This window comes from Empedobacter sp. UBA5036 (assembly GCF_002415215.1).
GTDB lineage: Bacteria > Bacteroidota > Bacteroidia > Flavobacteriales > Weeksellaceae > Empedobacter > Empedobacter falsenii_B.
Genome location: NZ_DICC01000041.1, coordinates 1 through 40,751 on the forward strand (window position 1 = coordinate 1; position 40,751 = coordinate 40,751).

The 40,751-nt window shown below is 31.4% G+C and carries 34 protein-coding genes and 1 riboswitch; of the genes, 25 read left to right on the top strand and 9 right to left on the bottom strand.

Features of this window, described 5'->3' with window-relative positions; all coding sequences use genetic code 11:
* Positions 1-297: 297 nt before the first annotated feature.
* Positions 298-1,263, top strand: coding sequence for an NAD(P)H-dependent flavin oxidoreductase (locus B4J88_RS07285; RefSeq protein ID WP_280049291.1), 966 nt, complete (start codon positions 298-300; stop codon positions 1,261-1,263).
* An 8-nt stretch (positions 1,264-1,271) separates the two neighbouring features.
* A complete protein-coding gene (locus B4J88_RS07290) occupies positions 1,272-2,144 on the top strand; it encodes an acyl-CoA thioesterase (RefSeq protein ID WP_286496182.1) in 873 nt (290 codons plus the stop codon).
* Positions 2,145-2,335: 191 nt separating this feature from the next.
* Here B4J88_RS07290 and B4J88_RS07295 read toward each other — a convergent pair whose 3' ends face one another.
* Positions 2,336-2,941, bottom strand: a complete 606-nt coding sequence (locus B4J88_RS07295) for a DUF4126 domain-containing protein (protein ID WP_221855583.1) — start codon at positions 2,939-2,941, stop codon at positions 2,336-2,338.
* Between the two features lie 339 nt (positions 2,942-3,280).
* On the opposite strand from B4J88_RS07295, the gene udk reads away from it, so the two are divergent.
* From udk to B4J88_RS07355, 12 genes are all read left to right on the top strand, one after another.
* Positions 3,281-3,949, top strand: coding sequence for a uridine kinase (udk, locus tag B4J88_RS07300; RefSeq protein WP_260392473.1), 669 nt, complete (start codon positions 3,281-3,283; stop codon positions 3,947-3,949).
* On the top strand, positions 3,949-4,338 hold the full coding sequence (locus B4J88_RS07305; RefSeq protein ID WP_221855581.1) for an FtsB family cell division protein: 390 nt from the start codon (positions 3,949-3,951) through the stop codon (positions 4,336-4,338). Before udk ends, B4J88_RS07305 begins: the two co-directional genes overlap by 1 nt.
* Positions 4,331-5,605, top strand: a complete 1,275-nt coding sequence (locus B4J88_RS07310; RefSeq protein ID WP_291067063.1) for a methylmalonyl-CoA mutase family protein — start codon at positions 4,331-4,333, stop codon at positions 5,603-5,605. Before B4J88_RS07305 ends, B4J88_RS07310 begins: the two co-directional genes overlap by 8 nt.
* A gap of 127 nt (positions 5,606-5,732) precedes the next feature.
* The gene (locus B4J88_RS07315; RefSeq protein WP_115001137.1) at positions 5,733-6,899 is read left to right on the top strand and encodes a THUMP-like domain-containing protein; all 1,167 of its coding nucleotides are present in this window, start codon (positions 5,733-5,735) and stop codon (positions 6,897-6,899) included.
* 62 nt (positions 6,900-6,961) lie between these two features.
* Entirely contained in the window at positions 6,962-9,139 is a 2,178-nt protein-coding gene (locus B4J88_RS07320; RefSeq protein ID WP_219034473.1) for an FUSC family membrane protein, read from the top strand.
* Positions 9,140-9,142: 3 nt separating this feature from the next.
* Positions 9,143-10,942 (top strand): ABC transporter ATP-binding protein, encoded by a 1,800-nt coding sequence (locus B4J88_RS07325; protein WP_291049541.1) that lies wholly within the window; start codon positions 9,143-9,145, stop codon positions 10,940-10,942.
* 60 nt (positions 10,943-11,002) lie between these two features.
* Positions 11,003-11,677 carry a hypothetical protein gene (locus B4J88_RS07330; protein ID WP_125349240.1) on the top strand — a complete coding sequence of 225 codons (675 nt, stop codon included), beginning with the start codon at positions 11,003-11,005 and terminating at the stop codon, positions 11,675-11,677.
* 146 nt (positions 11,678-11,823) lie between these two features.
* Complete coding sequence (locus B4J88_RS07335; protein ID WP_291067066.1) at positions 11,824-13,206, top strand: TolC family protein; 1,383 nt, start codon at positions 11,824-11,826, stop codon at positions 13,204-13,206.
* Between the two features lie 4 nt (positions 13,207-13,210).
* Positions 13,211-14,203, top strand: coding sequence for an HlyD family secretion protein (locus B4J88_RS07340; RefSeq protein WP_291067068.1), 993 nt, complete (start codon positions 13,211-13,213; stop codon positions 14,201-14,203).
* A 6-nt stretch (positions 14,204-14,209) separates the two neighbouring features.
* Complete coding sequence (locus B4J88_RS07345) at positions 14,210-15,391, top strand: ABC transporter permease (RefSeq protein WP_291051974.1); 1,182 nt, start codon at positions 14,210-14,212, stop codon at positions 15,389-15,391.
* 35 nt (positions 15,392-15,426) lie between these two features.
* A complete protein-coding gene (locus B4J88_RS07350; RefSeq protein ID WP_291067070.1) occupies positions 15,427-17,316 on the top strand; it encodes an ABC-F family ATP-binding cassette domain-containing protein in 1,890 nt (629 codons plus the stop codon).
* 68 nt (positions 17,317-17,384) lie between these two features.
* Positions 17,385-17,484: riboswitch (SAM-I-IV-variant riboswitch) on the top strand.
* A 43-nt stretch (positions 17,485-17,527) separates the two neighbouring features.
* Complete coding sequence (locus tag B4J88_RS07355; RefSeq protein WP_291067072.1) at positions 17,528-17,773, top strand: hypothetical protein; 246 nt, start codon at positions 17,528-17,530, stop codon at positions 17,771-17,773.
* A gap of 57 nt (positions 17,774-17,830) precedes the next feature.
* Here the strand turns inward: B4J88_RS07355 and B4J88_RS07360 are convergent, their stop codons facing one another.
* Complete coding sequence (locus B4J88_RS07360; RefSeq protein WP_291067074.1) at positions 17,831-19,318, bottom strand: helix-turn-helix domain-containing protein; 1,488 nt, start codon at positions 19,316-19,318, stop codon at positions 17,831-17,833.
* Positions 19,319-19,435: 117 nt separating this feature from the next.
* Between B4J88_RS07360 and aceB the strand changes: the two genes are divergently transcribed.
* Together aceB and aceA are read left to right on the top strand one after the other, a co-directional pair.
* Positions 19,436-21,022, top strand: coding sequence for a malate synthase A (gene aceB, locus B4J88_RS07365; RefSeq protein WP_291067076.1), 1,587 nt, complete (start codon positions 19,436-19,438; stop codon positions 21,020-21,022).
* Positions 21,023-21,099: 77 nt separating this feature from the next.
* The gene (gene aceA / locus B4J88_RS07370) at positions 21,100-22,377 is read left to right on the top strand and encodes an isocitrate lyase (protein WP_349679326.1); all 1,278 of its coding nucleotides are present in this window, start codon (positions 21,100-21,102) and stop codon (positions 22,375-22,377) included.
* 51 nt (positions 22,378-22,428) lie between these two features.
* On the opposite strand, the gene B4J88_RS07375 is transcribed toward aceA, so the two are convergent.
* Complete coding sequence (locus B4J88_RS07375; RefSeq protein WP_115002102.1) at positions 22,429-22,866, bottom strand: hypothetical protein; 438 nt, start codon at positions 22,864-22,866, stop codon at positions 22,429-22,431.
* A 9-nt stretch (positions 22,867-22,875) separates the two neighbouring features.
* A complete protein-coding gene (locus B4J88_RS07380; RefSeq protein ID WP_291067078.1) occupies positions 22,876-24,066 on the bottom strand; it encodes an MFS transporter in 1,191 nt (396 codons plus the stop codon).
* A gap of 292 nt (positions 24,067-24,358) precedes the next feature.
* Here B4J88_RS07380 and B4J88_RS07385 point away from each other — a divergent pair, with 292 nt between their 5' ends.
* Together B4J88_RS07385 and B4J88_RS07390 are read left to right on the top strand one after the other, a co-directional pair.
* Positions 24,359-25,234 (top strand): helix-turn-helix domain-containing protein, encoded by an 876-nt coding sequence (locus B4J88_RS07385; RefSeq protein WP_125349232.1) that lies wholly within the window; start codon positions 24,359-24,361, stop codon positions 25,232-25,234.
* A gap of 93 nt (positions 25,235-25,327) precedes the next feature.
* Positions 25,328-27,277 (top strand): oleate hydratase, encoded by a 1,950-nt coding sequence (locus tag B4J88_RS07390; protein ID WP_291067080.1) that lies wholly within the window; start codon positions 25,328-25,330, stop codon positions 27,275-27,277.
* 156 nt (positions 27,278-27,433) lie between these two features.
* Here B4J88_RS07390 and B4J88_RS07395 read toward each other — a convergent pair whose 3' ends face one another.
* From B4J88_RS07395 to B4J88_RS07405, 3 genes are all read right to left on the bottom strand, one after another.
* A complete protein-coding gene (locus tag B4J88_RS07395) occupies positions 27,434-27,880 on the bottom strand; it encodes a hypothetical protein (protein WP_280050123.1) in 447 nt (148 codons plus the stop codon).
* Between the two features lie 146 nt (positions 27,881-28,026).
* Entirely contained in the window at positions 28,027-28,281 is a 255-nt protein-coding gene (locus B4J88_RS07400; RefSeq protein ID WP_312067372.1) for a helix-turn-helix domain-containing protein, read from the bottom strand.
* 521 nt (positions 28,282-28,802) lie between these two features.
* Positions 28,803-29,444: a DUF6266 family protein gene (locus B4J88_RS07405; RefSeq protein WP_115001161.1), complete on the bottom strand. Its 642-nt coding sequence runs from the start codon at positions 29,442-29,444 to the stop codon at positions 28,803-28,805.
* Positions 29,445-30,030: 586 nt separating this feature from the next.
* Between B4J88_RS07405 and B4J88_RS07410 the strand changes: the two genes are divergently transcribed.
* The 7 genes from B4J88_RS07410 to B4J88_RS07440 all read left to right on the top strand — a co-directional run bounded on the left by B4J88_RS07410 (position 30,031) and on the right by B4J88_RS07440 (position 38,102).
* Positions 30,031-30,330, top strand: a complete 300-nt coding sequence (locus B4J88_RS07410) for a helix-turn-helix transcriptional regulator (protein ID WP_291067082.1) — start codon at positions 30,031-30,033, stop codon at positions 30,328-30,330.
* Between the two features lie 111 nt (positions 30,331-30,441).
* Positions 30,442-32,829, top strand: a complete 2,388-nt coding sequence (locus tag B4J88_RS07415; RefSeq protein ID WP_291067084.1) for an outer membrane beta-barrel family protein — start codon at positions 30,442-30,444, stop codon at positions 32,827-32,829.
* A 79-nt stretch (positions 32,830-32,908) separates the two neighbouring features.
* Entirely contained in the window at positions 32,909-33,127 is a 219-nt protein-coding gene (locus B4J88_RS07420) for a hypothetical protein (protein WP_291067086.1), read from the top strand.
* A gap of 84 nt (positions 33,128-33,211) precedes the next feature.
* Entirely contained in the window at positions 33,212-34,510 is a 1,299-nt protein-coding gene (locus tag B4J88_RS07425; RefSeq protein WP_291067088.1) for a radical SAM/SPASM domain-containing protein, read from the top strand.
* A gap of 3 nt (positions 34,511-34,513) precedes the next feature.
* Positions 34,514-36,697 carry a peptidase domain-containing ABC transporter gene (locus tag B4J88_RS07430; RefSeq protein WP_291067090.1) on the top strand — a complete coding sequence of 728 codons (2,184 nt, stop codon included), beginning with the start codon at positions 34,514-34,516 and terminating at the stop codon, positions 36,695-36,697.
* 359 nt (positions 36,698-37,056) lie between these two features.
* The gene (locus B4J88_RS07435) at positions 37,057-37,305 is read left to right on the top strand and encodes a hypothetical protein (RefSeq protein ID WP_284584294.1); all 249 of its coding nucleotides are present in this window, start codon (positions 37,057-37,059) and stop codon (positions 37,303-37,305) included.
* A gap of 68 nt (positions 37,306-37,373) precedes the next feature.
* Positions 37,374-38,102: a hypothetical protein gene (locus tag B4J88_RS07440; RefSeq protein WP_286496922.1), complete on the top strand. Its 729-nt coding sequence runs from the start codon at positions 37,374-37,376 to the stop codon at positions 38,100-38,102.
* A gap of 275 nt (positions 38,103-38,377) precedes the next feature.
* Here the strand turns inward: B4J88_RS07440 and B4J88_RS07445 are convergent, their stop codons facing one another.
* Positions 38,378-39,529: an IS91 family transposase gene (locus B4J88_RS07445; RefSeq protein WP_291067093.1), complete on the bottom strand. Its 1,152-nt coding sequence runs from the start codon at positions 39,527-39,529 to the stop codon at positions 38,378-38,380.
* A complete protein-coding gene (locus B4J88_RS07450) occupies positions 39,526-40,386 on the bottom strand; it encodes a tyrosine-type recombinase/integrase (protein WP_291067095.1) in 861 nt (286 codons plus the stop codon). Before B4J88_RS07450 ends, B4J88_RS07445 begins: the two co-directional genes overlap by 4 nt.
* Positions 40,387-40,751: the final 365 nt, after the last annotated feature.

The following is a 40,751-nucleotide window of genomic DNA, read 5'->3' on the forward strand; positions in this document are numbered from 1 at the left end:
GAGAAAGTTCTGGAGTTCATCGCCAGTATTAAACTGTTTGAAAAAATCATCCGGAAATAGGTCTTTTGTTTCCATAAACATGTAAATATTAAATTTATAAAAAAATTCTGCTCGATTTTAACCCAAGCAGAATTCTATACTTACACAGATTTTGGTACAGTGTCTTGATCAAATAAAAAATCCTGAAAATATTAAACATTTCAGGATTTTTTTATGCAAATAAATTAATCTTTTCTGAAAATCATAACTCAATTTATAACTATATTGCATCCTATACCACATCAAAAAAATTTTAGTATGACCCTACAAGAATTTAAAAATAGTTTAGATTTACCTTTAATCACTTCACCTATGTTTCTTGTTTCTCGAACTGAATTAGTTGTAGAAGCATGTAAAAATGGTGTATGTGGAACTTTCCCTTCTTTGAATGGAAGAACAGCCGAAGATTTCGAACAAATGTTAATTGATATCACTTCTCAATTAAAACAATTTGAAGATGAAACAGGTAAAAAAGCAGCTCCATTTGGAGTGAATTTAATCGTTAACAAAACAAACCCTCGTCTCGAAGGTGATTTAGCTTTATGTGCAAAATATAGAGTACCGCTTATTATTACGTCGCTTGGTGCTGTAAAACAAGTTGTAGATGCAGTTCATAGTTATGGAGGTTTGGTTTTTCATGATGTGATCAAAAAACGTCATGCGGAAAAAGCTGCTGAAGCTGGTGTAGATGGAATTATTGCTGTAGCTTCTGGTGCTGGTGGACATGCTGGTACGGCTAATCCTTTTGCTTTGATTGATGATATTCGCACTTTTTACGATGGTTGTTTAATTTTAGCAGGTGCGATGAACAACGGAAACGATATCTTAGCAGCTGAAAATATGGGTGCTGATTTTGCATACATCGGAACTCGTTTTATCGCGACAAAAGAAGCCTCTGCGAATCAAGATTATAAAACAATGTTAGTCGATTCTACTTTCGAAGATGTGATTTATACAGATGGAATTTCTGGTGTAAATGCAAATTTCTTGAAACCAAGTATTATACATTCTGGAATTGATTTAGACGAAAAGAAAGAAGAAGATTTTTCGAAATTAATTGGAGGAGATGGACATAAAGCATGGAAAGACATTTGGTCTGCTGGACACGGAGTTTCTGGAATTCATGATATTATTTCAACCGAAGAATTAGTCTATCGAATGAAAAATGAATATAAATGTGCATTAGAACAAAATGTGCAGAAATTAAATAATTTGAAATTTTAAATTTAATAATGAAAACTACTCAAGAACTCATCGAATTAATTTCTCTCAAAAAATTAGAAGAAAATTTATTCGAAGGGAAAAGTTCTTTTATGGGAAGTCCAAATGTTTTTGGAGGACAAGTTGTAAGCCAAGCTTTGCATGCTGCGTATCAAACTGTTCCTTCAGATCGTTTTTGCCATTCCCTTCACTCCTACTTTATTTTACCTGGACATTTAGAAAAACCTATCTATTTTGAAGTAGCAAATCTTCGTGATGGAGGAAGTTTTAGTACACGTGTTGTCACAGCAAAGCAAGACAGTGTGCCTATTTTTGTAATGGCTTGTTCCTTTCAGTTGAAGCAAGAAGGTTACGAGCATCAAGAAAAAATGCCTGTTGTAACGCCTCCTGAAGAATTAATGAGCTGGAATGATGTAGCAGAACAATTTGGTTCAGTTTTACCAAAATCAATTATGCGATTTGTCTTAGCAGAGCGTCCGTTAGATTTTAAACCTGTTGAATTTGTGAATCCTTTTGAGAAAAAAGATTATCCTAATTTTAGTAATGTTTGGTTAACTTTTAATGATGTTCCAGAGGATTTACCTTTACCAATTATTCAGCAATTAATTGCGTATAGCTCTGATTACAATTTATTATCAACAGCAATAAAACCTCATGCTTCTAAAGCTCACTTTGGAAACACACAAATGGCCAGCTTAGATCATTCAATTTGGTTTCACCGAGAACCAAATTTGCATGATTGGATATTAGTTAATGTTGAATCTCCAAGTGCAAATGATACAAGAGGTTTTACACGAGGAAATTTATTCAATCGTTCTGGTGAACTAATTTGTAGCGTTGCGCAAGAAGGTCTAATAAGACCAATAGTGAAAGAGAAGGAATAATTTATATTTCAAAAAGTCTTGTAAAAAAATTACAAGACTTTTTCTATTTTATAAACTTAACTTCTAGTTAATCTTATTCTAAATATTTTTGAATTAATATTTACTTAAAAAGAAAAACTTGAAATACTAATATATAACAAAAAAAAAGAGCTAATAATTTAGCTCTTTTATATATTCAATTCTTCACTCTTTCACAATTCTTCCGCCAATAACTGATCACCTTTTTTTCTAACACTTTTATATGCTCTATAACACACATATAAAATAATCAGTACAAAAATAAACGCCAAAGGAGCCAATACAATTGCCGTAATACTTAATACAATAGAACTAAACGTTTCACCTGTATTAACCAAAAAATTTCCAGCTCCCGCAGTTGTGGTGGTCGAAACAGCTCTTGCAGCAGCAGTTGTACCGCTAATCGCAGCCGCAGTTCCTCCTCCTGCTATAATCGCCAAAGCCCAAGTTGCAACTTCGTTCATTTCTGGCATCGTAATTCCAACCGCTATTGTTCCTGCAATTCCAGCTAAGGGAACCGCAATCGTATCCAACAAATTATCAATAATTGGAATATAATAAGCTCCAATTTCCACTAACATCGCTACACCAAGTGTTATAAGAGCTGGTGTACTCCCAACCCACATCCAATTTTCGTCGAGATTAATAAAACTTCCTGCAAATTTGACAGCTAAACTCAATATAAATAAGGGAAGAAAAATCCGAAAACCAGCAGCGGCGGCTAATCCTATTCCGAGAAATAACGAAAAAATAGTAGACATTGAGATTAAATCGTTCATAGTTTAGTATTTTATAATAGTTCTGATCTTATAAATATAATGATAAAAAAGATAAAGTTTTTATATTTTTTTCTTTCCTTTGCATCCGATTAAGAGAAACCAAGTACTGCAAAGTACTTTTTTTGTATAAATAAACCTAAATGTTTGAGTTACATCTAAATAATCGAATAATAAATCAATCATTTTTTAAATGCATCGATAATTATTTCTTTTCTCAAAATCAATCAACCAAAACTTCTTCACGACAACATTTAAAATTTTGCAAGAATCGATTTCTTTTTATTTTAATTTCTGATAGGAAAATTTTATCTTTAAGGAAATTTTACGAGAACTCTTGCAATGGAAACATCAAACGAAATTAAAAAAAATAATAAAACAAAAATGCTAGTAATAGGAATTGCAGGAGGAACAGGTTCGGGAAAAACAACTGTTGTAAATAATATTTTAAGAGATCTTAACGCGGAAAGCGTTATCGTTATTTCTCAAGATAATTATTATAAAGATCATCCTGAATTATCTTTTGATGAACGTTCTAAGATCAATTTTGATCACCCAAGATCAATTGATTTCGAATTACTAAAAGAACATGTCGCTTTATTGAAAAATGGCGTATCAATAGAACAACCTGTCTATTCGTTTATTACGCATAGTCGCAAGGAAGAAACGATTTTAACACATCCACAATCGGTTATTATTGTAGAAGGAATTTTGGTATTGACTGACCCAGATTTACGCGATTTATTTGATGTAAAAATCTTTGTTCATGCAGATTCTGACGAACGTTTAATTCGTCGCGTACGCCGTGATATACAAGAACGTGGGCGCGATTTAGACGAAGTTTTAACACGTTATCAAAAAACGTTAAAACCTATGCATCAGCAATTTATAGAACCATCTAAAAACTATGCAGACATTATTATTCCGAATATGAAAAAGAAAAATTCTGTCGCAATCAAAGTTTTATCAACTGTAATTAAAGAAAAACTCAACTCGAAAACTACTGTATAATGAAAGAAAAATCGGAAGAAATCTTTGACAAAGAACTTACACCAGAAGTACCGAAAAGAAAAATTAAGGATACACGTGTATTCAAATTTGTTTGGAATCGTTACTTTGTTCTAACGGTTGCGTTTGCTGTTTGGATGATTTTTTTCGACCAAAATTCTTTTTTCGTACATCGCGAGTTGGATAAACAAATCAAATTATTAGAAGTTGATCAACAATATTACCAAGAACACTTGGATACTGAGTCTGAAAAATTAAATCAACTAAATAGTAATCCTGCTGAAATTGAAAGGATTGCAAGAGAAAAGCATTTCTTGAAAAAAGATGATGAAGATATTTTTATCATTCAGCAAGAAAAAGTTACGAAGCCGCAAAATAAAGAAAATGAGTAAGTTATTTGAAAATTTTGATTCTATTTCTGAAAAAGAATGGAAAAATAAAGTTCAAGTCGAGCTAAAAGGTTTAGAATATAATGAAACTTTGGTTTGGGGAACGAACGATCAAATAAATGTAAAACCATTATATACAAAGGATGATGTCGATTATTCGGCTGTACAACCATTACCAAAATCCTCAAAAGATTGGAAAATTATTTCGAAATATACTGGAAATAAAAACCAAGATTACAGCTTTTTGTATGGATATTTGATTAATCAAAATCAAATTGATTCATCGTTAGAACTTCCTAATTATCTAGATTTATTTATTAAATATAATGGAACTTCTGATTTAAAATCGCTTGAAAATCTTCCAAATCTGAAATATTTAGATTTAGATATGTATGGATATTTGGCACAGAATGGACTTTGGCAAAATGATTCAGAAAAAGCATCAAAAGAATTGGTGAAAGAAGCTTTGGCATTGAAAAATTTCGAAAAAGTAATTTCAATTCAAGGAGATGTTTATCAAAATGCTGGTGCAAATCATGTTCAACAAATCGCGATAACACTTGCGCATGCTGTAGAATATTTAGAAAATTTTGGAGCTGATATTGCGGACAAAATCTATTTTAAATTCGCTGTTGGAAGTAATTATTTCTTCGAAGTTGCGAAATTAAGAGCATTTCGCTTTTTATGGAAAATGATTTTGGAGCAATATAATAAAGAAAGTGAAGCATTTATTTTCACTTCAACATCCGATCGCAATAAATCTAAATTAGATATTTACAACAACGTTATTCGCTCTACAATAGAAGCTTCTTCGGCTATCTTCGGATCAAGTGACGCTATTTTTGTTGGATCATATGATGAAGTTAATAAAGAGTCTGATTTTGGATTAGAATTAGCCGCAAAACAACAATTATTGTTACAAAAAGAATCTTATTTGAATCAATTTACTGATCCTGCTGCTGGTTCTTTCTACATTGAAAGTTTGACAAATCAAATGGCTGAAAATGCGTTAGAATTGTTTAAAACAATACAAAATGTAGGAGGTTTTGTAAATGCTTTACAAAATGAAACTATTCAAGATTTTATTTACACAAGCGCGAAAAAAGAGCAAAAAGATTTCGATGAGCAAACCATTAAATTAATTGGTGTAAACAAATTTAGAAACCCTGCAGATGTGATTGAGAAATCGCCAAAAGAAAAAGTGGTAAAACAAGCACTTTTTGTTCCGATTGTTCCAACTCGTTTGGCAGAAAAAGAGGAAAAAAAATAGTTTTTACATGAATTGGATGCCAATTTCATTAAAAGAACTTAATAATATAATCGAAACTTCAGTAGCTGTGATGGATACTGAAGTTTTGTGTTTAATAAAATAATATTTTACGTCAAAAAATAACATTTTGAATCCAACTATTTTAACAAAAGAATTTCAAGATTATCTGAAAATAATCGAACATGAAGACATCAAATCTATAGGTTTGAAAAAATCGTTGTTTGAAGAAATTTCTTCTGCTGAAATTGCACAACAATTGAAAGGAATTCAAGTTTCAAAACATAAATTTCCAACACTTTATTCGACAGAAAATATTTATTTTCCGCCTTCAATTAATTTGGAACAAGCAAGTTCAGAAGCCACAGCAAATTATAAATCAACTTTAGTTAAAGGAAAAAATTTGATTGATTTAACCGCAGGTTTTGGAATTGATACCATGGCTTTTGCAAAGAATTTTGACAAAGTATATCACATCGAACAAAATCCTGAATTGAGTGAGATTGTACAACATAATGCTAAAATTTTAGCGCCAAATTTAGAAACCTATACAGGAACTTTTCAGTCTTTTTTTGAAGAAAATCCTACATTAAAATTTGATGTTATTTATCTCGATCCAGCAAGAAGAAATTCGAGCGGAAGAAAATTTATTTTGGAAGATTTAGAGCCAAATATTTTAGAATGGATTCCAACTTTTTCCGAAAAAACAGAGAAAATTATCATCAAGCTTTCGCCTTTATTAGACATCACTTCTACCCTACAACAAATTGATTCAATTTTTGAAATACACATTGTTGCATTAAAAAATGAAGTGAAAGATTTTCTAATCATTTTAGATAAAAATTCTTCAACAAAAAACCCTTTGATAAAAGCTGTTAATTTAGAAAATAATCAATCCGAATTTTCTTTTCATTTTGAAGAAGAATATAGTGCGAATGCAAGTTTTGGAGGAATTCAACGTTATATTTACGAACCAAATGTTGCGATTCTAAAAACTGGTGCTTTCAAATTATTGAGCGAAAAATTCAATCTTCATAAACTTCATCAGAATACTCATTTGTATACTTCGAATGAACTTTTAGAGAATTTTCCTGGAAAAATTTACTTGATTGAAGAAGAAATTAAAAATCAAAAAAAAGAAATTCTAAAAACAAAAGCGAATTTATTAGTCAAAAATTACAATCAGCCAATAGACGTTATCAAGAAAAAATTCAAAATTATTGATGGCGGTACAACAACTTTAATTTTTACTCAAAGCATTGATGGGTTTCATATTCTAAAAACTTCACGAGTTTAGTTGGGTTTCGAAAAAAGTTGTGTTAATTTTATACAACAATTTTCAACCTTAAAAAATTACACTTGAAAATCATCAATAAAATTGAAAACTTTATCTACGGAGAAGCGCTTTCAGATGGCTTAAAAACTTCCTTAGCGATTATCATTCCGCCTATCGTAGCCAGCTTGTTTGGCGATTTATATGCCGGTGTAACGATAAGTCTTGGTGCAGTTTTAGCACACATGACGGATACACCTGGTCCATTTAAAGAACGCCGAAACCTGATGTGGCTTTCCGTGCTCTTGATTTTCCTTGTTTCGTATTTCACCAAAACGATTAACAGTTACCCAATATTTCTAGGTATTTGTTTAACACTTATCGTATTCTTTTCTAACATGTTAACCGTTTGGGGACAACGTACAAGTGCGCTTGGAATGGTCATTATGATGTCAATGGTAATGAATATGAATGATTTACGACATGAGTTAAGTCCTCTTCATATTGCACTTTTTGTGACTGCTGGAGCAGCTTGGTACACTATTTTTAGCCTAGCTATTAGTACCTTTCGTCCTTATCGTATGGCGCAGCAAAACTTAGCTGACACAATGATTCATATTTCTGAATACATTCGAATCAAGGCTTCTATGTTTGATAAAGATTCAAATTACGATGATATTATCAAAAAATTAATCGATGAACATGTTGTAATTAACGAAAAACAAAGTTTAGTTCGTGAATTAGTTTTTTCGAACAAAAAATTGGTAAAAGACCAGACACCAATTGGGCGTTCGATTGTGTTTATTTTCTCTGATTTGGTGGATATATTTGAGAATGTAACAGCAAATCAATACGATTATGTAAAAATTCGAGAAGTTTACGGTGATACAAAAGCAATGCGCAAAATCTATAATTTAATGAATAAATTAGCGCATGAGCTTAAAATGATTGCTTATCATATTAACTCGAACAAACGTCCTAAACAACCTACTTTTGACTTTGAAGTTGAGTTGAAAAAGATTGATGATGCCATCAAAGAATTATATGCAGAAGGACAAAAACCAATCGTTTTATCTAAAATTTATATCAATCTAAAGCAAATTGTTTATAAAATAGAGTTTATCCATAAATTTTTCTATGATGATTCGTTCACAGAAAAAAAGAAAAATCCGCTGGATCATGCCGAACATTTTGAACCTACAGTTGATTATTCTTTACGAAAATTAAAAGATCATCTGAATCTAAAATCTTCAATTTTTAGACATGCAATTCGTGCATCAATTGTAATGTTATTAGCTTATGGCGTCACATTTATTATTCCGATGACTTATCATAGTTACTGGATTTTGATGACAGTTTTAGTAATTTTAAAACCTGGTTTTAGTGTAACAAAAAAACGAAACTTTCAGCGTTTGAAAGGAACAATTGGCGGTGGATTAGTTGGGGTTTTAATATTATTGATAATTCCTCAACATAGTATTCGATTTGCTTTAATGCTTATTTTCATGTTAATGGCCTACACTTTTATTCGTCACAAATATGCAATTGGTACATTTTACTTAACCGCGTATATTCTTATTTCGTTTAGTTTTTATTCGCAAAAAGATTCATTGTATATTATTCAAGAACGTTTTATTGATACACTTGTTGGAGGATTTATGGCGTTTATTTCGAGTTATTTGATTTTACCAACTTGGGAAAAAAATAATATGAACGAATATATTCAAAAAGCATTGATTGCAAATTATGAGTTTATTTATTTGGTTTTTAAAAAATTAGCCGACAACGAAGTTTCTACAACAGATTATAAATTAGCTAGAAAAGATGTTTTTATTGCAATGGCAAATATTAATTCAGTTTTTCAACGTGTAATTTCTGAACCAAAAGGAAAACAAGAAAATGCTAACGTACTGAATAAATTCACCATTTTCAATCAATCATTTGTCTCATATTCAGTTGGTTTAGTTAAAATTTTAAAGAAAAACAATTCCGTTATTTTAACTTCAGAACATATTCGATTGATGAAGAAAATTTTGCAATTATTGTTACAAAACATTCGGCTTTACGGTGAATATGAAACAGAAAATTTACCAAAAACAATAGAGTTTAGAGAAAAAACTGTTGTTTATACGGAAATTGAAACAGAGGCTTTGCAAAATGATTCTGAACTGATCGAAGATTTGTTAGAGTATTTGTACGAGATTGCTTACGATTTTACAAAAGTTGGTCACGTTTTTGTGAAAGAACAACCGTTAAAAGAATAATAAATGACAATCATCCAACTGTTTAAAAATCTACGCCCATTTGTAAAACCTTATCGTTCTTTGGTTGTCGCAACTTTGCTCCTAACCTTAGTTGGATCTTTTACTTCTCAAGTAAACGCCCTTATTTTACAATATACCGTAGATTCTATAAATGGTTTGGTTGAAGCTGGAAAAGGATTAAAAGAAGGTCTGAAAATCATTTCGTTTATTTCGATTGTTTTGATGACTAAAGAAATCTTAAATGCATTCATCACATTTGGTCAAAAATATTATGGAGAAAAGCTTCGAATTTTTGTTTCGCAAGATTTAGCACAAGCGATTATCGAAAAGATTTTGACGTACAGAATGGCGTTTTATACAAATCAAGATAATCAAGCAGGAAAGCTTCAAACTCGTATTGACAGAGGAATTGAAAGTTTGACACGTTTAGTTCAAAACTTTTTTATCGATATTTTACCTCTTTTTGCGAACTCAATTGTTGCTTTAATTTTGATGTTCAATGCTAATTTTTATGTTGGATTGGTTGGAGTTTGTATCGTTCCAATTTATTTCATTATTACACAACAACAAGCTAAAAAGCTGAGTGGTTGGCGACGTAACCTAAGAGGTTATCGTGAACAAAAATCGCAAGGAATTATCAGCATAATTGATTCAATCACAGTAATTAAATCATTTAACCGAGAAGATATCGAAGGTAAAAAACAACTTGCTTTGCAAAAAGAATTGACGAATAATCAAATGCAAACACGTAAAACAAGCTTCTTTTTTGATGGTTTAAAATCCTTTATCGAGCAATTTGGCGTGGTGATTATCATCATTTTAACTTCATATTTGGTTCTGGACGGACAAATGACAATTGGCGCAATTATGTTTCATATTTTGTTGTTCAACAACGTTTCTGCTCCTATCCGTCAACTGCATCGTATTTATGATGAAATGAATGATGCCATGATTTATTCCGAAAGTTTCTTTTCTATTTTAAAAGCGGATGACGAAAAAGAATCATCTGGAAATTATATTCCAACAAAATTGAAAGGTAAATTCGAAATCCAAAATGTTGACTTTTCTTATCCAAATGGTTACAAAGCCTTGAAAAATATCAACATGACAATTCAACCCAATAAAATTACAGCTTTGGTTGGTTTGTCTGGCGCTGGAAAAAGTACAGTGATTAATTTGTTAGATAAATTTTATCAACCTGATTCTGGAAAAATTGTACTTGACGGAATTGATTTAGAAGAATATGACACACAATTTTTACGCGATAATATTGGATTGGTTTTACAAAAAAATCACATTTTTAATGGAACGATTGAAGAAAATATTCGTTATGGAAATGTAAACGCAACTTTCGAAGAAATAGAAGATGCCGCAAAACGTGCTTATATTCACGAACAAATTATGGATTTGCCAGAAGCTTATCAATCCAAAGCCTTATTGTTATCTGGTGGTCAACAGCAACGTATCGCCATAGCACGTATGTTTCTAAAAAATCCCCCAATTATTTTCTTGGACGAACCTACTGCAAGTTTGGATGCAATTGCCACGGAACAGATTAAAAATAGTTTGGATGCCATCAAAAAAGATCGAACAGTTATCATTATTTCGCATAGTATTTCTCAAATTATCGATGCCGATTATACGTACGTGATGAAACAAGGCGAAGTTGTAGAAAACGGGATTCATGAAGATGTGTACAAAATGAACGGTACTTATAAAGAGATTTTTGATGCAATGGCAAAAAGCTTAAACATTGAAAAAATTGCCAAAACTTTTGACGATGAAGAAGAAGAAAATTATTAGCAATAATTTTATTATAAAACATTATAAATCACTACCTTTAAAGAGGTAATAGGATAGTGTATGAAAAAATTAGTTTATTTTATTGTTGGGGTATTGTTTTTTACCCAATCTTGCGAGCAAAAAAAAGAAGCTCCAAAAGAATTAGCACTTAATACGGTAACTTACGAAAATGCTTTAGACGTTCCTGTAAACAAAGTTGGTGTTCTCATTAACATAGATTCTCTTGGTTTTTTTGATCATAATTCTCAAAATTTAGATCAAAACATTGATTCAAAATCAATTGAAAATCAGCTTAAACAAATAAATTCTAAATTTGATATTGTAAAAATAATTCGTGATAAATCTGAGAAAATATTAAACGATAACAAGTATACTTATCAAATGATTGATAAATTTGATAAAAACTTAGTTCCAAATGAATTAATCACAAAGGAAAATGTAAATCAAGTTAAATTTAATGATTTAAAAAAAGCGATTAATCAAGATGATTTAGTTTTGATTAATGTAAAATCGGGTCTTGATTATGATCCTGCCAACAAACAGAAATACATCGCCAAAACATATGTCTACATTAATATTCTAGACCTTAAAAATAATGCTTTAAAATATAGCGAAACAATTGGTGGAACAAAGTATATAGACGAAACAATCAATAAAAGTACGACGGATTATTTAGAGAAAATGATGAAAGAATCATTAAACGAAACGTTGGATATTATTGATAATAAATATTAAATACATTGAACTATGCGCCATTTTTTTGGCAACTTTTGGAAGTCCTGAACCCTTAAAAAGTTTCAGGATTTTTATTTTTAATGACATTCTAATATTGACTTTTATTCATGGTATATTTTTTGTTAATTTTATGCTAAAATTATAGGATGCCTATTATACGATATTTATCTTTTATTCCATTATTGACTTCTATTTCGGGATTTGCACAACAATTGATTGATCCGCAACTTCGATTGCCTGTTGAAAAAGCGATTGAGTCGAGTTACGAATTAAAAAATAAACAATTGGAAGTCGAGAAAAACAATTACCAATATAACGAAGTAAAAGGTAAACAACAACCAAGTTTATCTGCAATTGCGCTGGGTGGTTATCTAAACTCGAACGGAATTATCGATATTCCAACCAAATCAATCGATATTTTGTCCACAGAATTGTTTTCGGGTAATCAAAAATTCAATACCTCTGCAGGATTATTTACTGTTGGAGTTAACGCCACTCAAATTATATTTTCGGGATTACAAATTCCAAATGCGTTGAATGCTATTCAGGAAAAAAGTACTGCTTTAGATTATTTGAAAGAAGCCGAAAAAGAAACTATAACCAAAGATATTTTACAAACTTATGATCAATTGATGTTATTGGTCAAAGTAGAAGAATTAATTTCAAATTCTGCAAAACGATTGGATAAAGAACATCTTAAAGTGCAGAAAGCAATTCAAAATGGTTTAGCTATTCCATACGATCGGGAAAAAATAAAATTAGCAATTCTAGAGTTAGAAGCCCGACAAGTAGAATTGAACGGTAATCGACAATTGCTATACAAAAAATTAGAAATGTTGACGCATCTATCTGAACAAGATCTTCAACAAATTCAATACGAACTTACACCTATTGATATTCTTGCTTCAAGCTATACTTTAGAAAATAAAAAAGAGTTGAAAGCACTTGAACACTCTGTGAAAGCTTACGAATTTTTATATCAAAAAGAAAAAGGTTCGCACTTACCACAAGTTTTTGCATTCGTGAACACCAATTATACGTCAATTTTGGGAAGTCGTTTCAAATTAAAAGATGGTGATATATTAGGTGATGTTAATTTGAAAATGAACCAATTTTCGATGTTTCCTAATATTTTGATTGGTATTGGCGCAAAATGGGAATTGTTGGATGGCGGACAACATAAAAATAAATTAGCACAAGCAAAAACTGACATTTTAATAAATGAAAACAAGTTACAAGATTCCCAAGAAAAACTGAATTTATTATTAAGTAAAAACAAAATTGATTACGAAACTTCTACTGAAAAATTAAAAGTAAATAATCAACAAAATACCATTGCAACAAATAATTTAGAAATCGCTTCAAGACGATTTCAAGAAGGATTAATAGATGTAACCGAGCGTTTGGCTGCCGAAAATGAATATTACAAAGTCAATTTAGGTTATTATGCTCAAATCTTGGATCAACGCTCTAAAACCTACGAATTACTTCAAACTTCTGGAGAATTATTTAATCAAATCTCAAATTAAAATCATGAAAAATACATTATCCTATATTTTTGCTTTAAGCGGATTAATACTTTTTACAAGTTGTAAATCATCTGACAAGGAAAATAAAAAAGAAGAGCAAACTATTTTTCAAGGTAAAATTGAGCGCGATCAAATTAGCGTTGTAACAAAAATCCCAGGAAAAATAGATCAAATATTAGTTCACGAAGGCGATGAAGTAAAAAAAGGACAAACGCTTTTTGTCTTACAATTACCAGAAGTTGACGCGAAAAAAAGTCAAGCAGAAGGCGCTGTAAATTCTGCCGAAGCTCAATACGAAATGGCTAAAAAAGGTGCAACAGATAATCAATTAAAACAATTGCGTGCAAAAGTTGCTGGTTTGAAGGAACAATTAGATTATGCTGAAAAATCAAATCATCGACTAAAAAATATGCTTCGAGATAGTCTTGTTCCGCAACAAAGTTATGATGAAGTTTATGCGAAATATCAAGGCGCTAAAAACCAATATTTAGCTGCAAAAGCTGAATTAGCTGATGCCGAAAATGGAACGCGTGTAGAGCAACAACAAATGGCTTTAGGACAAAAAGAACGTGCTTTGGGAGCTTTGCAAGAAGTAGATGTTGCAGAAGCGGAAAGACACATCAAAGCACCACAAGATATGACGGTTGAAACAATTAATCTAAAAGTTGGAGAATTGGCTTTGGCTGGATATTCTATTGCAAACGGAATTTTGGGAGAAACTACATTTTTTAGATTCACAATTCCTGAGAATAAAATCGGACAATTGCAAAAAAATCAAATCGTCAATTTAAAAGTTCCTTATAAAAATAATATGGTTTTGAAAGGTAAAATTGTTTCGATAAAAGTACTTAATTCGTACGCTAATATTTCGACTGCTTATCCTGATATTGATCAACAACAATCGCAATATGAAGTGAAAGTTGTTCCTGTTGACTATAAACAAGCTGCTCAACTATTGACAAAAGCAAATGTAATTTTGGATCTTAACGCTAAATAAATTCTGATGAAAACGATTTTTCATTTAATTATACGAGAATTCAAACTTTTCTTCAAGAATCCTGTTTTACCAATTTTATTCTTGGGAGCACCTATTATGTATGGTGTTCTGATCGGAAATGTTTATAAAAAAGGAAATGTAACCAATTTACCAATTATTGTTGTAGACGAAGATCATACGATGACAAGTCAGAAAATTATTCAGATGTTAGATGAAAATGAATCGGTGAAAGTTGCTGAAGTTTTACCTTCAACATTTGATTCTAAGAATAAAGCTTTAGCAATCGGAGCTGAAGTTGTGGTTGTTATTCCTCGAAACTTTCAGTCTGATGTACAACAAAAAAAATTACCTGAAATCGCTTATTTTGTAGATGCTTCAAATACGTTAACTTCTAATACAGCGGCAATCGCAATTACTACAGTTTTAACAACAATGAAAGCTGGTATTTCAATAGAAACAGCTCGAAAACAAGGTGTTCCAGAATATATTGCAACACAAAGCTACGAACCATTCAAATCAACGATGATTCGTCAAAATATCAGAAGTGGAAACTACTTATATTTTATGCTTCCAGGTGTTTTATTAACCGTATTACAACAAGTTTTATTATTAGGTTTAGCACTTTCATTTGCTTCAGAATTTGAGAATAGAATATTTAATGAATTAATCTCAAAATCATCCAATCCATTTACCATTTTATTCGTCAAAACTTTTCCTTATTTATTTATGTCAGTATTTATATATATGCTGTATTATTGGTTCGGAATGTTTTATGACATGAAATTAGAAACCGAGTTTTGGCCATTCTTCACTTCTTCTCTTGCATTTATTTTAGCCGTTTGCTTTTTAGGATTTTTAGTCAGTATTCTCCTTCCAAGCCAACTAAAAGCAACCGAAGTTTTGATGGTTGTTGCAACACCAAGTTTCATTTTAAGTGGATTTACATGGCCTTTAAGTCAAATGCCAAAATGGATTCAAGCAATTGCAGATTGCATTCCATTAACACATTATTTGAAAATATTCCGAATACTTTTCATCGAAAAAGGCGATCCTACCCTAATTCAACCGCATTTAAATAATCTAATTGTAATAGGAAGTATTTGCTTTGTCTTATCTTTGGCTATTCTAATCGTTAAAATAAGAAAAGCTAAACAATCGATGAAACAAATCGAAACAGAAAAGATTTAGCATCTTTTTTTAATTTACAAAACAGATAATAAACCATGAATTTTCTTACAGTTGAAAATCTAACCAAATCATACGGAATCAGAACTTTATTTGAAGATGTAAATTTTCATGTAAATGAAGGAGACCAAATCGCATTCGTAGCAAAAAATGGAAGTGGAAAATCTACTTTACTTAAAATTTTAGCTGGATTAGAAACTGCCGATTCTGGCGAAGTTCGTCCAAATAAAGGTGTTAAAATCTTGATGTTGGATCAAAGTGATGACTTTGACGAAAACTTGAAAAGTGAAGAATATATTTTCAATCATTCGAATGAAGTTTTAGATGTTGTTCGTCAATATGAAAACATGATCGAAAATGACCCAACAAATCCTGATTTAATTGATTTAATGGGAAAAATGGATGTTTTAGATGCATGGAAAGTTGAGCCAACAATCAAAGAAATTTTATCAAAATTGAAGATTGATTTCTTGGATCAAAAAATTGGAAAACTTTCTGGTGGTCAGCGTAAACGTATTTCTTTAGCGAAGTTTTTGATTGATTTAAGTTTCGAAACTGGATATGTTCTTTTAATTTTAGATGAGCCTACCAACCATCTGGATATAGAAATGGTGGAATGGCTTGAATATTTCTTGAACAAAGAAAACAAAACATTGATTTTGGTTACGCACGATCGTTATTTCTTAGATGCAATTTGTACCAAAATTCTCGAAATGGAGGACAAAACATTGTATGTACATTCGGGAAATTACGAAACTTATATTACGAACAAAGCATTGCGTATCGAAAATCAAAATGCAACAATTGACAAAGCGAAAAACCTTTATCGTAAAGAGATTGAGTGGATGCGTCGTCAACCACAAGCGCGTACAACAAAGTCTAAATCTCGTATTGATGCGTTTTATGATACTGAAAAAGTAGCTAAACATAAAATTGTCGATCAACAAGTAAAATTAGAGATGGTAATGACGCGTTTGGGTCAAAAAATCATCGAAATGGAACATGTTTCGAAAGCATTTGGTCAAAAGAAAATTTTAGATGATTTCTCATATATTTTCGCTCGTGGTGGAAAAATTGGTTTAGTTGGAAAAAATGGAGTTGGTAAAACGACTTTCCTAAAAATGTTAGAAGGAATCGAAACTATGGATTCTGGAACAATTGAACGTGGAGAAACCTTAAATATTGGACATTTCAAACAAGATGGAATTGATTTTAAAGAAGATGAACGTGTCATTGAGTTTGTGAAAGATATTGCCGATTTTTTCCCGCTTGCAAATGGAAAAGAAATGCGTGCAGAGCAATTCTTAGAAATGTTTTTGTTTACGCCAGAACAACAACATACTTTTATCTCAAAGTTGAGTGGCGGAGAGAAAAAACGTCTGCAATTATTAGCAATTTTGTATAAAAATCCTAACTTTTTGATTCTCGATGAGCCAACAAACGATTTAGATTTACCAACTTTGACGGTTCTTGAAAGTTTCTTAGAAGAATATCAAGGCTGTTTATTAGTTGTTTCCCACGATAGATATTTTATGGATAAAGTGGTTGATGAATTAATGATTTTCGAAGGCGAAGGGAAAGTTTCTCGTTATATGGGAACGTATACCGAATATCATATCGAAAATAAAAATAAACCTGAGTCAGAAGATAAAAAAGCTGAAAAAGAAATCGTTATTCAGGAAAAAGTTGAATCGAAAGAGAAAAATGTAGAGACAAAACCAAAAAAATTATCGTTTAAAGAACAACGAGAATTAGAAGAAATTAATAAATCTTTACCAATTCTTGAAGCCAAAAAAGAAGAATTAACGAATTTACTTTCCGACCCAAATTTAGGGTACGATAAAATCGCAACTATTGGAGATGAACTACAAAAAATTGTAGACGAATTAGAAGAAAAAGAATTTCGTTGGTTAGAATTAAGCGAATAAAAATATTGAATAGGAACTTTTTTTGAGTTCCTTTTTTTGTTTTAAAAATTCATTTCTATATTTACTCTATCAATCATCAGGAGTTTCTGAAAAATCAGAACACCAACCGAGCCAAAACCGCGCTACGGTGGTATAGAATGAGGGCAAACGCCAAAATAAAAGGTTATTCTCCACTCTATCCTGTTGTTTTTATCATTAAAAAATTAAAACAATGGAAAATCTAAAAAATGAATTTGTCGTATTATTTCGTGAATTAACTGACAACGAATTAATCGAACGCTTTAATCAAAATGTAGGAAACAGTTCTTGGAATTCTGCAAGAAGATGTTATGTCAAAACATTATTCAACGAATTACAATTCCGTAATTTTGATTGCACAACCATAGAAAGAGGAAACACATTTTCGCTTCAACATCATGTAATATTAGTTGAAAATAGATTAGAATATTTAGATTAAATATAAAAAAAGGAAAACTTGATTTAAGTTTTCCTTTATATTTTACGGTAGATAATATTACTTACTCTGCTCTTTTATAAAATCATTAATCGTAACATTTAATCGTTTATTTCGGATATCTTTTTCAAAACGAATTGGTTCAGCAACACGTTCTGCACAGTCTTTCATACCACAATTTTCACACGTAACCGCAACTTCTTTTACAGGAATTGATGGGTCATTCATAAATTTAACTTTACGTTGAGCTGATTTGTACAACACACCTATCGTTACGCTTCGTAAATAATTTGGATTAAATGGATCTTTCGTTGCTGAAGAAATTACATAATATTTTTGATTATTATTGAACGGATACAACGAAATTTGTGCAGAAATCTCATGATGATCATCTTGATGTTTTTCCAATTCTTGCAGAACATTTAACGAAACCCAACGACGACAATAATGCTCATCCGTTTCATTTGCTTGCGGCGACTGTTGTTGATTAAGATGAAGTTCTTTCGTTAATTTATATGAATTTGAACCGACTTTTGCCGATAAACGTAAGAAAAACAAATCACGAATATTAAAATGTTTGGGTAACAAATTTGTCATTCGTTGATACACCGTTTCAGGTGATTCGGTATATTTTCCAAGAATTTCTTGAAATTTAGACAAATCATGATGCTCTATAGCAAACAAATTCTGCATATCCTTCAACAGTTTTTCTTCTGGTAACAACAAAGCTCCAGCAAAATAAGATGCATAAAAATTGTTTAACAATTGATCAAAATTATCAAAACTTGCCCAAGAAAATGTATACAAACGTTCCTTCAAATCAAGATAATTATAGCCTAATTCTTTCGCTAAAATAAATCGTTTTTGATCATTGTCAGAATTAATATTGATATACAACAGCTTTTTCTCTTTGATAAAAATAGAACGTAATTTCGCTAAATCCTTCCCTCCTAACGAAGTGAAATCTTCATAAAGAATGGTATAATTATATTCCTCTTTCAGAATTTCCTCCATCGTTTCATTTTTCACAAAACCCTCAGATTCAACCAAATATTCTTGTAAAAAACTCTTTGCCGATTTCTCAATTTCAGGAAAATAATTATCATTTGCTTCCTGAAAAGACCTCAACGAAGCCAAGAAAAAACTTTCGCGTGTAAGATTGTAATTATTACCTATTTCAATCAACGTAGAAATAAACGCATTTACCTTCATTGGTGCGTTAGAAATGATCTCAATTAAATCTCTTTCTTCAATTCCGAAGAGTTCCAAAGGAATTTCTTGCAATAAATTTGATTGTAGAATCTCAGCGACTGGTGCTAAATTTTTATCCAATTTTAGTGAAACTATCTCATCGTAAGGAATTTCCAACGCTTCGGCAAGAGCAACAATTTTATCAGTTTTTGGATATTTTTTACCTTTTTCGATCTCATTCAAATACGATTTCGAAAGTCCAGTTAACTTAGATAACTTAAACAATGACAAATCCTTAGCTGTTCTTACTTGTTTTAGTTTCAACCCAAAAATTAATTTAATGTATTCTTCTTGCATAATTTTTTCAAAAATATTTGGTAAATGTAAACGAATTTTTATAATTTAGCGAACGTTCGCTGGAAGTAAAATTCCGCTCGAATAACCAAAACCAAAATTACAACAAAAACACAAAAAATGGATACTATTACAAGTGAATTAAAATTATCGCAGAATAAGCTGGATAGTTATCCAGATGTTTTGACAACCGAAGCGGTTAATTTTTTAACAGCTTTACACAAAAATTTCAACGAAAGACGTTTAGAACTTTTGGCGAATCGACAAGAAAGACAAATCTTTTTTGATTTGGGTAATTTTCCAACTTTTTTGTCAGAAACAAAAGAAATCAGAAATGGGGATTGGACAGCAGCTCCTATTCCAGCTGATTTACAAGACAGACGCGTTGAAATAACTGGTCCAGTTGACCGTAAAATGGTAATTAACGCGTTAAATTCTGGCGCTAAAACATTTATGGCCGATTTTGAAGATAGTAATTCTCCAACGTGGGATAACAATCTTCAAGGACAACAAAATTTAAGAGATGCAGTAAATGGTACTATTTCATTCGAAAATAATGGAAAAAAGTATCAATTAAACGAAAAAACTGCTGTCTTGCTTGTAAGACCGAGAGGTTTACATTTGAATGAAAAGAATATCATAATAGATAAACAAGAAATATCAGGCTCACTATTTGACTTTGGTTTATATTTTTTCCATAATGCACACACGTTACTTTCCAAGCAAAGTGGGCCTTATTTCTACCTTCCTAAATTAGAACATCACCTAGAAGCACGCTGGTGGAACGATGTTTTTGTTTTTGCGCAAAATTATTTAAACATTCCGCAAGCTACGATTAAAGCTACAGTTTTGATCGAAACTATAACAGCTTCTTTTCAGTTAGATGAAATTATTTACGAATTAAAAGACCACATCGCAGGCCTTAACTGCGGTCGTTGGGATTATATATTTTCTTATATCAAAAAATTTAAGAAACACCCAAATTTTATTGTTCCAGATCGTTCACAAGTTACGATGACTTCGCCTTTTATGGCTGCATATTCACAAGCAGTTATTCAACGTTGTCATAAACGAAACATACATGCAATTGGTGGAATGGCTGCTCAAATTCCGATTAAGAATGATGAAAAAGCCAATGAAATTGCCTTTGAAAAAGTGAAGAATGATAAACTTCGCGAAGTAAAAAATGGACACGATGGAACGTGGGTTGCGCATCCTGCTTTGGTAAAAGTCGCAAAAGATATTTTTGACGAATATATGCCACAAGCTAATCAAATTGACAATAAGCGAGAAGATGTTGTAACAACTGCCGAGGCTTTGTTAGAATTGCCAAAAGGAACAGTTACAGAACAAGGAATTCGAGACAATATTAATGTCGGAATTTTATACATCGAAAGTTGGTTATCTGGAAAAGGAGCCGCAGCTTTATATAACTTAATGGAAGACGCAGCAACAGCAGAAATCTCTCGTACGCAGGTTTGGCAATGGTTAAGCCAGTCGATTACGTTAGAAAACGGATGCGAATTTAACAGTGACAAATACAAAAAATTAAGAGCCGAAGAGGTTCAAAAAATAAAAAAATTAGTTGGTGAGGAAAACTATTTGAACGGAAGATTTGAAGAAGCTATTTCAATCTTTGACGAATTAGTTTTATCGCACAAGTTTACCGAATTTTTAACATTAGAAGCCTATAAGTATATTGATTAAGCCCTTATAACCAGACACACACAAAAAGAAATACACACACAACACACATTCATAAACAAAACACAAAAAACACAATTATGAGCAATCAAGAAAGAATTCAAAAGATTCGGCAGGATTGGGAAACTAATCCACGCTGGACAGACATTGTTCGTCCTTATTCAGCAGAAGATATTATTCGATTAAGAGGTTCTTTGGACATCGATTACACTTTAGCAAGATTAGGTGCTAAGAAACTTTGGGAAGGTTTAAATTCGAAGCCATTTATGGCGGGTTTAGGCGCTTTGAATGGTAATCAAGCCATACAAGAAGTGCAAGCTGGTTTGGATGCAATTTATCTTTCGGGATGGCAAGTTGCTGCAGATGCAAATCTTTCGGCAGAAATGTACCCAGATCAATCATTGTATCCAGCCAACTCGGTTCCAATGGTGATAAAACGTATTAACAATGCGTTGCGTCGTCGCGATGAAATACAATCTGTTACCGAACAGGGAAACATTGATTATATGGTACCAATTGTTGCCGATGCAGAAGCTGGATTTGGAGGAAACTTGAATGCTTATGAATTGATGAAACAAATGATAGAAGCTGGTGCTGCTGGCGTTCATTTCGAAGATCAATTGTCATCAGCCAAAAAATGTGGTCATCTTGGAGGAAAAGTTTTAGTTCCAACACAAGAAGCAATTAACAAATTGGTTGCAGCTCGTTTAGCAGCAGATGTTTGCGGCGTTCCTACTCTATTGGTTGCAAGAACTGATGCAGAAGCTGCGAATTTGATTACTTCGGATATTGATGAAAGAGATCAACCTTTTATCATCCAAGGAAGTAGAACTTCTGAAGGTTTTTACAATGTGAGAAATGGTTTGGAACAAGGAATTAATCGAGGCTTAAGCTATGCGCCTTATGCTGATTTAATTTGGATGGAAACATCTAATCCAGATCTTGGAATGGCAAGAGAATTTGCACAAGCGATTCGAGAAAAATATCCAAATCAGATGTTAGCTTATAATTGTTCCCCATCATTTAATTGGGCAAAACATTTAACAGAAGTTCAAATGGAAACATTTCGCGAAGATTTAGCTGAAATGGGATACAAATTCCAATTCATCACTTTAGCAGGTTTCCATGCGATGAATACCTCTATGTTCGAGTTATCACGTGCATACAAAGCCAAAGGAATGGCGGGATATTCGGCATTACAAGAAAAAGAATTTGCGTTACAAGAAGAAGGTTTTGCAGCTGTAAAACACCAATCTTTTGTAGGAACACAATATTTCGATTACGTACAAAACACAGTGCAACAAGGCATTTCATCTACTACAGCTATGGCCGAAAGTACGGAAGCCGCACAATTCTAATACATACTTTTCAATTAGAAAGGACGTACCGCAACTACGTCCTTTTTTATCTTAATTAATTTTACTAATTACAAAAACTTTTCCATTCATTTCGAACGAATCTTGTTCCGATTTCCCAACCAAGATTCTAGCCAAAGGAGTTTGAGTTGATAGGACAAATATCTTTTTATTCTCGAAAATAATTTCCCCAAAACTACACGCCATACAGAAATTTCCCATCGTAGTTTCAACATAACTACCTAAACCAATGGTTTTGTTCTCCACAATTTTTATTTTAGAAAACACGTCTTGCTGAATTAAAACTTCATTCAATTGATTTTGAATTCGAGTAATTTCCTGTTGCATCATTTCGCGCGACGTTTCATACTTATCACCCATACTACTTTTAGTATCGTTGTTTGAAGCACGTAAATCGTCAATCAAACCATTCAAATACGTTATTTTATCTTCGATTTGTTGTGCTATAAATTGATATAATTCTGCTTTCATTTCTTTCAATTAAATTGTTTGAGGCTTATTCTTAAATCTCAGCATGTAAATGGTTCCCAAAAGACAGATAAATGCCGAAACATAAATCACCATCGGAATGCGATCCAAATAATCCTGAAAATACCAACCCGCACACAATGCTCCAAGTCCTATCCCCGCTTCCATCGCAATATACATTGTTGCCATCGCCTTTCCACGTTCATCAGGTTTACTAAAATCTATTGTCCAAGCATTTAGTGCAGGTGAAAGAATTCCGGTTGAAATGCCATACATCAAACCTCCTAAAATCAACCCTATTTTTGCATCAATAGAAGCCAAAAATACCAATGCAATAATCAATAAAACTAAGCCTAATTTTATCACCAACACACGCCCTTTTTGGTCAGATATCTTACCTGCAAAGAAACGAACCATCATAGATGATATTGTAAATAACATAAAGAAAACCCCTTTATTTTGAAAACCTAAATGTTCGGTCCAATCTGGAATTAATGTCAATATAGAACCATAAGCAACATACGAAAGAAACGTAATCAATGCCGCTGGCAAAGCTTCTTTTGCAAAAACATCTTGCTTCGAAATCTTTAATAATCCGAACGAAAATTTTTGTTTATTTTGCAAGGTCTCTTTCATATTGAATAAAATCAATATCGATAATAATGCAAAAAACGAAGACGTAAAAAACATCACATTAATCGATGTATATAATGTAATTGTACTTCCCAATGCAGGTCCAATTGCCATTCCGATACTGAAACAAATTCCGTGCAAGCCCAATGCTTCGCCCCAACGTTCGCGCGGAATAATATCTGCAATATAAGCTGCTGTTGCAGTGGGTTTGAAACCTGTCGAAAAGCCGTGTACCAATCTCAAAAATAAAAAACCTGAAACGGTTGTTAAAACAGGATATAAAATTCCGCACACAAAACAGACAATAGAACCGACTGCCATAATAGGTACCCGCCCCACTTTATCGGTTAATTTTCCACTAAAAGGTCTCGAAATTCCCGCTGTCAAGGTAAATAATGCAATAATAAATCCTTTGTATTCTGCTCCTCCCATGCTGCTTAAATAAGCAGGTAGCTCGGGAATCATCATATTAAAACTCGCTGAAAACAACAACGAACTCAAACACATTAAAATAAAATGGAGATTATAAACGGGATCTGAATTTAATTTTTTATTAATGGCAGAAAACATAACGGATTTTTTGCAAAGGTAATTTATCTTAACCGAAACAAACTACACAATCCAAAAGTATTACTTGTTACAAAAAATTACTACATCATTCAACATTGTTAGCCGATATTTCATTGATTATATTCATGAAATTTCTTATTTAAGAACTACTTAGTTGATATGAAAATAACTTTTACATTAGAATACAGTTAAAATACCTTATTGTATTTAATTACTTACTAAATAATTCTTATTTTTGCTATATCAATTCTACTACCCTAAAAAACAATCTGACCAACTATTATTTTCAAGCATGAAAAACTATGAAAACCTAAAAGAGACCTTGTCTTTTTATGGCGTAAATTGTAATAAACTATATTATATCTCATCAGGAAATCCAATTTTTGCTTTTCCTGAAAGATCATTTCGAATCGACTTTTATGCATTTTGTATTTGTTTATCTGGCTCGATAGAAGTTGAGATAGATTCTCAGAAATATTTTATTACTCAAAACGAATTCTTGATTTCTGCTCCTTCTACTGTTTTGAAAATTCTAGATACTAACTCTAATTTTAGAATGAAATTGTTGTTTTTTGAGAAAAACTTTCTCCTTAAAAACATTTCTAATCCTTTCTTTATTGATAAACTTAATTTGTTTACACATCAAAACTTTACAGTTTGTAAGGCAAATAAAAAAGATGCGAATCATCTTTTAATGTTAATCAATTATCTTCAAGAACAACGAGAAAGAAATGTTTTGTTCTTAGAAGATATTATTCGATCGATTATTTTTACTTTACTTCTTGAATCTGCCTCTATAATTGCTGAACAATATTCAAAAGAAAATAAAAATTATTCCCGCGAAATCAACACTCTATTTTGTAAGTTTACACAACTTGTTCAAGAAAATGTTATCGCTCACAAAGACGTACAGTTTTATGCAGATCAATTGTTTATTACAAATAAATATTTGATTCACCTTGTAAAAAAAGCAACTAAGAAAACTCCACATGTTATTATTGACGAGTATTTATTAAAAGAAGCGTATGTTTTGCTTGGCTACTCAGAGAAAACAATTGTCCAAATAGCATTAGATCTAGGTTTCAACTCTTCTTCATCTTTTGGTCGGTTTTTTAAAAAATACACTTCAATTTCTCCTCAACAATATAGAAAACAACAACATATATAAAAAAAGAAATTTGGGATACAAATGACGAATTTCGGGATACTTTAGAAAAGTAATAAAGCGTAATTTTATTCTAGAATCTTAAAATAAATAATTATGGATAAAGTTACTTCAAAATTTGACAACGTTTTAAATCATTCTACTATCTACGGAAATATTGATCATCAACCAGATGCAAGTAAAGAAACACCAAGAAACACTCCAGAAAAATCTTATCCCTTCTCTGATCAAATAGGAAATTACCAACGCAATAAAGGAATTCCTACAAAATCTTATAAGGACAGTAAGGTATATATTGTGGGAAGTGGTATTGCAGGTTTAGCTACTGCCTATTATTTTATTAGAGACGGACATTTCACTCCAGAGAATATCACATTTATAGAACAACTTCAGGTAGAAGGAGGTTCGTTAGATGGAGCTGGAAATGCAAAAGATGGTTACATAATTCGAGGAGGTCGAGAAATGGATTGTACCTACGAGAATTTATGGGATATTTTCCAAGACATTCCTGCATTAGAGTTACCAGAACCTTATAGTGTTTTAGACGAATATAGATTAGTAAATGATAATGATTCTAATTATTCTATTGCACGTTTAATTCATGAAAAAGGGAAAGTAAAAGACTTTAGTAAATTTGGTTTGAATAAGAAAGATCAATTAGCTATTATCAAACTTTTGTTAAAGAAAAAAGAAGAGTTGGATGATATAACAATTGAAGATTATTTTAATCAATCATTCTTAGAAAGTAATTTCTGGACATTTTGGCGTACAATGTTTGCCTTTGAGAATTGGCATAGTTTACTAGAATTCAAATTATATATGCATCGCTTTTTACATGCGATTGATGGTTTAAATGATCTTTCTTCATTGGTATTTCCTAAATACAATCAATACGACACTTTTGTTACGCCATTAGGTAAATGGTTAAAAGAAAAAGGAGTAAAAATTCAGTTAAATACACTGGTTAAAGATTTAGATTTATTAATTAATACAGAAGGAAAAGTAGTCAAAGGAATTATAACAGAACAAGATGGACAAGATGTAATTATTCCTGTTACACCAAATGATTATGTTATTGTAACTACTGGTTCTATGACTGAAGATACTGCGTATGGAGATAATACAACGGCACCAGTTTTAGCGATAGATAATAATACTAGTGGTCAAAGTGCAGGATGGAAACTATGGAAAAACCTTTCTGCTAAATCTCCTGTTTTTGGTCGTCCAGAAAAATTTTGTGGGAATATTGAAAAATCTTCATGGGAATCTGTTACTTTAACTTGTAAACCTTCTGCATTAGTAGAAAAACTAAAAGAATATTCTGTTAATGATCCATATTCAGGTCAAACTGTTACAGGTGGAATTATTACCATTACAGATTCTAATTGGTTAATGAGTTTTACGTGTAATCGTCAACCACATTTTCCTACACAACCAGATGATATTTTAGTTCTTTGGGTTTATGCATTATTTATGGATAAAGAAGGAAACTACATCAAGAAAACAATGCCTACTTGTACAGGAAACGAAATCCTAACAGAATTATGTTATCATTTAGGAATTGAAGACCAAATAGATGACGTTATTGAGAATACAATCACTCGTTCTGCTTATATGCCTTACATCACATCTATGTTTATGCCTAGAGCAAAAGGAGACCGCCCACAAGTAGTTCCAGATGATTGTAAGAATCTAGGTTTAGTAGGTCAATTTGTAGAAACCAATAACGATGTAGTTTTCACAATGGAAAGTTCTGTTCGTACCGCACGTATTGCAGTTTATGAATTACTTAATTTAAATAAACAAGTTCCAGACATTAATCCATTACAATACGACATTCGTCATTTATTAAAAGCAACTAAAACGTTGAACGATGATAAACCATTTATGGGTGAAGGTTTATTGAATAAAGTTTTAAAAGGAACATATTTTGAACATATTTTACCTATTGGATTAGATTCTCCTCAAGAGGAAGAAGAAAAAGAATCTTTTCTATTAGAACAATTTGGTAAATTCAAAGAATGGGTAGGACATTTTAGAGGTTAAAATCACCCTCAATTCAATCCTGAATACCAATGCTATAAAACCAATAAAAGCTTCTAAATCACTAAAGATTTAGAAGCTTTTTGAGTATTATTATATTTTTTTCTATTTAAAAACTATAACAGCTTTTATTAATAAATATTAGCTATAGTGATATTATTATTGAATTATTAAAGGTTTTATTTCAAATTCTGATTCAATATTTTCCTTTAATTTTAGAAATTCTATTGTATGCATACTATGCAAATCAACATCAGTTAATCCAAATGGTCCATTTTTCTCAGTAATATATAGTCCATTTTCAAGCTCAATTATTGCTTTCTCCATTTCATCAAGTTCATTTTCGAAATATTTAAAATGATAATTAATGATTTTTAAATTTAAAATTAATTCTATTGGTTTAGATTCAACTTTCCTTGCTAATTCAAACTTTTTTAAAGTTTCACTTTCATTCCATTCTTCTGTTGGAAAGTAAGGAATTTGAATTAGTTTATCATTATCAATTTTTATAAAAGACTCAAACTCCTGTAATCCATATTTATTTTCTGGGTTATAACAATATTTTATTTCGGTTATAATTTTTCCAATACTATCAGTCAGGGTCATTTTACAAAATTAAACTTAACAATATTTCTTTACAAGAATAAACAAAACCTGTTTTACAAAAAAGTTGTCATTTCTATATTTCATTCAACAACATTCCAATATACAAAATCTCAACCACTCACAATACCCCACAAAAAAAGCTCTTATCAAAGAGCCATTTGGTTAAAGAACTGTTTTGGATAATAAAATTTATTTCCAAATTTTATATAAGGAATCTTATTCGTTTTCCTCATCCTATACAACGTTTTGTCACTCACGTTAAGCAAACTTTTTAGGTCTGCGTTATCATAGAATTTCTGATTTTCTTCTAATAGTAGAAAAGTTTTTTGGAATTCTATCAGCAGGAGCTTCATATCCTTTAATGCCTCTCCATCGTTTTGTAAAAATAAATCATTTTTCATATATTTAGTTGATGTTAAGATGTACTAATTTATAAAATAAATACTTAATAACCAAATATTTACCAAACAAACAATATTCCTTTACACGAAATCTAGCTATCACCCTACTTTTTGTAGAGTACTCAAATCGATTATGTTCGACAATAAACCAATGTATCGTTGAACAGTTTTAGGATTAAAACCATAAATACAAGCAAGGTTCTCCCAGAATTTTACACCAAACATAAAGATGAAAAAAAAACACATATTCACTTTGCAAAAAAAATACCACATAGAAACATAGAACCAAATGATTTTGCTTTCCAATTAGTAGTCTACCTATTCGTATTTTCAACTAATTTTTACAAGCCATCACAACTAAAACTATGTTTCTATGTGGTCAAAATAAATTTGAACAACATCTATAAAATTCTATTTTCGATACGATTCTTCTTCACTCTTCTACGCCGTTAAACAAAGTATTGTACCGAAAAATCACTCCAATCAACGAACTTCATTTTACTACTACCTCACTACTACCTTTACACAACCATATACTCGCCAAGATAAATACTGGTACTCGCCATAGCCTTTGTTTCACTATTCAGAAACGCCCAAAAATTCACTTTTTTGCCATTGTAATACGTTGGTAAAGTAACATCTATAATCATAGAATCACGAGTTACAACATTCTGAAACACTTCGAACGAATTTAGTTCCTCGCAATAACAAACAAGATTCACAAAATCCGAAGGTTGCGCATTGCCTTGCCCAGAATTATCTTCCCAATTCATTTGGAAACTATCCCCACCTGCCGTCTCTATCGTAGGTTGTAAAAAGCCAACCAAATCGCCTTTCGACACCAATACACGCTCTAATACAATAACAGGTAAACCATTCTCCATTTCCAATGCATTGTTCAGCATATAAGAAGTCGCGATGTTGTAGCGCGATTTTAGCCCGACTCTATTCCCAAAATATAAATTAAGAATAAGACGAATTGGTTGCAAAAAACCAATAATTTTCTTAAATTTGATTTGTTGCATCAATTGCAAATCAGTAGGTTGGCTTTTAGATTTTTTTGGCAAACTACGGATAATGTCTTTGCCGCGCCAATTAACGCCTACTACAGTTCCTACTTTTCCTGAGAATCCACCAAGGATTCCTTTTTTAATTTCTGCCATAATTGCAAGTTTTTATTGTTAATATTCATAAAGTTAGCAACAGAAACAACACCATTTACAAAAACACAATTTTGTGCCCGCATTTGCCCTGCTCTGCCCGCATTTGTCCACTTCTGTCCAGTTGCTTTTTACACAATACTAGTAATATGACAAAATAAAAACCTCGCTAACCTCCTATTTATAAGAGCTAGAGAGAAGTTGAATTTTTGGTCAATTTTGGTCTTGTTCGACCATTGTTCGACCATTGTTCGACGAATCTTCGGAAAAACGGCATTCTCGTCGAAGAACGGTCGAAGAAAACACGAACAAAAGTGGGAGGAAATTGAAATTGTAAAAATAAAATGATGCAAGAATACTTTGTTTCGCTATCCATACATTCATTATTACATTCTACATTAAATTATTTCGTGATACATGAATATTGTTTTTATAAGTATCTTATTTACAAAAAAATAATTATATTTGCTTCTAATTTTACGAAATGCAGATATAGGTGATTTTTTACGAAACAAAAGCTAGATCAGTTTCGTGAAAAAACAATGTTGTGTGAAACCATTGAAAGACGAACCGCTAAAAAAGAAAGAAAATGAAAAGAAAATGTTTGGAAACACTACGAAAAGTTAGACGAGAAAAAAATTTATCGCAAGAATATATGGCTGAAAAATTGGAAATAACCCAAAAAGCGTATTCTAACATTGAAAATGGTAAAACCACACTAAAAAACGACATTCTCCTTAAATTAGCAAAAATTCTTGATTTAAACCCTGATGATTTATGTGCTATATCAAATTCTTGCAGTGATATTCATAAATTAAAAAATGAAGAATTACTCCAACTTCTTGCTCAAAATAATATTGATATTCCCAACCATCTATTAGAGAATTAAAAACTCTAAAAAGCATTTTAGTAGTTTTTGGTATAATTTAGAAGTTTTACTACTTGGATTATATGTTTATTGTAGGTTAAATTTGAAATTTCATAAGAAACTTATTAATAAATGTTGAGAAATATTCTGCTTTTATTTGCTTTTCTTTTCCCTTTATTTTTGTTTTCACAAAACAAAATAACAGGACAGATTCTTGATTCTGAAAATAACCCTGTTGAATTTGCGACAATAAATCTGCAAACAAAAGATAGCATTTTATTAAAAACCGAATTTTCTGATGAAAACGGAAAATTTGATATCGAAGAAAAGCAAGGAAATTATTTACTTGACATTTCATATTTGGGAAATCCGCTTTTTACCCAAGAAATTGAACTAAACAATAAAGTAGATTTAGGAATTATCAAAGTTGAAAATTCTATAACATTACAAGAAATTATTATCTCGAAAGAGAAGAAACTCATCGAAAAAAAAATTGACCGATTAGTCTTCAATGTAGAAAATTCAGTAGCGGCTACAGGAGGAGATGTTTTGGATATTTTAAAAATAACTCCACGAATTAAGGTTCAGAATGACCAAATTTCAATGATTGGCAAAAGTGGAATGGCTGTAATGATTGATGATAGAATGACTTATCTTTCAGGAAGTGATTTAGCAAATTATTTAAGAACATTAAAATCTGATGAAATAAAAAGTATTGAGGTAATAACAAATCCACCTGCAAAATATAGTGCAGAAGGAAATAGTGGAATTATCAATATCGTTACAAAAAAATTAAGACAAGATGCTTGGAATACAACAATAAGGTCTGTTTATCAACAGGCTACCTATGCAACAGGGTTAGGCGGAGCAGGGTTTAATTTTAAGAAAAATAAAATCACATTATCATCAAACGTAAATTATATTAACGGTTCAAATGCTCCTTTTGAGAGTAATACGATTGATTATCCCAACATCACTTGGAAAGAGCAAAATAAGCGAAGAGATTTTTCTAAATCTTTTTCTGCAAGATTAGGATTGGACTATAAAATATCAGACAAAATATCCACAGGATTTATTTACAATTATTCAGATAATACACCTGAAATAAGAGACAATGTAATAAGTACTTTGCTAAATCCTGAAACAAATAACATAGATTCACTTATTGTAACCAACGCAAGAAATGAGCGAAGAAGAATTTCCAATAATTTCAACTACCATTTTATATATGATATAGACACAATAGGAAGAAAATTGTCTTTTGATTTTGATTTTTTTGACTTTAAACTAAATTCAAAACGAATTTTTCAAACAAACAACTTCTATAATGATTTTACACTAATAAATAATTCTTATAGTTCAGCCGACAACAAAGGAATACAAAAAATTTCTAATTATTCTTTTAATCTTGATATGGAACACCCTTTTGATTGGGCTAATTTGAATTATGGTGGTCGCTTATCCTATATAAACACAGATAATAATTTTGAATATTATGATTTAACAAGCGGTCTACCTATTTTCGATACCTCTCAAAGTAATCAGTTTAAATACGAAGAAAATACACAAGCTATCTATTTTTCAGCACAAAAAGAAATTACTGAAAAATGGGAAGCAAAAATCGGATTACGTTTAGAAAACACACAGCTAAAAGGAAACTCTGTAACATTAAATCAGGAGAATGAAACAAGCTATACAAAGTTATTTCCAACTGCTTATCTCTCATTCATTCCGAATGATAACCATTCGTTTTCATTAAACTATAACAAACGTATAAATAGACCCAACTATAATCTTCTAAATCCTTTTAGGTGGATAAATTCTCCTTATTCTTATTCAGATGGCAATCCTTATTTACAACCTTCCTTTACTGATAATGTAGAATTTGAGTATATTTTTAAAGATAATTATATCAGTACATTGTATTTTTCACATACTAATGACGGATTTGAGCAGACAGCTATTTTAGATGTAGAAACCAATATTCAACAAATTACACCTCTTAATTTTTTAATAAACAAAACATTAGGGTTTAATCAGACCGTAATCCTAAAACCATATAACTGGTTGAACATTAATTTCTTTGGAGATGTCTATTATAGTAGTACAGATTCTAAAATACCTGTAACATTAAATTATTTAAAAGGTTGGAATGGGTTCTTTTCTGTTAGCAATGATTTAATCTTGAATAAAGAAAAAACCTTTATGCTAAACCTTTCTTACAGTTATACGACCAAAGGAGTAGATAATTTAGACTATAATTCATCTTATAATCAATTAAACGCTTCTTTAAGAGCCTTATTTCTCGAAAAAAAACTAGTGATTTCTCTTTATGCTAATGATGTTTTCAGTTCTAATAGACCTATTTACACAACCTATTCTAATGACATAAAAAATTCCTTTAGAAATTATTATGACGAACGATTTTTTAGATTATCTGTGACATACAGCTTTGGCAAGCAATTTAACAGAGAAAACCGTGAAACTAAAAATAGTGAGGAATTTAATAGAACTAATTAAAATATTCTTGCAAGGATAGACCGATTAGGAATAATGTCTTTAAACTTGATTCATTTTTTAACTTTAACTCATTTAAATTATGGGAAAGTCAAAAACCTTTTTAGAATTATCAAAAAGTATTGAGGTTCTGAATGAAAATGCTCAAGGGCAATTAAAAGGTGGATTTGCTGTTTTTTCTTCTAACGATTTAAGTTTAGAAGATGCAACAAACAATTGCACTAATAATTGTCGCTGTAAAAACAAAAACAGAGGAAAGGACTGTTCAGGTTGTTCCAACACCTCAATAGGTCTTTCTTAATTCTAATGTTTTTACAATAAGAAAGGAAGACCTAATTTACAACAGGTCTTCCTTTAATTTTAGTAATCAAAAATATAACTTATTATGAGATTTAGTATGTATAATTTATTTCTTCCTTTTGAAAGAAAAATGTTAGCGTATAATTCCGTAAATGATAAATTTATGCTATTAGAATATGCACTTTATGATTTACTTCAAGCTGCTATAAATGAAAGTAACCCAATAGGGCTTCAAGAAATACACCCAGATTATTTTAATGCATTACTTCAAAATGGTTTCATTGTAGATAAAGAAAAAGATGAATATGCCGAAATAAGGGAAATAATAATAAATACAGACCAAGATGAAAGCTTTTTTAACATTATCATAAACCCAACAATGAACTGTAATTTCAAATGTTGGTATTGTTATGAAAACCACATTAAAAGTTCAAAAATGTCTGAAGACATAATTAACAAAGTCTATAAACTTATTGACAATGTTACTTCTAAAGAAAAAACAAAAAACTTGTATTTGAGTTGGTTTGGAGGAGAACCTTTGCTGTATTTTGATAAAGTAATGATTCCAATATTGGAATATGCAAATCATAAAACTATTGAAAAAAATATTGGATTTGAGTCAGATATAACTACAAATGGTTATCTGATAAATCAAAAAATGATTGACAATTTTATCAAATACAACATAACTCATAATCAAATTACTTTAGACGGTCATCGTGATTTACATAATACCGTAAGAAATGTGAATGAAAAAAGAGGTTCTTATGATGAAATCATTAACAATGTTAAATTACTTTGCAAAAATAATATAAGCACAACTTTAAGAATTAATTTCACAAACGAAACATTAAACACCGTTTTAAATGTTATTGAAGACATTAGTGATATTAGTAATGATGACAGAGAATGGTTAGAGATTAGTTTCCATCAGGTATGGCAAACAAAAGAAAAAGGAAATTTAGAAATGTCAGAGAAATTAAAAGCAATAAAGAAAACTTTCAGAGATAATAACTTTTTTGTTTCAGGAAATACACGAGATAATATTAGAAATTCTTGTTATGCTGACAAAACTAATGAGGTGGTAATTAACTATAACGGAGACGCTTTTAAATGTACCGCTCGGGACTTTACAAAAAACAATAGAGAAGGTGTCTTACAAGAAGATGGAACAATTGATTGGTTTGAAAAAAATAGCACTCGACTTATGGCTAAATTAAATAATAAACCGTGCCAAACCTGTCCTATTCTACCTTTATGTGGTTCAGGTTGCTCACAAGTTGCTTTTGAAAATAATGGAGAAGATTACTGCGTTTATGACTTTGATATAGAGAAGAAAAAAGAAGTTGTAAAAGAACATTTTATAGAATGTATGAATTTATAATCAATGAAGTTTATCCCTCAACACGACCAAATGGATTGTGGTCCTGCCTGCTTGGCAATGATTACAAGTAAATATGGTAAAAATTATTCATTACAATATTTAAGAGAAAATTCTTTTTTAACAAAGGATGGAGTTTCTTTATTGGGAATAAGTGAGGCTTCTAAAAAGATTGGTTTTGAAACCTTAACCGCAAAATTAAGTGTTGAAAAACTAATCACAGAAAAAGATTCTCTTCCTTGTATTTTACATTGGAATCAAAATCACTTTGTGGTTTTAAAAAAAATTACTATAGGTCTTTTCAATCAAAATTATTATTTTCACATAGCCGACCCCGCTCACGGATTTATTAAACTAAACGAAGAAAATTTTGCTAAATCTTGGATAGCAGATAATAAAAAAGGGGTTGCTCTTTTTCTGAATCCAACAGAAGAATTTTATAGGCAAACTCCAAAAAAAGAAGAAAAATTATCTGTAAAACATCTTTTTAAGCATTTATCTCCTTTCAAAAAGCAAATAAGCACAATGTTTGTTTTGTTGCTTTTGGGAAGTTTACTTAATCTTATTTTTCCTTTTCTTACTCAAAACCTTATAGATAAAGGAATTAACTCTAAAAACCTAAACGTAATATCGCTTATTTTATTAGCTCAATTAGGTGTTTTTCTTGGAGTGCTTACTTTTGAAATTATCCGAAATTGGTTAATGCTTTATGTAGGAACAAAGTTAAGTATCAATATTATTTCCGATTTTCTAAAAAAAATGCTCAAACTCCCGATTAAGTTTTTCGACACCAAAATAATGGGAGATTTTCAACAACGTATTCAGGATAACGAACGAATAGAAGATTTTTTAACCTCTCAAAGCCTTACCACTTTTTTCTCTATAATTACATTTTCTGTGTTTTTTGGAGTTCTTTTATACTACGATTACAAAATATTATCGGTTTATTTGGTTTTGACTATTATTTCAGTTCTTTGGTCTTTTTATTGGTTAAAAAAACGGAGAATATTAGATTATTTTCGTTTTCAACATCGAAGTGAAAACCAAGAATCCATATACGAAATGCTGAATGGAGTTACTGAAATGAAGCTCAATCAATACGAAGATTTAAAACGTAATGAATGGGAAAAAATTCAGCACAAATTATTCAAGCTTAATATTCGTATTCTAAAAATTGACCAACTCCAATCTTCGGGTTTTGAGTTTATCAATCAAACTAAAAATATATTAGTAACATTTTTAGCTGCTACTTTAGTTGTTAAAGAAAGTATGACTTTAGGAGAACTATTGGCAATTTCCTACATTATCGGACAAATGAACTCTCCTGTAAATCAATTAGTTGGTTTCTTTCGTTCTTTACAGGACGCAAAATTAAGTTTAGAACGCTTAAACGAAGTTCAAAATCAAGAAAGTGAAGAACAATCAAATTTAACTAATCTAAAAACCAAAGAGTTAGGCATAAGATTTAAAAATGTTTCTTTTCAATATGAAGGACCAAAATCTCCTTATGTTCTTAAAGACATTAACCTTACAATTCCAAACGGAAAAATAACGGCTATTGTTGGAGCAAGTGGAAGTGGAAAAACTACTTTAATGAAGTTACTCTTACGATTTTATGACCCCACAAAAGGACAGATTTTTTTTGATGAAGAAAATATTTTAAGCCTTTCTCCTAAAAATATTCGTGAAAATTGTGGCGTTGTTATGCAAGACGGATATATTTTTTCTGGTACAATAGAAAGAAATATAGCAACAGGAGATGAAATTATTGATAAGGAAAGGCTGAAAAAATCCATTCAAATTGCTAATATTGAAGATTTTATAAATAATATTCCTTTAGGATTTAACACCAAAATAGGAGCTTCTGGAAATGGAATTTCGGGAGGACAAAAACAAAGAATTTTAATAGCAAGAGCAGTCTATAAAAATCCTCATTACATCTTTTTTGATGAGGCAACAAGTGCTTTAGATGCTGATAACGAAAAGATAATTCACGATAATTTACAGGAATTTTTCAAAGGAAAAACAGTTTTAATTATAGCACACAGACTTTCAACCGTAAAAAACGCAGACCAAATAATTGTATTAAAAAACGGAGAAGTTGTCGAAAAAGGAAATCATCACGAATTAGTAAAAAACAAAGCTGACTATTATAATTTAGTAAAAAATCAGTTAGAATTAGGAAACTAAAAAAGTATGGCTTCACACAACAAGGGTTTTGCAAGATTGCGGGTTAAGTGCTAAGTTTTAAGTTTTTGCATATCTTTGGGGTTCAGAGCTTAACCGAAGTTTGGGTTTCTTTAGTCCGCAACCTCGCAAAGCCCCGAAACGTTAGTGGCAAGTTTTAACAGCATGACGTCCAAGATTTACGATTTATTAAAATAGTTTTGTAGAACATATTTTTCAAAGTTCTCAAATAAAGTCACTCACTACGAAAGAGATTAAATCGTATTTTGTAAACAAATTGATTAGATAAATGATTACCAATAAGGGAACTAATTCCAACCTACTGCAGGTAGCAGATTAATTAATTTAAAACAAAAAATTACATGAAAAGATTAGTTTTCACATTAGGTTTTATGCTAATAGGAACATTTACTTTTGCTTCAAGTGAAAAGATTGAAGTATCAAAGATTGAAGAATCTAAAACTATTGTTCAAAAAGAAGATTGTGAAGCAAAAAGAGCTTTAACAATTGAAGTATTTGAAGAGGCTAACTTAGGATTATCTTCAAATGAGTTAATTGAACTTGGAGACGCTATGTATAATATTTGTACATTTAACAATATGAATAGATAATCATTATTTTTTTATTTTGATCCTTTAATTATTAAAGGATCAAAATAAATATTAATTATAATTTAAGTATGAAAACAATTAAAATTTTATTATTATTACTATTTACTTATAATCTATCTGCTCAAGAAATAGCAAATACATTTATATATAAATTTTATAATGCTTATGACTCTGAAAAAATTACAGCTTTAAATAAAAAAGGAATTTATGTAAAATTTGACGATTCAATTACATATATACTTGAACAAAATGATTCAATAGGAACTTTTAAAGCCGAGTCTAAACTAAATAATTCTCAAGGTACTAGCGTCGATTTAACAGAAGTATTTATAAAATCTCAAGGAGATTTTTTTTATGATTACAAAAAAAATATTGTTTTGAATAGTAAAAGAGATTACGTAATTAAAATTGATGAAAATGATTTTACTTGGGATATTATTGCAGACAACATTTCTTGTATGGAGGAACGTATATGTAAAAAAGCTAAGTTTACAAAAATAGAAAAAGGGGTAACAAAGGATAGAGAATATACAATTGAAGTTTTATATGATGACAGTTACCCAAAGAATGTATTACCATTTGGACTTTTAGGTCTTAAAGGATTAATTGTTAAAATTAATTTTAATGGCAATCAAGAAGTTATCTTAGAAGATATGAAATATAATAAAAACATCAAAATAAAACCTTTAAAAGATAATAGAAAAATAATAACTCAAAAAGAATTAGATGAAATTTTAAACAATAAAATGCTGGAAATGAGAGAAAAAAGAAATTCAAGAGTTATTATTTCTAATTAAAACTGCCACCAATAACTAAGCTTTCGTCTTGCCCGGAGGGCTAGAGATGAAAGCCCGTTGAACGAAATGAATATTCAACGAATACTAAAAAAAATAACACTTATGAGTTAAACCGGAGTAGCTTTATGTATTATGGAGTTTTCGAAGTGTAGCTTTAAGATATACCAGCAGTAATTTTACAATTACTGCTTTTTTTGTGGTTGTACTTGTGCATTTTCTGTTGTTTTATGCGATTTTTGGATGCAATGAAGCACAAATTCCCTTACCCGTAAAAGTTAATTCACAGAAGCAAGTTTGTTTCCGATAAGATACTTTTCTGGCGGACCTCTTTGTCCAAAAACGTGCAACGTAACCAGATTCCCCACTTTACAACAATAACATTTTCGATGTTGTGTTTTAGGCTCTACTAATGCTCGCGCAACGTGTAATTCTTCTTGTAACTGCTGTAGTTTGCCACGTTTCCAACTGCTGCTTAAAATTCCGTAGTGCCGTATGCGAACAAATCGTTTCGGTAAAACATGCAAGCTAAAACGGCGGATAAACTCTTCATGGCTTAAAACCATCTGCTTTTTGATGCCTTTTTGGCGGTAATCTTTGTAAGAAAAAGTTACCGTTTCCGCGTCAATTTTCCTGATTCTCTGGTTGCTGATGGCGATTTTGTGGGAATAACGACCTAAATATTCTACCACAGATTTTGGGCTTCCAAAAGGCTTTTTGGCGTAAACCACCCAAGGTTTTTCCCACAGATTTTGCCTGATTTTGGTATATTCTTTAAGGTTTTTATCTTTTAATTTCTCACAAAATTTAGCCCTGAAAACTTTGCTCAAAGCCTTTACAGAAAACAAAAATTTACCGTCACTTCTGATGTTTTTCCAAGCTCCGCTTTCATCCACACCACCGCCCGGAACAATGCAGTGCAAATGTGGATGAAGGCTCAGATTCTGTCCCCAAGTGTGCAAAACAGCAATCATTCCCATTTGGAGATTTTTGTTTTTGCCAAACGTTTGAAGCGTTTCCCAAGCCGATTCAAATAAAATATCATACAACATCTTGGGCTCGTGAAGTGCGGTTTTGTTCAATACATCCGGAAGCGTAAAAACCACGTGGAAATAAGGTACCGGAAGCAGTTCGGTTTCCCGATTCTCAATCCATTGTTCTCGTTTTTTTCCCTGACATTTTGGGCAGTGACGGTTTCGGCAGGAGTTGTAACTGATGCTTACATTTCCACATTCATCACAAGCATCGATATGACCGCCCAAAGCCGAAGTTCTGCACTTTTTTAAGGCAAATAAAGTTCTTAACTGCCAAGAATTAAGTTCTAAATTTTCCAATTTTGAACCTAAAATATTTAAAACATCGGCGACTTCGTATTGAGGTTGAGATTGAGGTTGAACTGACTGTTTTTTTGAGGTTTTAAAACCGCTCATTTCTTCCCAAATTCTGAAAAAAGGGTATCGAGCGGTGAAAAGAGTTTTTGGGTTGAAAGCTGGGCAATTTGAAGATAAACCAGCGTCGTATCAATACTTTCGTGACCGAGAAGATTTTTGATGCTCAAAATATCCATCCCATCTTCCAGAAGATGCGTCGCAAAACTGTGACGAAGCGTATGAACGCTTACTTCTTTCAGGATGTTTGCCGTTTTTGATGCCTGTTTTACCGCCCACTGAACGCCGCGCTGGGAGTAACGGGAATCAAACTCTCCGCCAGCTCTTCCTTCTCGTGGCATTCCAAAGAGATAATCTTCCGGTTTTTCAGCTTCGATATACTTTTTGAGTCCCCGAATCAAATGATCGGAAAGTGGCAAATAACGGTCTTTTTTGCCTTTTCCCTGAACCACTTTCAACTGTTTTCTGTCAAAATCTAAGTCGCATAAACGGAGATTTCGAACTTCCATACATCGCAATCCGCAGCCGTAAAGAATGCCGATTAAGATTTTATGTTTTAAAAGTTTACAGCCGGACAACATCTGCCAAACCTCCTGTTTACTAAGCACTACAGGCAGTTTTTTCTCTTTTTTAATTTCCGGAAGACTCAAAAAATCATAACTTAAACCTTCCGATTTTAGCAGAAACCGAAGTCCGTAAACGGTGTGTTTAAAATACGATTGTGATGGAGATTTAGATTTTTTCTGTAGATAAAAAAGGTAATCGTGAATTTGCTCGGGATCCAATTCTGTAGGAATTTTCCCGAAATGTAGCGACACCGCAGCGACGTGTCTGGAGTAATTTTGAAAGGTACTTTGGCTTCTTCCCAACACCGAAACCGTACGTTCAAACCTTTGCAAAAGCTCCGCAAATCCCGGAACTTCGCGCTTTGCCTGATTGATGATTTTGTTTTCTCTAAGCTCTTCTACACTCTTTTTTTTGTTGCCATTCTATTGATTTTTTAATTAACTTTACAAAGTAACTAATTTATGCGAATGGTAAAGCTACCGAAGGTTTAGTTCAACAAGGGTTTTGCAAAATGGCGGGGTTACGTCTAAATTGAAAGTTTGTGCATTTTAATCCGCAAAAGCCAATTTTATTGGCTTTTTTTCATAATTTAGCAAATAGAAATTGGCTTTTGCTACGTTCCGTCTAAATCGAAACTTTCCGCTTCGATTTTCCGCCACTTCGCAAAGCCCCGAACCGTTACCTGCAACCCTTTCCA

Coding starts and splice junctions, on each gene's coding strand:
- B4J88_RS07285 (WP_280049291.1), top strand. CDS start 298: ATGACCCTACAAGAATTTAAAAATAGTTTAGATTTACCTTTAATCACT.
- B4J88_RS07290 (WP_286496182.1), top strand. CDS start 1,272: ATGAAAACTACTCAAGAACTCATCGAATTAATTTCTCTCAAAAAATTA.
- B4J88_RS07295 (WP_221855583.1), bottom strand. CDS start 2,941: ATGAACGATTTAATCTCAATGTCTACTATTTTTTCGTTATTTCTCGGA.
- udk (WP_260392473.1), top strand. CDS start 3,281: ATGGAAACATCAAACGAAATTAAAAAAAATAATAAAACAAAAATGCTA.
- B4J88_RS07305 (WP_221855581.1), top strand. CDS start 3,949: ATGAAAGAAAAATCGGAAGAAATCTTTGACAAAGAACTTACACCAGAA.
- B4J88_RS07310 (WP_291067063.1), top strand. CDS start 4,331: ATGAGTAAGTTATTTGAAAATTTTGATTCTATTTCTGAAAAAGAATGG.
- B4J88_RS07325 (WP_291049541.1), top strand. CDS start 9,143: ATGACAATCATCCAACTGTTTAAAAATCTACGCCCATTTGTAAAACCT.
- B4J88_RS07330 (WP_125349240.1), top strand. CDS start 11,003: ATGAAAAAATTAGTTTATTTTATTGTTGGGGTATTGTTTTTTACCCAA.
- B4J88_RS07335 (WP_291067066.1), top strand. CDS start 11,824: ATGCCTATTATACGATATTTATCTTTTATTCCATTATTGACTTCTATT.
- B4J88_RS07340 (WP_291067068.1), top strand. CDS start 13,211: ATGAAAAATACATTATCCTATATTTTTGCTTTAAGCGGATTAATACTT.
- B4J88_RS07345 (WP_291051974.1), top strand. CDS start 14,210: ATGAAAACGATTTTTCATTTAATTATACGAGAATTCAAACTTTTCTTC.
- B4J88_RS07350 (WP_291067070.1), top strand. CDS start 15,427: ATGAATTTTCTTACAGTTGAAAATCTAACCAAATCATACGGAATCAGA.
- B4J88_RS07355 (WP_291067072.1), top strand. CDS start 17,528: ATGGAAAATCTAAAAAATGAATTTGTCGTATTATTTCGTGAATTAACT.
- B4J88_RS07360 (WP_291067074.1), bottom strand. CDS start 19,318: ATGCAAGAAGAATACATTAAATTAATTTTTGGGTTGAAACTAAAACAA.
- aceB (WP_291067076.1), top strand. CDS start 19,436: ATGGATACTATTACAAGTGAATTAAAATTATCGCAGAATAAGCTGGAT.
- aceA (WP_349679326.1), top strand. CDS start 21,100: ATGAGCAATCAAGAAAGAATTCAAAAGATTCGGCAGGATTGGGAAACT.
- B4J88_RS07375 (WP_115002102.1), bottom strand. CDS start 22,866: ATGAAAGCAGAATTATATCAATTTATAGCACAACAAATCGAAGATAAA.
- B4J88_RS07380 (WP_291067078.1), bottom strand. CDS start 24,066: ATGTTTTCTGCCATTAATAAAAAATTAAATTCAGATCCCGTTTATAAT.
- B4J88_RS07385 (WP_125349232.1), top strand. CDS start 24,359: ATGAAAAACTATGAAAACCTAAAAGAGACCTTGTCTTTTTATGGCGTA.
- B4J88_RS07390 (WP_291067080.1), top strand. CDS start 25,328: ATGGATAAAGTTACTTCAAAATTTGACAACGTTTTAAATCATTCTACT.
- B4J88_RS07395 (WP_280050123.1), bottom strand. CDS start 27,880: ATGACCCTGACTGATAGTATTGGAAAAATTATAACCGAAATAAAATAT.
- B4J88_RS07400 (WP_312067372.1), bottom strand. CDS start 28,281: ATGAAAAATGATTTATTTTTACAAAACGATGGAGAGGCATTAAAGGAT.
- B4J88_RS07405 (WP_115001161.1), bottom strand. CDS start 29,444: ATGGCAGAAATTAAAAAAGGAATCCTTGGTGGATTCTCAGGAAAAGTA.
- B4J88_RS07410 (WP_291067082.1), top strand. CDS start 30,031: ATGAAAAGAAAATGTTTGGAAACACTACGAAAAGTTAGACGAGAAAAA.
- B4J88_RS07415 (WP_291067084.1), top strand. CDS start 30,442: ATGTTGAGAAATATTCTGCTTTTATTTGCTTTTCTTTTCCCTTTATTT.
- B4J88_RS07420 (WP_291067086.1), top strand. CDS start 32,909: ATGGGAAAGTCAAAAACCTTTTTAGAATTATCAAAAAGTATTGAGGTT.
- B4J88_RS07425 (WP_291067088.1), top strand. CDS start 33,212: ATGAGATTTAGTATGTATAATTTATTTCTTCCTTTTGAAAGAAAAATG.
- B4J88_RS07430 (WP_291067090.1), top strand. CDS start 34,514: ATGAAGTTTATCCCTCAACACGACCAAATGGATTGTGGTCCTGCCTGC.
- B4J88_RS07435 (WP_284584294.1), top strand. CDS start 37,057: ATGAAAAGATTAGTTTTCACATTAGGTTTTATGCTAATAGGAACATTT.
- B4J88_RS07440 (WP_286496922.1), top strand. CDS start 37,374: ATGAAAACAATTAAAATTTTATTATTATTACTATTTACTTATAATCTA.
- B4J88_RS07445 (WP_291067093.1), bottom strand. CDS start 39,529: ATGAGCGGTTTTAAAACCTCAAAAAAACAGTCAGTTCAACCTCAATCT.